General features: G+C 39.8%; 51 protein-coding genes and 5 tRNA genes (1 of these 56 running past the window's edge). 41 read left to right on the forward strand and 15 right to left on the reverse strand.

Annotated elements, in window-relative coordinates; translation table 11 throughout:
- Positions 1 to 149: 149 nt before the first annotated feature.
- From KH400_RS03970 to dnaA, 8 genes are all read right to left on the reverse strand, one after another.
- Positions 150 to 1229: an HD-GYP domain-containing protein gene (locus KH400_RS03970; protein ID WP_217222144.1), complete on the reverse strand. Its 1080-nt coding sequence runs from the start codon at positions 1227 to 1229 to the stop codon at positions 150 to 152.
- A 174-nt stretch (positions 1230 to 1403) separates the two neighbouring features.
- Positions 1404 to 3950 (reverse strand): DNA gyrase subunit A, encoded by a 2547-nt coding sequence (gene gyrA, locus KH400_RS03975; protein WP_217222146.1) that lies wholly within the window; start codon positions 3948 to 3950, stop codon positions 1404 to 1406.
- An 85-nt stretch (positions 3951 to 4035) separates the two neighbouring features.
- Positions 4036 to 5949 (reverse strand): DNA topoisomerase (ATP-hydrolyzing) subunit B, encoded by a 1914-nt coding sequence (gene gyrB, locus KH400_RS03980; RefSeq protein ID WP_217222149.1) that lies wholly within the window; start codon positions 5947 to 5949, stop codon positions 4036 to 4038.
- A gap of 171 nt (positions 5950 to 6120) precedes the next feature.
- Positions 6121 to 6402, reverse strand: coding sequence for an extracellular matrix regulator RemB (remB, locus tag KH400_RS03985; RefSeq protein ID WP_217222151.1), 282 nt, complete (start codon positions 6400 to 6402; stop codon positions 6121 to 6123).
- Between the two features lie 9 nt (positions 6403 to 6411).
- Entirely contained in the window at positions 6412 to 7527 is a 1116-nt protein-coding gene (gene recF / locus KH400_RS03990) for a DNA replication/repair protein RecF (protein WP_217222154.1), read from the reverse strand.
- Positions 7528 to 7566: 39 nt separating this feature from the next.
- Positions 7567 to 7782 (reverse strand): S4 domain-containing protein YaaA, encoded by a 216-nt coding sequence (gene yaaA / locus KH400_RS03995; RefSeq protein WP_217222157.1) that lies wholly within the window; start codon positions 7780 to 7782, stop codon positions 7567 to 7569.
- Between the two features lie 329 nt (positions 7783 to 8111).
- On the reverse strand, positions 8112 to 9254 hold the full coding sequence (dnaN, locus tag KH400_RS04000) for a DNA polymerase III subunit beta (protein WP_217222158.1): 1143 nt from the start codon (positions 9252 to 9254) through the stop codon (positions 8112 to 8114).
- 186 nt (positions 9255 to 9440) lie between these two features.
- The gene (dnaA, locus tag KH400_RS04005; RefSeq protein ID WP_217222160.1) at positions 9441 to 10793 is read right to left on the reverse strand and encodes a chromosomal replication initiator protein DnaA; all 1353 of its coding nucleotides are present in this window, start codon (positions 10791 to 10793) and stop codon (positions 9441 to 9443) included.
- A 788-nt stretch (positions 10794 to 11581) separates the two neighbouring features.
- On the opposite strand from dnaA, the gene rpmH reads away from it, so the two are divergent.
- From rpmH to KH400_RS04065, 12 genes are all read left to right on the forward strand, one after another.
- Positions 11582 to 11719, forward strand: coding sequence for a 50S ribosomal protein L34 (rpmH, locus tag KH400_RS04010; protein ID WP_217222162.1), 138 nt, complete (start codon positions 11582 to 11584; stop codon positions 11717 to 11719).
- 172 nt (positions 11720 to 11891) lie between these two features.
- The gene (gene rnpA / locus KH400_RS04015) at positions 11892 to 12236 is read left to right on the forward strand and encodes a ribonuclease P protein component (protein WP_217222165.1); all 345 of its coding nucleotides are present in this window, start codon (positions 11892 to 11894) and stop codon (positions 12234 to 12236) included.
- A gap of 151 nt (positions 12237 to 12387) precedes the next feature.
- Positions 12388 to 13146 carry a YidC family membrane integrase SpoIIIJ gene (gene spoIIIJ / locus KH400_RS04020; protein ID WP_217222167.1) on the forward strand — a complete coding sequence of 253 codons (759 nt, stop codon included), beginning with the start codon at positions 12388 to 12390 and terminating at the stop codon, positions 13144 to 13146.
- Positions 13143 to 13760: an RNA-binding cell elongation regulator Jag/EloR gene (gene jag / locus KH400_RS04025; protein WP_217222169.1), complete on the forward strand. Its 618-nt coding sequence runs from the start codon at positions 13143 to 13145 to the stop codon at positions 13758 to 13760. The genes spoIIIJ and jag overlap by 4 nt, the downstream gene beginning before the upstream one ends.
- A gap of 485 nt (positions 13761 to 14245) precedes the next feature.
- The gene (gene mnmE, locus KH400_RS04030; RefSeq protein WP_217222171.1) at positions 14246 to 15625 is read left to right on the forward strand and encodes a tRNA uridine-5-carboxymethylaminomethyl(34) synthesis GTPase MnmE; all 1380 of its coding nucleotides are present in this window, start codon (positions 14246 to 14248) and stop codon (positions 15623 to 15625) included.
- A gap of 46 nt (positions 15626 to 15671) precedes the next feature.
- Complete coding sequence (gene mnmG, locus KH400_RS04035; protein ID WP_217222173.1) at positions 15672 to 17558, forward strand: tRNA uridine-5-carboxymethylaminomethyl(34) synthesis enzyme MnmG; 1887 nt, start codon at positions 15672 to 15674, stop codon at positions 17556 to 17558.
- A gap of 24 nt (positions 17559 to 17582) precedes the next feature.
- Entirely contained in the window at positions 17583 to 18302 is a 720-nt protein-coding gene (gene rsmG, locus KH400_RS04040; protein WP_217222635.1) for a 16S rRNA (guanine(527)-N(7))-methyltransferase RsmG, read from the forward strand.
- A gap of 133 nt (positions 18303 to 18435) precedes the next feature.
- Positions 18436 to 19278: a nucleoid occlusion protein gene (gene noc / locus KH400_RS04045; protein WP_217222175.1), complete on the forward strand. Its 843-nt coding sequence runs from the start codon at positions 18436 to 18438 to the stop codon at positions 19276 to 19278.
- 304 nt (positions 19279 to 19582) lie between these two features.
- Positions 19583 to 20344: a ParA family protein gene (locus KH400_RS04050; protein ID WP_217222178.1), complete on the forward strand. Its 762-nt coding sequence runs from the start codon at positions 19583 to 19585 to the stop codon at positions 20342 to 20344.
- Positions 20337 to 21200, forward strand: a complete 864-nt coding sequence (locus KH400_RS04055) for a ParB/RepB/Spo0J family partition protein (protein WP_217222179.1) — start codon at positions 20337 to 20339, stop codon at positions 21198 to 21200. The genes KH400_RS04050 and KH400_RS04055 overlap by 8 nt, the downstream gene beginning before the upstream one ends.
- Before the next feature lie 236 nt (positions 21201 to 21436).
- Positions 21437 to 22600, forward strand: coding sequence for an aminotransferase class V-fold PLP-dependent enzyme (locus KH400_RS04060; protein ID WP_312889024.1), 1164 nt, complete (start codon positions 21437 to 21439; stop codon positions 22598 to 22600).
- A gap of 11 nt (positions 22601 to 22611) precedes the next feature.
- A complete protein-coding gene (locus tag KH400_RS04065; protein ID WP_217222180.1) occupies positions 22612 to 23358 on the forward strand; it encodes a DUF554 domain-containing protein in 747 nt (248 codons plus the stop codon).
- Between the two features lie 165 nt (positions 23359 to 23523).
- On the opposite strand, the gene yyaC is transcribed toward KH400_RS04065, so the two are convergent.
- The gene (gene yyaC, locus KH400_RS04070) at positions 23524 to 24153 is read right to left on the reverse strand and encodes a spore protease YyaC (protein WP_217222182.1); all 630 of its coding nucleotides are present in this window, start codon (positions 24151 to 24153) and stop codon (positions 23524 to 23526) included.
- A 97-nt stretch (positions 24154 to 24250) separates the two neighbouring features.
- Here yyaC and KH400_RS04075 point away from each other — a divergent pair, with 97 nt between their 5' ends.
- From KH400_RS04075 to rlmH, 25 genes are all read left to right on the forward strand, one after another.
- On the forward strand, positions 24251 to 25270 hold the full coding sequence (locus KH400_RS04075; RefSeq protein WP_217222184.1) for a YkvI family membrane protein: 1020 nt from the start codon (positions 24251 to 24253) through the stop codon (positions 25268 to 25270).
- Positions 25271 to 25375: 105 nt separating this feature from the next.
- Positions 25376 to 25573: a DUF951 domain-containing protein gene (locus tag KH400_RS04080; RefSeq protein ID WP_217222186.1), complete on the forward strand. Its 198-nt coding sequence runs from the start codon at positions 25376 to 25378 to the stop codon at positions 25571 to 25573.
- Positions 25574 to 25819: 246 nt separating this feature from the next.
- A complete protein-coding gene (ychF, locus tag KH400_RS04085) occupies positions 25820 to 26920 on the forward strand; it encodes a redox-regulated ATPase YchF (RefSeq protein WP_217222188.1) in 1101 nt (366 codons plus the stop codon).
- A 155-nt stretch (positions 26921 to 27075) separates the two neighbouring features.
- A complete protein-coding gene (rpsF, locus tag KH400_RS04090; protein WP_217222190.1) occupies positions 27076 to 27363 on the forward strand; it encodes a 30S ribosomal protein S6 in 288 nt (95 codons plus the stop codon).
- A gap of 27 nt (positions 27364 to 27390) precedes the next feature.
- On the forward strand, positions 27391 to 27891 hold the full coding sequence (gene ssb, locus KH400_RS04095; protein WP_217222192.1) for a single-stranded DNA-binding protein: 501 nt from the start codon (positions 27391 to 27393) through the stop codon (positions 27889 to 27891).
- Between the two features lie 101 nt (positions 27892 to 27992).
- On the forward strand, positions 27993 to 28226 hold the full coding sequence (rpsR, locus tag KH400_RS04100) for a 30S ribosomal protein S18 (protein ID WP_217222194.1): 234 nt from the start codon (positions 27993 to 27995) through the stop codon (positions 28224 to 28226).
- 646 nt (positions 28227 to 28872) lie between these two features.
- A complete protein-coding gene (locus tag KH400_RS04105; RefSeq protein WP_217222196.1) occupies positions 28873 to 29811 on the forward strand; it encodes a YybS family protein in 939 nt (312 codons plus the stop codon).
- A 12-nt stretch (positions 29812 to 29823) separates the two neighbouring features.
- Positions 29824 to 31788, forward strand: a complete 1965-nt coding sequence (locus KH400_RS04110; protein ID WP_217222197.1) for a DHH family phosphoesterase — start codon at positions 29824 to 29826, stop codon at positions 31786 to 31788.
- A 2-nt stretch (positions 31789 to 31790) separates the two neighbouring features.
- Complete coding sequence (rplI, locus tag KH400_RS04115) at positions 31791 to 32234, forward strand: 50S ribosomal protein L9 (RefSeq protein WP_217222199.1); 444 nt, start codon at positions 31791 to 31793, stop codon at positions 32232 to 32234.
- A gap of 79 nt (positions 32235 to 32313) precedes the next feature.
- A complete protein-coding gene (gene dnaB, locus KH400_RS04120) occupies positions 32314 to 33678 on the forward strand; it encodes a replicative DNA helicase (protein ID WP_217222201.1) in 1365 nt (454 codons plus the stop codon).
- Between the two features lie 268 nt (positions 33679 to 33946).
- Complete coding sequence (locus KH400_RS04125) at positions 33947 to 35233, forward strand: adenylosuccinate synthase (RefSeq protein ID WP_217222203.1); 1287 nt, start codon at positions 33947 to 33949, stop codon at positions 35231 to 35233.
- A 518-nt stretch (positions 35234 to 35751) separates the two neighbouring features.
- Positions 35752 to 35827 (forward strand) — tRNA-Lys (locus KH400_RS04130).
- Between the two features lie 20 nt (positions 35828 to 35847).
- A tRNA-Glu gene (locus tag KH400_RS04135) sits at positions 35848 to 35922 on the forward strand.
- A gap of 8 nt (positions 35923 to 35930) precedes the next feature.
- A tRNA-Asp gene (locus KH400_RS04140) sits at positions 35931 to 36007 on the forward strand.
- A 181-nt stretch (positions 36008 to 36188) separates the two neighbouring features.
- Positions 36189 to 36264: transfer RNA gene (locus KH400_RS04145), tRNA-Phe, on the forward strand.
- Positions 36265 to 36321: 57 nt separating this feature from the next.
- Positions 36322 to 36394: transfer RNA gene (locus KH400_RS04150), tRNA-Thr, on the forward strand.
- A 286-nt stretch (positions 36395 to 36680) separates the two neighbouring features.
- Entirely contained in the window at positions 36681 to 38192 is a 1512-nt protein-coding gene (locus KH400_RS04155; RefSeq protein WP_217222205.1) for a peptidoglycan DD-metalloendopeptidase family protein, read from the forward strand.
- 154 nt (positions 38193 to 38346) lie between these two features.
- Positions 38347 to 39045 carry a response regulator YycF gene (gene yycF, locus KH400_RS04160; RefSeq protein ID WP_217222207.1) on the forward strand — a complete coding sequence of 233 codons (699 nt, stop codon included), beginning with the start codon at positions 38347 to 38349 and terminating at the stop codon, positions 39043 to 39045.
- Between the two features lie 2 nt (positions 39046 to 39047).
- A complete protein-coding gene (gene walK, locus KH400_RS04165; RefSeq protein ID WP_217222209.1) occupies positions 39048 to 40871 on the forward strand; it encodes a cell wall metabolism sensor histidine kinase WalK in 1824 nt (607 codons plus the stop codon).
- Entirely contained in the window at positions 40868 to 42217 is a 1350-nt protein-coding gene (locus KH400_RS04170) for a YycH family regulatory protein (protein ID WP_217222211.1), read from the forward strand. The genes walK and KH400_RS04170 overlap by 4 nt, the downstream gene beginning before the upstream one ends.
- On the forward strand, positions 42204 to 42974 hold the full coding sequence (locus KH400_RS04175) for a two-component system regulatory protein YycI (protein WP_217222214.1): 771 nt from the start codon (positions 42204 to 42206) through the stop codon (positions 42972 to 42974). Before KH400_RS04170 ends, KH400_RS04175 begins: the two co-directional genes overlap by 14 nt.
- A gap of 55 nt (positions 42975 to 43029) precedes the next feature.
- Entirely contained in the window at positions 43030 to 43824 is a 795-nt protein-coding gene (locus KH400_RS04180) for an MBL fold metallo-hydrolase (protein ID WP_217222216.1), read from the forward strand.
- Between the two features lie 172 nt (positions 43825 to 43996).
- The gene (locus KH400_RS04185) at positions 43997 to 45202 is read left to right on the forward strand and encodes a S1C family serine protease (protein ID WP_217222218.1); all 1206 of its coding nucleotides are present in this window, start codon (positions 43997 to 43999) and stop codon (positions 45200 to 45202) included.
- A 96-nt stretch (positions 45203 to 45298) separates the two neighbouring features.
- Entirely contained in the window at positions 45299 to 45451 is a 153-nt protein-coding gene (locus KH400_RS04190) for a CxxH/CxxC protein (RefSeq protein ID WP_246589376.1), read from the forward strand.
- Positions 45452 to 45520: 69 nt separating this feature from the next.
- Entirely contained in the window at positions 45521 to 46000 is a 480-nt protein-coding gene (gene rlmH / locus KH400_RS04195; protein ID WP_217222222.1) for a 23S rRNA (pseudouridine(1915)-N(3))-methyltransferase RlmH, read from the forward strand.
- A 233-nt stretch (positions 46001 to 46233) separates the two neighbouring features.
- Here the strand turns inward: rlmH and KH400_RS04200 are convergent, their stop codons facing one another.
- A complete protein-coding gene (locus KH400_RS04200; protein WP_217222224.1) occupies positions 46234 to 48012 on the reverse strand; it encodes an adenine deaminase C-terminal domain-containing protein in 1779 nt (592 codons plus the stop codon).
- A 285-nt stretch (positions 48013 to 48297) separates the two neighbouring features.
- Between KH400_RS04200 and KH400_RS04205 the strand changes: the two genes are divergently transcribed.
- The 4 genes from KH400_RS04205 (at position 48298) to KH400_RS04220 (ending at position 53672) form a co-directional block, all read left to right on the forward strand.
- Positions 48298 to 49167, forward strand: a complete 870-nt coding sequence (locus tag KH400_RS04205) for an ion transporter (protein ID WP_217222640.1) — start codon at positions 48298 to 48300, stop codon at positions 49165 to 49167.
- 322 nt (positions 49168 to 49489) lie between these two features.
- The gene (locus tag KH400_RS04210; RefSeq protein ID WP_217222226.1) at positions 49490 to 50227 is read left to right on the forward strand and encodes an SDR family NAD(P)-dependent oxidoreductase; all 738 of its coding nucleotides are present in this window, start codon (positions 49490 to 49492) and stop codon (positions 50225 to 50227) included.
- Positions 50228 to 50490: 263 nt separating this feature from the next.
- Complete coding sequence (locus tag KH400_RS04215) at positions 50491 to 51915, forward strand: alanine/glycine:cation symporter family protein (RefSeq protein ID WP_217222229.1); 1425 nt, start codon at positions 50491 to 50493, stop codon at positions 51913 to 51915.
- Positions 51916 to 52163: 248 nt separating this feature from the next.
- Positions 52164 to 53672 (forward strand): BCCT family transporter, encoded by a 1509-nt coding sequence (locus KH400_RS04220; protein ID WP_217222642.1) that lies wholly within the window; start codon positions 52164 to 52166, stop codon positions 53670 to 53672.
- A gap of 40 nt (positions 53673 to 53712) precedes the next feature.
- On the opposite strand, the gene KH400_RS04225 is transcribed toward KH400_RS04220, so the two are convergent.
- The 5 genes from KH400_RS04225 to KH400_RS04245 all read right to left on the reverse strand — a co-directional run.
- Positions 53713 to 54957: a YeeE/YedE family protein gene (locus KH400_RS04225; RefSeq protein WP_438821103.1), complete on the reverse strand. Its 1245-nt coding sequence runs from the start codon at positions 54955 to 54957 to the stop codon at positions 53713 to 53715.
- Positions 54958 to 55109: 152 nt separating this feature from the next.
- Positions 55110 to 56015, reverse strand: coding sequence for a DMT family transporter (locus tag KH400_RS04230; RefSeq protein ID WP_217222231.1), 906 nt, complete (start codon positions 56013 to 56015; stop codon positions 55110 to 55112).
- A gap of 195 nt (positions 56016 to 56210) precedes the next feature.
- Positions 56211 to 56933 carry a twin-arginine translocase subunit TatC gene (gene tatC, locus KH400_RS04235; RefSeq protein WP_217222233.1) on the reverse strand — a complete coding sequence of 241 codons (723 nt, stop codon included), beginning with the start codon at positions 56931 to 56933 and terminating at the stop codon, positions 56211 to 56213.
- A gap of 66 nt (positions 56934 to 56999) precedes the next feature.
- Complete coding sequence (locus KH400_RS04240) at positions 57000 to 57197, reverse strand: twin-arginine translocase TatA/TatE family subunit (protein WP_217222235.1); 198 nt, start codon at positions 57195 to 57197, stop codon at positions 57000 to 57002.
- Positions 57198 to 57214: 17 nt separating this feature from the next.
- A protein-coding gene (locus KH400_RS04245; RefSeq protein WP_217222237.1) for a PhoX family protein crosses the window boundary here: on the reverse strand, positions 57215 to 57671 show its final stretch. The gene runs 1187 nt beyond the window's last position; the window shows 457 of its 1644 coding nt (coding positions 1188–1644); its start codon lies beyond the right edge, outside the window; the stop codon is at positions 57215 to 57217.

The raw sequence follows: 57671 nt of genomic DNA on the forward strand, positions 1-57671 counted from the left end.
AAGTATATAGGACAGTAAGAGTTACGTGTTTTTTTATGCCCAAATTTTCACGAAACCCCAACAAATATTATAGAGCCATTTTTAGAGACAAAAAAATAACAGCACAGAGATGAACCGTCTGTCCTGTCAGTATTCTAATATACTATTTCTTAATGAAGCACCTCTTCAATATGAAGGTCCTGCATTGTTATTAACTTCAATACTTCTCCTGTCGTTACCAGCTTAACGATAGGTCGTGTCGGTGCTTGTTGGTCGATATAAAGAATATCAGCTTCTTCACCATTAGATAAACGAACGCGCGTTCCGATCGAAAAATTCAAAAGACTATTGAGAAGCGTCTGAACGACACGATGGTCTAACTGCCCAAATTGATCTTTTGAGATCAGCTCAAGCACTTTAAATGGTGATTGCTTTGAACGATAATAGCGCTCAGAGGTCATCGCATGATATATATCAGCAACTGCGCAAATCTTGCTATTCTGATGATTCTTTTTGGCTGTTGTCCCTAGGGGGTAGCCACTACCATCCTCGCGCTCATGATGCTGTAATACAGCTAGAAGCACTCGCTCTGAAACACCTGTTATCCCTTTTAACATTTGGTAACTATAAATCGGGTGCTTTTTAACCTCTTCATACTCTGCAGCATATAGGGCGCCTTTTTTCCTTAGGACCGTTTCAGAGATTCTTGCCATCCCACAATCACAAAGTGCACCAGCAATCCCTAACTCTATCCATTCCCCTTTAGTTAAGCCGATTTTCTTACCTAAATAGGCCGATAAAATGCTAACTGCAACCGCATGATGGTATAAATAGTCTTCCTTCGTCTGATAATGGTGAAGCGAAAACACATGGGATGGATGGCGAATCACTTCTTCGAGCAGCGGCATGATGAGAGCTCGAATATTTATGATTTCAATCTTTTTACCAGACTGCCATGATTTAAATTCCTTTTTATAATTGTTAACTGCCTGTAAATATAGTTCTATGAAAGTTTTTTGTTTTGTTGGTGTTGATTCCACCCTTTCTTCGGTGATTTCAGGAGGACGAAAATCGTCTCCATTAATTAATTTGTCCTCGACAATAACGGAATCAATTAAAAAAGCATCAAGAACTTGCAAGTGCTCTTCGGTTAACACAGTTTTTTTGCGTACCAGCGGGTGATTTGTTAATGCTTTTACATCTTCAGCTAAAATACAGCCTTCTTGAAGCTGCTTAGTTTTTACCTTCATATGAATCTCCTCTTAAAAACGATATAGACTAAGGATATATCGTTATAATATAAAAACAGGCCACGGGCGGTCATAGTACTTTATACATGAATGACGAACATACTCTAGTTATTAACTACTAGTATATCGTAAAAAAAAGAGGAATTCAGTAATTATTCCTCTTTTTTCACTCATCTATTCATCTGTCTCATCTTCAGTAGTCGGTTGATTCACCTCTTCGATATCATCAGTGGTGCCCTCCTCAGTCAGTTGCTCTTCCTCTGACTGGGACTCTTCAGTCTCATCGACGTCTTCATCATCAATATTGACTTTAGCCACCGTTGAAACTTCCTCGTCATCGCCAACACGGATTAAGCGTACACCCTGAGTGTTACGGCCTGTTGTTGAAATATCATCAATATGAAGACGAATAACTATACCACTTGCCGTAATAATCATCAGATCCTCATCTTGAGATACGATCTTCAATGCAACAACAGTTCCATTTCTATCGGTTAAGTTACACGTCTTAATCCCTTTACCGCCACGGTTTTGAATACGGTATTCTTCAACTGGTGTGCGCTTACCGTACCCTTTATCCGTTACGATGAGTACATCATGATGGCTTTCAACGATATCCATGCCGACAACACAGTCATCTTCGCTTAAGGTCACCCCTTTTACACCGGCAGCGGTACGTCCCATTAAGCGTACATCCTCTTCATGGAAACGAATGGTCATACCAAGTTTTGTACCAATCATCATCTCTTGATTTCCATCGGTGAGACGAACACCATGCAATTCATCATCTTCTTTTAAGTTTATTGCAAATAATCCACCTTTGCGGATATTAGCAAATGAAGATAGCTGTGTTCGCTTGGAGACACCACGTTTAGTCGTGAAGAAGAGGTAATGGTCATCTTTAAACTCTTCAATTGGTATGACCGTACTAATATACTCTCCTTGCTCAATTTGAAGAAGGTTTATGATTGGAATTCCTTTTGCTGTACGTCCAAGCTCAGGTATCTCATAGCCCTTCAAACGATACACTTTTCCTTTATTGGTAAAGAATAAAATCGTATGGTGTGAGTTTGTCGTAAATAGATGTTGAACAAAGTCATCATCATTTGTCCCCATCCCTTGAATTCCCTTACCACCACGTTTCTGACTACGATACGTTGATATCGGCAGGCGTTTGATATACCCATGGTGTGTAATCGTGATGACAACGTTTTGTCTAGGAATTAGATCCTCATCCTCAAATGAATCATCACCAACAGTAATCTCTGTGCGGCGTTCATCATTGAACTTCTCTTTCACTTCTACGAGTTCTTCACGAATAATTTCGAGAACCTTTTCTTCGTCAGCTAGTATCGCTTTTAATTCGGCAATACGAGCTGTTAGTTCTGCATATTCATTTTCAATTTTATCGCGCTCTAGCCCTGTTAAACGCTGTAAACGCATATCTAAAATCGCTTGTGCTTGATCGTAACTTAGAGAGAAATTCTCCATCAGTCCATTACGAGCAATTTCAGTTGTTTGCGAGTTACGGATCAAGGAGATCACTTCATCGAGATGATCAAGTGCGATACGTAAACCTTCTAAAATATGTGCTCGAGCTTCCGCTTTGCGCAATTCAAATGCTGTTCTTCGCTTAATAACAACCTTTTGATGTTCAAGGTAGTGATACAAACACTCTTTTAAGTTTAGAACCTTCGGCCTTCCCTCAACAAGCGCAAGCAAATTAATGCCGAAACTTGTCTGAAGTGCGGTTTGTTTAAATAAGTTATTTAATAGCACATTCGCATTGGCATCACGTCGGACTTCTATGACGATTCTCATTCCGTTTCGGTCAGATTCGTCACGGAGGTCCGTAATACCTTCAATCTTTTTATCACGGACAAGCTCTGCTATTTTTTCAATCAACTTGGCTTTATTCACTTGATATGGAATCTCATTTACGATAATTTTTTGCTTACCGTTTGCTTGCTCTTCAATTTCCGTTTTTGCTCTAAGTGTTATCGAGCCTCGCCCTGTTTGATAGGCTTTTCTAATTCCAGATCGACCGAGAATTTCAGCTCCTGTCGGGAAATCTGGTCCAGGAATAAACTCCATTAACTCTGGAATACTAATATCAGGATTTTTACTAAGCTCAAGAACCCCATCAATCACTTCCCCTAGTTGGTGCGGGGGAATATTTGTTGCCATACCAACAGCGATACCTGACGCCCCGTTCACCAGCAGGTTAGGAAAACGTGCAGGTAAGACAACGGGCTCTCTTTCAGAACCATCATAGTTGTCTTGATAGTCAATCGTATCTTTATTAATATCACGAACCAATTCCATTGAGATTTTCGACATTTTTGCTTCTGTATAACGCATCGCTGCCGCTGCATCTCCATCGATTGAACCGAAGTTACCATGTCCGTCTACTAACATATAGCGGTAACTGAAATCCTGCGCCATCCGCACCATCGTCTCATATACAGCTGAATCACCATGTGGATGGTACTTACCAATAACCTCTCCAACGATACGAGCTGATTTCTTATATGCCTTATCAGGTGTCATTCCTAGTTCATTCATCGCAAACAAAATCCGACGATGAACTGGTTTTAACCCATCCCTAACATCAGGAAGAGCACGACTTACGATTACACTCATTGCATAATCCATAAAAGACGACTTCATCTCTTGACTAATATTTATTTCTTTAACTCTGGATTGCTCCATGTCAGCCATCTAGTTAACCTCCATAACATCCATTCATCTTCTTAAACGACGTTTGCTAAAACATGATCTTCATTTAGTTTGTCCAGCCCATGATTTAGATGTCTAAGTTCTTCACATACTGAGCATTCTCTTGAATAAAGTCACGGCGCGGTTCAACACGGTCGCCCATTAACACTTCAAAGATTTCATCAGCTTTCATCGCATCCTCTAACGTCACTTGTAGGAGCGTTCTCGTTTCAGGGTCCATTGTTGTCTCCCATAATTGTGCTGGATTCATTTCACCTAGACCCTTGTATCGCTGAAGCCCTGGCTTCGGTGTCTCAGATAAGGTCGAATAGATATTTTCCATCTCTTTGTCATTATAGGCATAATGCACAGTCTTACCTTGTGAAATTTTATATAATGGTGGTTGCGCAATATAGACATAACCTTTTTCAATTAACTCACGCATATAACGGTAGAAAAAGGTAAGGATTAATGTACGAATATGAGCACCATCGACATCGGCATCTGTCATAATAATAATCTTTTGATAACGTGCTTTTTCAATATCGAACTCATCACCAATACCGGTACCAAGTGCTGTAATAATTGCACGAATTTCATTGTTAGCGAGAATTTTATCAAGTCTCGCCTTTTCTACATTAATGATCTTCCCGCGCAAAGGCAAAATTGCCTGAAAGTGTCGATCTCTACCCTGCTTAGCGGAACCACCAGCTGAATCCCCCTCAACAATGTAGATTTCACTGATTGAAGCGTCTCTTGATGAGCAATCCGCTAATTTTCCTGGTAATGAACTTACTTCTAGTGCACTTTTACGTCGCGTGAGCTCACGCGCCTTCTTCGCTGCTTCGCGCGCTCTTGACGCCATAAGTCCTTTTTCCACGATTTTCTTTGCAACCACTGGGTTTTCAATTAAGAATCGCGAGAAATGCTCGGTAAAGAGAGAATCAGTAATTGTTCGTGCTTCACTATTTCCTAGCTTTGTTTTCGTCTGTCCTTCAAACTGTGGATCAGGAATTTTTACCGAGATAATTGCCACTAACCCTTCACGAACATCATCACCAGAAAGGTTCGGGTCATTTTCTTTAAATAAATTATTTTTTCTTGCGTAATCATTAATCACACGCGTGAGGCCTGTTTTAAAGCCCGACTCATGGGTTCCGCCTTCATGCGTGTTAATGTTGTTAGCAAATGAATATATATTTCCGGAAAACCCGTCATTGTATTGAACAGCGATTTCGACTTGAATGGATTCGCGTTCGGCTTCAATAAAAATCGGCGGCTCATGAAGAGCTTCTTTCGAACGATTGAGATGCTCAACAAAGGAAGCAATACCACCTTCATAATAATAATCATTTTTCTGGCCATCTGGACGATTGTCGATCGTCTTTATCGTTAAGCCTCGGTTTAAAAATGCCAATTCACGTAAGCGTGAGGTTAACATGTCATATTCGTATTCTGTTGTTTCTGTAAAGATTTCTGGGTCAGGCTTGAAACGGATCTTCGTTCCACGTTTCTCGGTAGCACCGATGATTTTAAGATCTGCCTGAGGGATCCCGCGTTCAAATCTTTGATAATAAATATTTCCTTCACGGTGAACTTCCACTTCAAGTTCAGTTGAAAGAGCATTTACAACCGATGCACCAACACCATGTAGACCACCAGATACCTTATAACCGCCGCCACCAAATTTACCGCCAGCATGAAGGACCGTCATAATCACTTCAACAGCTGGTCGACCCATTTTTTCATGAATCCCTACCGGAATTCCACGACCATTGTCTTCAACGGTAATACTATTATCCTCTTCAATTGTAACTGTGATCGTGTCACAATAACCAGCCATGGCTTCATCGATACTATTGTCTACAATTTCCCAGACTAAATGGTGAAGACCTCTGGCACTTGTCGAACCAATATACATTCCCGGGCGCTTCCGTACTGCCTCTAGCCCTTCTAGTACTTGAATTTGACTTTCATCATAAGAATTTTGATCGATTGTCAATTTCTTCACCTTCACTTCTTTACTCAGCAACTTTTAATTGCTGTTATTAATAAATTTCAATGTAATTTACCTAAAACGTATGTTAAGCCCCGAATAACAACGGAGCTTAAGAAAAAAGTTACTAACAAAAAAACAAAAAGAGGCTTTAGCCACTTGTGATAATTTTTGATCCTATTCTTGTTGTGAATCAATATCTGCGTAACTATCGAATTCTGAAATGACTTGAGCTCTTCGCTTTAATGTAACGGACGAAATCGGGGAAAAATAAACGTGTTCTTCAGTGACAACAATGGACTTTGTTAGATCTTCCGAAATCTCAATAATTTGGTTCGATTTACGAAAAGCATCTAGAAAGTCTGTTGTATCACTAGAGGTGTTTTCCATTTCACTATCCAAAATCGCAACGACATCCTTAGACCGAATGACAGTATCTCCCCCTAAATGAATAAACAAGTGTCCACCTCATTTCACTTTATTAATTTCGCCTTGCTTGACGAGATAAGTTGCTGCTTGATCAAGTGTCTCATGGTCAATGCCATCCACACTTGTAGTTGTAACAAAAGTTTGGATTTTACCTTGAATGGTATTTAACAAATGTGATTGCCTGTAATCGTCTAATTCCGATAACACATCATCAAGAAGTAAGATTGGGTATTCACCGACTTTGGAATGAATTAATTCAATTTCGGCTAATTTAAGAGAAAGAGCAGTCGTACGCTGCTGTCCTTGTGAACCAAACGTTTGGACATCCTTACCGTTCACAGTGAATCCAACATCATCCCGATGCGGGCCGACAAGTGATGTCCCGCGACGGATTTCTTTATCCTTGACACCTTCAAAAGCCGTAAATAGTTCTTCTTCTATGTTCGTCAAATCCATCTCTTCTGATACGTTAAAAGATGGTTTATATTGTAAAATTAACTTCTCCTTGCCACGGCTAATATCAAAATGAATTTGCTCGGCCCACGATTGTAATCGTTGCAAAAATTCAAAGCGCCTCTTTACGACATTAGCAGCAGCTGTCACAAGCTGGGTCGTCAAGACATCGAGCATCGCTTCATTCTGGCGATTCTTATAGAGGTCCTTCAGCAAGTGGTTCCGTTGCTTAAGTACTTTGTTGTAAATCCCTAAGTGGTACAAATAAACAGGATTAATTTGACCAATCTCCATATCAATAAAACGACGCCGTACTTGCGGACTTCCCTTAACTAGATTTAAATCTTCAGGTGCAAACATCACAACGTTAAACGCGCCGATATACTCACTCAATTTACGTTGTTCTAACGCATTTAATTTAACCTTCTTCCCTTTTGAAGAAATAATGACGCTTAATGATAACGATCCGCTCCGCTTTTCTACTCTACCTTCTATTTTACCATATTCTCGGTCCCAACTGATAAGATCTTTATCACGGGACGTTCGATGTGATTTTGCCATCGCTAGGACATAAATGGCTTCCATCACATTTGTTTTCCCTTGGGCATTTTCACCAAGGATCAAATTTACTTTGTTATCAAATTTAATTGATGTTTGTCCATAATTACGATAGTTCGCCAATTGTAGTTCTTTTATATGCAAAGGGATGCCCCCTTTTTCAAACTGAAAATAAATAAAATCTTATGAAACAACAACGAATGTTCCGATATCAGGAATATCAACTTCATCTCCAGCATAAAGTTTCTTCCCACGTCGTTGTTCTTGTTCTCCGTTTAAATAGACGTCATATTCCGATAAAAACCATTTAGCCATCCCCCCAGTATCAATGACAGCCGCTTCTTTTAATAATTGTCCTAATGTGATGTACTCGGTTGTTATTTTGATTTCTTCTGCCATCTCGACTCACTCGCTTTCTAATGTTTTGTTCAGGTAGCTAAACAGTCCTTCACCATCAACAAGACTGTAACGCTGATTTGCGGCTCACTAATGAGAAACGATCTTTCACACCAATGAGCCGCAAATCAACAATTATTCATACGTAAATAGAAGGTAAAAAAGTCTATATAGTGTCTATTGTACTAAACTTTATCGTTCTTCGCCAATACATTTCACTTAGCGAGGCATTGACATTGAAAAAAGGCTGTCTGAGCAAGTAGTCACCGCCCCATGTCATGTAGAGATACGAGGTGAACACCAATTTCTCAGACAGCCTCCATTTTTATTTTCTAGTATGTCCGAACAGGTGAGAACAAATGTAAGGTGTTGTCATTGTCTACCGGACGAACAACAAATGGACTCATGGCCCCTGTAAAAACGATATGGATTTCTTCGCTATCAATAACTTTCAAGGCATCAATCACGTTTTTGCCGTTAAAGGAAATACGTAATTCTTCTCCTTGTATTTCTTTACTCTGCACTTCCTCAGTTACTTTTCCTACTTCTGGAGTAATTGAGGTGATTTCGATTGCACCATGCTCTAATGTTTTTAAATTGATGACATTATTCTTACCCTCTCTCGAAAGAAGCAATGCCCTCTCAAGAGTTTGTAATAATCCTTTCGTTTGCAGCGTAAGATCTGTTTTAGAGTGTGTTGGAATCATGTTTTTCGTTACTGGATATTTGCCATCAAGTAAACGCGAGAAAAATAGTAAATTCTTCAATTTAAATAGCACTTGATTTTCAGTAACAACAATATCAATCAGCTCATCAGAGTCATCAAGAACTTTGCTCAACTCATTTAAACTCTTCCCAGGGATCACAACATTTGAAAACTGCAGACTTTCAACATTTGTTTCAATCACAGCTTTCCTCATTGCTAAACGGTGACTGTCTGTTGCAGTACAACTCAACGTCCCGCCTTCCGCTTCAAAGTTTACACCTGTTAACACCGGGCGTGTTTCCTGAGTGGACACTGCAAACCCCGTTTGTCGAATGATGTTTTTTAATAAGTCTTGTTGCATACGAAATGTATTGTCTTCTTCAACTTGTGGCAAGCGAGGATACTCTTCTGGATCCAATCCGTTTAAGTTGAAGACAGAAGACCCTGCACGTAATGTCGTTGCAAACTGGTCTTGGACAATAATTTCAATTTGGCCTTCGGGTAACTTCTTTACTATTTCAGCAAAAAATTTGGCCTGTAAAACGATGCTTCCAGGTTCAATCACTTTAACTAATTCCTTATCATCCTGTTCAGTCGGGATAAAACTTTCAATCGAAATATCAGAGTCACTACCAGTTAATGTTACTCCTGTTTGGTCGGCATGAATCTTAATCCCTGTTAAGATCGGAATTGTTGTTCGAGATGATACAGCTTTTGTGACATGCTGAACGCTATGTACGAAATGTTCACGAGCGATAACAAAATGCATAATGAAACTCCTTTATTATTATTATTTATTTAATTAATAGTAATAGTACTAGGGCCTGTGGGTTTGTGGAAAAGTAGTAATATAACCAATAGATATAGCCTATACACATGTGGATAATGTGTGCATAGGCTTAACTTAGTTATACACATAAGGATAGACTTTTATTTTTGAAAAGAGGCTCAAAATCTATGATCGCAATTTCTCGATAATGTCATCAATTTGTTTTTTCAAGTCATCATCACTAGAGAGTAACTTTGAGATTTTTTCGTGTGCATGGATGACTGTCGTGTGATCACGCCCGCCAAATTCGCCACCAATCTTGGGTAGAGAGGCATCCGTTAACTCTCTCGATAGATACATGGCGATTTGTCTTGGAAATGCGACGGTTTTCGTTCTTTTTTTTGCTTTAAAATCTTCTAACTTTACACTAAAGTGCTCACCGACTGTTTTTTGGATATCAACAATCGTAATTACTTTTGGCTTAGAGTTAGGGATAATATCTTTTAGAGCCTCCGCTGCTAGATCGGCATTCATATCTTGGTTAATAAGAGATGAATAGGCGACTACGCGTATTAATGCCCCTTCTAGTTCACGGATATTCGTATCTATTTGGTTAGCGATATAAAGCATGACCTCATTAGGGATATCGAGGTTTTCCGCCTTTGCTTTTTTTCGTAGAATCGCAATTCGAGTTTCTAAGTCTGGCGGTGTGATATCGGTAATGAGACCCCACTCAAACCGTGAGCGTAGTCGGTCCTCTAATGTCGGAATTTCCTTTGGCGGTCGATCACTAGAGATAACAATTTGCTTACTTTCCTCATGCAAGGCATTAAACGTATGGAAAAATTCCTCTTGTGTTTGTTCTTTTCCAGCAAGAAACTGAATATCATCTATTAGCAGCACATCAACGTTTCGATATTTATTGCGGAAATTGACTGCTTTATTATCCCGAATCGAATTAATAAACTCATTCGTGAATTTTTCTGATGATAGATAGACGACCTTAGCATTTGGATTATGGTCAATCACATAATGACCAATTGCATGCATTAAATGCGTTTTCCCTAAACCAACTCCCCCATAAATAAATAACGGGTTATACGCTTTCGCTGGTGCCTCAGCTACAGCTAATGAAGCCGCATGAGCGAAGCGGTTCCCTGACCCGATAACAAATGTGTTAAACGTATATTTTGGGTTCAGCATGCTTTTGGGAATCTCATTATTGGCTTGATCAGCTTCCTGTGGTGCTTTTTGAACCTGTTGTTCAACGGTAAATTCATCATCTAGTTGATTCTGGGGAATAATAAACTTAACCGCTAGTTTAGACCCGGTAATTTCATTAAGCGTTTCTGAAATTAACGTAGAATAACGGTTTTCTAGCCAGTCCCTGGCGAATTCATTTGGAGCAGTAATTGTAATCGTATCCTGATCAATTGCGTTTGCTTTTGTTGCTTTTAACCAAGTTTCAAAACTCGGTTTACTTACTTTTGTTTCGATTTCAGCCAACGCTTTATCCCATAAATCGGCGATATTCTCCAAAAGGTGCCCCTCCTTTTTGCTTAAAAGTCATAATCTATGAAAAAAGGTAATGAGCTAAAACAATGCAAACAATAGTAGCTGTACACCTTTTGTATAACCCCGTGGAAACTAATGAATAATTATAAATCACAACTTTTATGTGGAATAATATATAATATAGTAGAAAAATGACATATACTCATTTTCAACAAGTTGTGGACAAGCTTTACAAACAGCTTTAGAGAACTGTCCACAAAGTTACCCACAGACTGTGGATATTAATATGTCCCAAAATAGTTTTCCACGAGTGAAAACAAATACATAATAGCAAAATTAATCAGTTAAGGCAAGGTTTTTGGACGTTTATCCACAACACTCTATACCTTGTGTATTGGTATTATCCACAACACTAGATGATGTGTATATCCTGTCGATAAATTTGAGGACGGGAAAAAATATGTCGAAAAACGTTATCCACAGGCGAGTGATGTCTATATGTACAAAGAAGTTATTAAGTTGCGATCGAAGGTATTGTCATTTTTTTTGGCTATCTCGAGGAGGTTATTTATTAGAGAGGGAGAAATTGTCGGGCGGGATATTTAAAAATAGAGTAGATTTTTTATTAATTACAAAGTAAAATGGATCTTTGTAAAGAACTCTAGGTCTTATACGCATTGATAAAGGAGTTTTTACGATTGTTGATCATTATAAATGATTTAAATTTGATTTGAACTTGACATTTGCCTTTGAATTTCCTTATAATTTACAAGAATGTCTATGTTGAGTTTATCCTCAGGGAGGTGTTATAAATGAAAAAACCTACTTTCCAACCTAATAATCGTAAGCGTAAAAAAGTACACGGTTTCCGTGCGCGCATGAGCACAAAGAACGGCCGTAAAGTTTTGGCTCGTCGCCGTCGTAAAGGGAGAAAAGTATTATCTGCATAGGCCACTGATTGTCAGTGGTCTTTTTCTACTATTAATAAGTGGAATTGTCGTTTGTTTTGTGAAAAAAGGTTTAAATCGCTCGATTACATATATTTTTGAATGTGTATGTAGTAGTGAATCTAAATATAGATGATAAGCATGTGCTGGCAGAAGAGATCTGAGGTGTAGCGGTATGAAGAAAGAGTATCGAATTAAAAAGAATGACGATTTTAGTCTTGTTTTTAAGCATGGAACGTCCGTTGCGAATCGCCAGTTTGTTTTATATGTATTGAACAAAAAAGAGCAAGATCATTTCCGATTAGGTTTGTCAGTCAGTAAAAGGATCGGAAACGCAGTCACGAGAGTTCGCGTGAAACGACTGATTCGAGAAGTTTTTCGAGAATTGGAAGATGACATTATTTCTAGTAATGATTATGTTGTGATTGCTAGAAAACCGACAGCTGATATGGACTTTTGGGAAGTGAAGAAAAGTCTTACTCATGTTTTTAAACGTGCAAAAGTATATATAAAATCATAGCTGTATAAAATGGTAGCGGTTAACGGTCATTGTTGACATGGACAACCATAACAATATCGGTAAGGAACATCGTCATATCGGTCAATATACACCTATTGCTTCTTATTTGTATAGTTGATCTTACATTAATCCGAGCAAGGAGGAGTATTTAGTGGCAAGGAAGTTAAGTTTAATTGCAATGCTTATTGGTTTGATGATTGTTTTAACGGGGTGTTTTAACATCGAGGAACCAATTAAAGCAGAGAGTGAAGGGATTTGGGATTCCTATTTCGTCTATCCGTTATCATGGCTGTTAATTTATTTTGCGGATCTATTTAATGATAACTATGGTTTATCCATTATTGTGATTACGATTCTCCTTCGTCTGTTAATTTTGCCGTTAATGATCAAGCAGACGAAAAGTGCCAAGGCAATGCAAGATATCCAACCTGAAATGCAGAAACTTAGAGAGAAATATAGTGCAAAGGATCAAAAAACACAGCAAAAGCTTCAGCAGGAAACGATGGCATTATTCCAGGAGCGTGGAGTCAACCCATTAGCAGGTTGTTTGCCGTTACTTATCCAAATGCCAATTTTATTAGCATTTTATCACGCCATTATGCGTACTGAAGATATTAATAATCACTCATTTTTATGGTTTGCGCTAGATGCACCAGATCCAATTATTCTACCGATTATTGCAGGTATTACGACATTCATTCAGCAAAAGATGATGATGGTTGCAGATAACCCGCAAATGAAAGTACTTCTTTACATTATGCCAGTCATGATCTTTGTGTTTGCGATGTTCTTCCCTGCAGCACTAACATTATATTGGGTCATTGGTAACTTATTTATGATTGCACAAACGTACTTTATTACTGGACCGAAGCGCCAGAAAGACGAAAATGCAGGGGGAGCGAAAAAGTGAAAAAAGTAACTGTATCAGGTAAAACGGTTGAAGAAGCTGTCAGTAAAGGAATTAGCCAATTAAATACGACAGAAGATCGTGTAGAAGTTACTATCATAGAGAATCCGCAAAAAGGCTTTTTAGGTTTTATCGGGGCAAAGCCTGCGGTTGTTGATGTGGTGGTAAGGCCTGATCCGGTTGAGGAAGCTCACTTATTTCTAAAAGATGTTATATCGAATATGGGGTTTTCAGTAGAAGTTACGAAGAGTGAAGAGAAGGGCCAAGTGTTATTTAGCATTGAGGGTGAGAATATTGGACCTTTAATTGGCAAGCATGGTCATACGTTAGATTCGCTTCAGTATTTGTTAAACTTAGTTGCCAATCGCTATTCTGATGACTATATTAGGATAACACTTGATGCTGGAAATTACCGAATGAAGCGCAAAGAATCGTTAGAGCAATTAGCACAGCGCTTGGCAGTAAAGGCGTTGTCAACAAAGAGAGAGGTTCGCCTAGAGCCGATGAATGCACATGAAAGAAAAGTTATTCATCATATATTACAACATAAGAGCGGTGTGAAAACATACTCAGATGGAGAAGAGCCACAGAGAAGAGTGATCATTGCACCTGCGTAAGTCAATAAATCATCATTTATCAAGAGCCTAAGAAGCGATAAAAGTCGTTTCTTAGGCTTTTTGTTGTCCAAAGAACGGGGGCGTGCTTTCTTGTAAGGAGGTGAGGCGTTCAGGTCTTTTAGATGATACCTAAACTGTTTTCTTGAGGGGGGTGAAGACAGGCTTGAAGCTGCATCAGGTTGAGGATATTTGGCGGATGGTGCTTCAGTTATTTTTGTGTGCTGTCATTGGACTACTCGCGTATGTCATAAGATAGATGTTTGAGGGGAGTGGGTCATTTTTGGATGATAGACGAAAGTTGTCGTTTATTGTGTTATCCACATGTGGATCGTTTTTATTCGTGTTTTTTCGGTTACAATAAAAAAGAAGAGTGTTGATATCTTTTTATGCGATAGAGATTGTGGTATTCTATTGATTTAGGGAAGTTCATCCAATTTAAATGGTTTAAATATAGTCAACGTGAACAAAAAAGCGAGGCGAGGCCGATGGAATTAGATACAATAGCAGCGATATCGACTCCAATGGGAGAAGGTGCAATTGCAATTGTTCGCGTCAGTGGAGAAGACGCCATTGCGATTGCTGATAAACTGTATAAAGGAAAGGAATCGTTAACGAACGTTCCGACACATACGATTCATTACGGTTATATTATTGATCCTGAAACAAACGATACAATTGAAGAAGCGATGGTGACTGTATTAAGGGCACCAAAAACATTTACCTGTGAAGATATCGTCGAAATCAACTGTCACGGTGGTTTAGTATCCGTTAATCGTGTATTGCAAGTGTTATTAAACCAAGGTGCACGTTTGGCGGAACCAGGGGAATTTACGAAACGAGCATTTTTAAATGGGAGAATTGATCTCTCACAAGCTGAAGGTGTTATTGACCTGATTCGAGCGAAGACAGACCGTGCAATGAATATTGCGTTAGGACAGGTTGAAGGACGACTTTCAAAAAAAATTACGAAGCTAAGACAAGCGTTAATTGAAACAGTCGCTCATGTTGAGGTCAATATTGATTATCCAGAGTATGATGACGTTGAAATGATGACACACGACGTATTAAAGGAAAAAGCTCTTTATGTTCGTGATGAAATTGATAAGTTGCTGACAACCGCCGAACAGGGGAAAATTTTACGTGAAGGGTTAGCAACGGTCATTATCGGTAGGCCTAATGTCGGTAAATCATCGTTATTAAATAGCTTAGTTCATGAAAATAAAGCGATTGTAACCGATGTTCCAGGGACAACGCGTGATGTGATTGAGGAATATGTTAATGTCCGTGGCGTGCCACTTCGTTTAATTGATACGGCTGGAATTCGAGAGACCGAGGACATTGTTGAGAGAATTGGTGTCGAACGTTCTAGACAAGTTTTAAAAGAGGCAGAGTTAATATTACTCGTGTTAAATTATGGTGAGGAATTGTCTCCGGAAGATGAGGCATTATTTGAAGCGATTGAAGGCATGGATGCGATTGTGATTGTAAACAAAGTCGATGTGGACCAAAAAATTGATCTCGACCGTGTAAAACAATTAGCTGACGAGCGCCCGGTTATTACAACTTCTATGGTTAAAGATGAAGGTATTGATGACCTAGAAGAGGCGATCAAACAGTTATTTTTTGCTGGTAATATTGATGCCGGTGATATTACCTATGTATCAAATTCCCGTCATATTGCGTTGCTAAACCAGGCCAAGCGATCGGTCAATGATGCACTTGAAGCAATTGAGCTCGATGTACCGATTGATATGGTTCAAATCGATGTGACGCGCGCGTGGGAATTACTAGGTGAGATTATCGGTGATGCGATGCATGAGAGTCTTATTGACCAGTTGTTCTCACAATTTTGTCTAGGGAAATAACGAAACATATATCTAATAATGAACGAGTATAAAGGAGGAAGAACGTGTGGAATACCAGGGCGGTGAATTTGATGTAATAGTCATTGGGGCAGGACATGCTGGTGTAGAAGCTGGCTTAGCTGCTGCTCGAATGGGTGCCAATACACTAATGTTAACGTTGAACCTTGATGCTGTTGCATATATGCCATGTAACCCATCTGTAGGTGGACCGGCAAAGGGGATTGTTGTGCGTGAAATTGATGCTTTAGGTGGTGAGATGGCACGAAACATTGATAAAACTCATATTCAAATGAGAATGTTGAATACAGGGAAAGGACCAGCTGTCCGCGCGTTACGTGCACAAGCGGATAAATTTTTGTATCAGCATGAAATGAAGAAAACAATTGAAGCTGAAGACAACTTATTGTTACGCCAGGGAATGGTTGAGAAATTAATCATTGAAGATGGCGAGTGTAAAGGGGTCATCACTAATACTGGTGCTGCTTATAAGAGTAAAGCAGTTATCGTGACGACAGGGACGTACTTACGTGGCAAAATCATTATTGGTGATCTTGCTTATGAAAGTGGACCCAATAATATGCAGCCATCTGTTAACTTATCTTATCACTTGAAAGAGCTTGGTTTTGAAATGGTTCGGTTTAAAACAGGGACTCCGCCACGAGTAAATGGTAGCACGATCGATTACGATCAAACAGAAATTCAACCAGGTGATGATGTTCCTCGTGCGTTTTCGTATGAAACAACGAAATATATTACCGACCAACTACCGTGTTGGTTAACGTATACAAGTGAGGAGACGCATCAAATTATTAATAATAATTTAAGTCGATCACCAATGTACTCAGGAATGATTGAAGGAACAGGACCGCGTTATTGTCCTTCGATTGAAGACAAGGTGGTTCGCTTTAATGATAAACCACGTCATCAAATTTTCTTAGAGCCAGAAGGAAGAAATACAGAAGAAGTATATGTCCAAGGGTTGTCAACGAGCTTGCCGGAAGATGTACAGTTGAATCTTATAAAAACTGTACCTGGATTAGAAAACGCTCGGATGATGCGCCCTGGTTATGCGATTGAATATGACTCAATAGTACCGACGCAGCTGTGGCCAACACTTGAAACAAAGAATATTCCAGGCTTATTCACAGCAGGTCAAATTAATGGTACTTCTGGTTATGAAGAAGCAGCTGGACAAGGGTTAATGGCCGGTATTAACGCTGCTCGTAAAGTTCAAGACAAACAAGGGTTAATTTTGGACCGGTCAGATGCGTATATCGGTGTGTTAATTGATGATTTGGTCACAAAAGGAACGAATGAGCCTTATCGATTATTAACGTCGCGTGCAGAATATCGACTTCTTTTACGCCATGATAATGCTGACCTTCGTCTGACGGAAATTGGCTATCAAACGGGGTTAATTAAAGACGATCGTTACCAGCGTTTCACCGAGAAAAAAGCATTAATCGATAATGAGAAGGAACGCTTGAAACAGCTCATCATCAAGCCAACTGGAGATGTCCAACAAATGCTTGAAGAAGCAGGGTCATCAAAATTAAATGATGCGGTGAAAGCTTCACATTTGTTAAAGCGTCCTGAGCTGACGTATGCAGATGTTGCTAAATTTGTACCTGTAAATGAAGATATTAATGATGATGTAGCCGAGCAGGTAGAAATTCAAATTAAATATGAAGGATATATTGAAAAGCAGCTTCAACAAGTTGAGCGAGCAAAGAAAATGGAGAATAAAAAGATCCCTGTCGATCTTGATTATTTTGCGATTTCTGGAATTGCCACTGAGGCAAAACAAAAATTAAGTGAAGTTCGTCCATTATCAGTCGCACAAGCTTCTCGTGTGTCAGGGGTTAATCCTTCTGATATATCAATTTTACTCGTGTACTTAGAACAAGGGAAATTGGCGAGAGTTGGCGATTAAAAACAATGACAATGGAGGCCGATGATGAGTAAACAACAATTTACGACGCTGTTAGAAGAAAAGGGGATCTCCCTTTCTTCTTTTCAGTTAGAACAATTTGAACGTTATTACCAACTGCTCGTTGAATGGAATAATAAAATGAATTTAACTGCAATTACTGATGAAGATGAGGTCTATCTCAAACATTTTTATGATTCAATTTCAGCAGCATTTTACTACGATCACATGAATGAACCTTTGAAAGTAGTTGATGTTGGTGCTGGAGCTGGTTTTCCGAGCATTCCCTTAAAAATTTGTTTTCCGCAATTAAACGTAAGTATCGTCGATTCTCTAAAAAAACGGATTGGTTTTTTAGAACATTTGGCAGCTGAACTTGAACTTACGAATTGTTCGTTTTACCATGACCGAGCTGAAACATTTGCTCAAAATAAAAAGCATCGTGAGTCCTATGATTTAGTCATTGCTCGTGCTGTTGCACGAATGCCGGTACTTACTGAATTGTGTTTACCACTTGCGAAGGTTGATGGTGATCTTTTAGCAATGAAGGGTGCAGATGCAACGGAAGAGTTGAAAGAAGCAACACGTGCGATAGGTTTATTAGGCGGAGAGGTAATTGGAGACAACCAATTCAAGTTGCCGATTGAGGAGAGTGAGCGACACATTATCCTCATTCATAAAAACGAAAAAACTCCAAAGAAATATCCGAGAAAGCCTGGTACACCAAATAAGCAGCCATTATTGTAATGTTTCACGTGGAACAAAATTTTCTTGACTTTGCTACCTAAACAAAATATAAAAGACATAGAGAAAAAAGCAGGAAAAGGTCGCTGTTATGGCGAATATTGTAGGTGGCAGTTTTCAAAAGGTGGTGTCAGGCATGAAGCAACCGTTTTCACGACTATTTGGCTTCGGGGAAAAAGGTGAGAATGATGAAGTGGACAATAGTGAAAACGAAGAAGTGAAGCAGATTTCGGTTAAGGATATTGTACCGAACCGATTTCAGCCACGCACCGTATTTGATGAGGAACGGATTGATGAATTGGCCCAGACGATAAAAACACATGGTGTCATTCAGCCAATCGTAGTACGTGAGCGTGAGGGGAAATTTGAATTAATTGCAGGGGAACGTCGCTGGAGGGCCGTTTCACGATTGGGCTGGGACAAGGTTCCAGCAATAATAAAAGAATTTAATGATTCGCAAACCGCTTCAATTGCTTTAATTGAAAACCTTCAACGTGAAGGGTTAACAGCAATCGAAGAGGCTGTTGCTTATGCAAAACTAATTGAAATTCACGGACTAACGCAAGAAAGCTTGGCACAACGTCTAGGAAAAGGCCAATCAACAATTGCTAATAAATTACGATTATTGCATTTGCCAGAAGCGGTACAAGAAGCAATACTAGAGCGAACAATATCTGAACGCCATGCACGGGCATTAATTTCATTAAAAGAAGAGAAAAGCCAAGAGCGATTATTAAAGGAAATCATCGAAAGCAATTTAAATGTTAAGCAAACTGAGGAACGAGTTAAGAAATTACTACAAGGTACAACGCCAAAAAAGAAACCGAAAATTAAATCGTACTCAAAAGATACACGAATAGCGATGAATACAATTCGACAATCGGTTGATATGGTCGCAAAAAGTGGCCTTTCCATTGATACAGATGAAGAAGAGAATGAGGAATTCTATCAATTTACGATTCGGATTCCTAAGAAATAGTCTTGCCATTGCAATCATAGATTCATAGACCATAATGATTACTAGCAAATAAATAACATGAAAAAACGACTCGATCAGTTGAGTCGTTTTTCTTATTGTAGTCATAAAAGGTAGGGAAGGGTTTCTGAAAATAGCAAATGATTCTGTTTCTCCATGGCGATCTATGAGAAATTGGTCCAACGACCTATTCACTAAATAATGTATAAAATAGTGAGATTTTTCTATTAAAATGAAAAACGCTATCGATTTCATGATAGAATAAAATCAAAGAAGAGAGAAGTTGAGATGGAAGGCAGGTGGCACGATGGGCAAGATCATGGCAGTTGCAAACCAAAAGGGTGGTGTCGGTAAGACGACAACTGCAGTTAATCTTAGTGCTTGTTTAGCGTACATAGGTAAAAGAGTTTTAGTTGTTGATATAGACCCGCAAGGAAATGCAACGAGTGGTGTGGGAATTGAAAAAGGTGATGTCGACCAATGTATCTATGATATTCTTGTTGAAGATGCAGAGCCAAGTGAGGTCATACGTGAGACGACGGTAGAAAACCTTTCTATCATCCCATCGACAATCCAACTATCAGGTGCTGAAATTGAATTAGTTCCTACAATTTCAAGAGAGGTACGACTAAAACGGGCACTTTCAAAAGTCGAAAGTGAGTTCGATTATATTATTATTGATTGTCCACCTTCACTTGGATTGCTAACAATTAATTCTTTAACAGCTGCTGACTCCGTGTTGATTCCAGTACAGTGTGAATATTATGCACTCGAAGGATTAAGTCAACTTTTAAATACGGTTCGACTTGTACAGAAACACTTGAACACTGACCTAACGATTGAAGGTGTGTTGCTAACGATGTTAGATGCACGTACGAACTTAGGTATTCAAGTGATAGAAGAAGTGAAGATGTACTTTCGTGATAAAGTTTTTCAAACGGTTATACCTCGTAATGTGCGACTCGGTGAAGCACCGAGTCACGGCGAACCGATTATTATTTATGATCCGAAATCAAAGGGTGCCCAAGTGTACCTAGAATTAGCAAAGGAAGTGGTCGACGGTGGCTAAAGGTTTAGGGAAAGGGATTCAGGCGTTTTTTCCAGATGCAGGTGAAGAGAACGAAGAATCTGTTAAAGAGGTGAGCATCAAAGAATTACGACCCAACCCATACCAACCAAGAAAAACATTCTCTGACGAATCAATTGATGAGTTAAAGCAGTCAATTATTAATCATGGGATCTTGCAACCGTTAATCGTCCGTAAAAGCATTAAAGGGTATGAAATCGTTGTTGGTGAGCGTCGCTATCGCGCAGCAACTGAAGCTGGTTTAACGAAAGTTCCAGTTGTTGTTCGGGAACTGTCTGAAGATAAAATGATGGAGTTAGCATTGATTGAAAACCTTCAACGTGAGGACTTGAACCCACTGGAAGAAGCGAGTGCTTATGAAAAATTGATGAAGCATTTAAATCTCACTCAAGAGCAGTTGGCAAAACGATTAGGCGTAAGTCGGCCACATATTGCAAATCATTTACGTTTGCTTCAACTTCCTGAAGTTGTACAGGAATTCATTGCTGATGGTGAGTTATCGATGGGGCATGGGCGAGCGCTTCTAGGGTTAAAGGATAAGGAAAAACTCCCCGCTATACTTGAAAAAGTGATGAAAGAGAAGTTGAGTGTACGAGAGCTTGAGCAATTGATACAGAGAGTGAATGAAAATGTTTCACGTGAAACAAAAGATAAAAAAGCAGAGCCTTCCATTTTTATTAAGGAGAAGGAAGCTTATCTACGTGAACGGTTAGGTACATCTGTTGCGATAAAGAAAGGGAAGAAAAAAGGGAAAATAGAAATCGAATTCTTTTCAGAAGATGATTTAGAACGAATTTTACTTTTGTTTGAAGAAGAACAAGGGAACATCGGTTCATAGCTGAGGATTCCAGGACCTCTCCCCCTTCTTAGAAGACGACTCTAGTAAATCAGGAATTAAGGAATGACCTGTAAGCTTTCGCCAATGGCCATTGGCGAAAGCTCTATTTTTGCGTAGGCAGTTAAGAAGCAAATGACTTCTTAACCATTGTTTCAATGGTTATACTAAAGATAGTTCATTAACTAATTGATTGATAGTGTTCTAAAAAGATAATTTTTAAAAGGATCGTGATCATTGTGAGTAACTATATTTATTTTGACCATGCAGCATCATCGTTTCCTAAGCCAGAGGCAGTTGTAGAGGCTGTTTCAACAGCACTAATGGAATATAGCGCAAACCCTGGCCGAGGTGGACACCAACTAGCAGTGAGAGCTGCAGATGTTATCTATCAAACACGATTGAAGTTAGCCAAAATGTTTCATTTGAAAAATCCACGAAATGTGCTTTTTTACCAAAATGCAACAGTTGCATTAAACCAAGCGATTAAAGGGATGAAGCTTGAGCGTGGCGACCACATCATTACAACGACATATGAACATAATTCTGTTCGACGTCCGCTTGAATTTTTACAACGAGAAAAGGGGATTACGATCACTTATTTACCGCCTAATGAAGATGGAGATATTACTGCAACAAGATTGCGAGGTGCAGTGACAGAGAAAACTCGTGCGGTTGTTGTTAGTCATGGTTCAAATGTGACAGGAGCGATTACCCCGTTAGAAGAGATTAGTGAAGTAACGAAAGAGCATCAGTTAACGTTTATTGTCGATGCTTCACAAACAGCTGGTGTTCTACCGATAAACATGGAAGAGCTGGCCATTGATATGCTCGCGTTTCCTGGACACAAAGGGTTACTTGGCCCACAAGGAACTGGAGCACTTTTAATTCAAGATGATGTTGAGTTACTACCGCTTGTTCATGGTGGGACAGGCAGTCACTCAGAAGTGATTGATCAACCGCTAGAACGACCACAACGGTATGAAAGTGGGACATTAAACACACCTGGTATTGCTGGTTTATCTGCAGGGATTGATGAAGTGAATAGCATAGGGCTAGATGAAATTTTTGCCCATGAATTGAGCTTAACATACCAGTGCATCGACGGGCTTGAGCAGATCGCAAGTGTGCGTGTCTTTGGACCAAATCGCGATCAAAAACGACTAGCCGTGATCCCATTTGTAATTGAGGGTGTCGATGTCCATGAGGTAGCGACTATTTTGGACCAACATTATCAAGTTGCTGTTCGAGCCGGGCTACATTGCTCACCGATTGCACATGAAACAGTAGGGACAATTGATGGGGGAACATTACGTGTTAGCTTTGGCCATTCAAATACGAGTGCAGAAGTTGAAACATTTATACAATCGATAAAAGAGATCACAGAAGGTTTACTGGGATAGGAGTTAAACATATGGTGCTTTTAGGAACAATCGTCAATGGACTAGCGATCATTATTGGCGCATGTCTTGGTGCGATTATAAAGAACATTCCTGAAGGGGTAAAGTCAACAGTTATGCAAGCAATCGCTTTGGCTGTTATCATTTTAGGAATTAGTATGGGATTACAAACGGAACAGTTTTTAATCGTTATCGGAAGTCTTGTTATTGGAAGTATTTTAGGTGAACGTTGGGCGTTAGAAGATCGCCTGAATCAGTTAGGAAAATGGTTAGAAAAGAAAAGTGGTTCAAAAGAAGAGGGATCAGTTGCGAAAGCCTTTGTAACAACAACGTTAATTTATGTAGTCGGTGCGATGGCTGTAGTCGGTGCACTTGATAGCGGCTTACGTAGTGACCATTCCGTTCTATATACGAAAGCAATGCTTGATGGTTTTTCTGCGATCATTTTTACGTCTACATTAGGGTTTGGAGTGATTTTTTCAGCGATTCCAGTGATCATCTATCAAGGAACGATCGCATTGTTTGCAACCCAAATTGATAAATTTATTCCGAGCGAATTGATGGATGCTTTCATCGTCGAAATGACCGCAGTTGGCGGGATTATGATTCTCGGTATCGGTCTAAATATTATTGGTTTGCTTAAAGTTAGAGTCGCAAACTTGTTACCAGCCATTTTAGTAACGGCTGTGCTTGTGCCAATTGTATATTACTGGACCACAATTGTTAGTTTTACACAAATGTATGTGCCATTTATCGGTTAGAGGCTTAGTTTGATGCTAGGCTTCTTTTTTTGTTTGAAAAGGGGACGAAGTAGGCCAGTTAGGTGTTAACCAATGAATAAGGCTGACTCACACCACCTTTGATTGAAGTTTGAGGGCCATTTTCTGACGAAGGAGAAGTTCTTACAAGGTGGTGTGAGTTAAATTTTATGTTTGGAAAAATGTTGGTTTAAGTGACTTGAAGAGTGGTGTAGGTTTTTCTTTGATTTGTGCTAGTTTTGTATCAGTCAAATGGATACTTTCCGATATCATTTCAGCCATTTTCATGACAAAGTGAAGACGAGTATTTTGGAGAACAAAAAATTCCATCATTCCGCCGATATTGACAATTCCGGTCAGGTGGATGTCGCCAACTGGGGGGAGTTTTTTATTTACAGCAGCACCGGGTTTAACTGGACCTTCTGCTAGTGTAATTTTACCGACACTATTGAGTCGTCCAAGACAAGCATCAATGGCAATGATAAAAGGCCGGTAATGGTTATTTTCGATATCATTAAGGCTTTTCTCTAAATTAACGGCATGAACTGGGTTTTCTAACGTTCCGTACACGTGAAACGACGACAATTGACGTTCGTCAAGCTTTGTGCCAATTAGTGGTCCAAGTGAGTCACCGGTCGAACGGTCTGTTCCGATACAAACGACAACCAACTCACGATCACGGTGTTCTTCTACTTGGGAAAGCAGTTGATTAGAAAGGGCAGTCACTCCATCGGTTTCATCCATATGGATACGGTAAGGCGATTGTTTTTTTTGGAAAAACCCTCGTTTTCGAATCATATCTACCTCTCCTTTGCAATAGTAGTAACAGTATACGGATAAAATTTCCTTTCTATACATAGACATGTAAAAAAACATAGAGAGAGGTAGGGACAGGATGTGGTATAGCGGATTTAAATGGATGTTCTTAATTATTGGCACAATGATTGGTGCAGGTTATGCGTCTGGACGTGAATTGTGGGAGTTTTTTGGCAGTGAAAGTGGACTAGCGATTATTTTATTTGCTATCTTCTTTATATTTAGTTGCACAGTTATATTAAAGATTAGCTATAAAAAGTCATCCTCTCATTACTTGCCTGTTCTTGAGAGTCTGATGGGTAAAAAATTGACAGGCCTTTATGATGTCATGATCATTCTTTATTTATTCTCAACTACGGTAATCATGTTAGCGGGTGGTGGGGCTACGCTTGAAGTCATTCAATTACCTTACTGGTTAGGGACCGTCATTATTGGTGGATTGCTTGTTCTTTTGTTCGTTTGGGATACAAAAGGAATGACATCGATGAATTCTTTCATCATCCCCATTTTAATTACATTTTTGCTAGGTATTCTATTGTTCTTTCAATACTCAAATGGATTTCCGATTAAGGTTGAGTTAACTCAACAGGAGAATTGGCCAGCGGCATTAACGTTTACTTCATTAAATGTGTTGCCATTGATTGCTGTGCTTGCGGCGATTGGCCATGAGATTAAATATGAGGGTGAAATTTGGATTGCTAGTATTGGAAGTGGTATTGTCTTAGGGTCGATTTCGTTCTTATATAATGAATCACTATTGCAAGTGGCTAATGATATCATGTTATATGAAATTCCATTGTTTGCAATTTTGAAACATTACCCATATTTTATGGTGCTAGTGATGTCGGGGTTATTGTGGCTTGCGATTTACACAACAGCAGCTGCAGGTGTGTTTGGTTTAGTTACAAGATTTAGAAACTATGTGAACTTACCATTATGGGGGCTTGCACTTATCTTGCTAGCGCTCATGATCCCACTGACGACCATTGGGTTCTCAACGTTAATATCGATTTTATACCCGCTTTATGGCGTGCTAAACCTTTATGTATTTGCGTCGATTTTATTGTATCCAATTGTGAACCGGTATCAGCTCGAATGATAAGACTACGATTTTGAATTTAGGGCAAGCATTCGTTTCAGTGGAAAAATGGTGTATAATAGCAGATGATGATACGTAAACAAGCTCTTGAAGGGAGAGATTGATTTGGATGCTAAAGAATTTCAGTTGAACGATGTTGTTGAAATGAAAAAGCCTCACCCTTGTGGAGAAAATCGTTGGAAAATCATTCGGTTAGGGATGGATATTCGAATTAAATGTTTAGGTTGTGACCATAGTGTTCTCTTACCAAGGCGTGAATTTACAAAAAAATTAAAAAAAGTACTCGAACAGGTAGAGGAGTAGCAGTACCCCAAGGCGATGGCGGTGACCATTGCCTTGTTTTTTTTGCTTGGAATTACTATAATTGACAAGGTGTATAAAGGAAGGTAAAGGGGCGGAGTGCGCGAACGAAGATGGATAGCCAGGGAAGTACGCTCACTCATACCGCCTTAGGATTTAAGCGATACCGCTAGAGTGAGAAAATGACGTTCCTTCACGAGAGTGAAAGTGCAAAGATATTTTTTATTATTTAATAAGGAAGTGAATGATATGGCATTAACAACAGGCATCGTTGGTTTACCTAACGTTGGTAAATCAACATTATTTAATGCAATTACGCAAGCAGGTGCAGAGTCTGCGAACTACCCATTTTGTACGATTGACCCTAACGTAGGGATCGTTGAGGTTCCTGACCATCGACTAAATACATTAACAAAACTTGTTGATCCGAAAAAAACAGTTCCAACAGCGTTTGAGTTTACGGACATTGCGGGTATTGTAGAAGGAGCGAGTAAGGGAGAGGGCCTAGGGAATAAGTTCCTTTCACATATTCGCCAGGTCGATGCGATTTCACATGTTGTTCGTTGTTTCCAAGATGACAATATTACACATGTATCAGGTCGAGTGGACCCAATCTCTGACATTGAAGTCATTAACCTAGAACTAATCTTAGCTGACCTTGAATCAGTTGATAAACGAATTGATCGTGTTGCAAAGCTTTCAAGGCAAAAGGACAAGGAAGCAATGGCTGAGCATGAGGTTCTTGTTAAGTTAAAAGAGGCATTTGAGAATGAGAAACCAGCAAGAAGTGTGGACTTAACAGATGAAGAGAAGGAAATTGTTAAGGGGTTACACTTGTTAACAATGAAGCCTGTTCTTTATGTTGCCAATGTTAGTGAAGAAGATTTGCTTGATCCAAGTAATAATGAGAATGTTGCTAAAGTGAAAGAGTTTGCAGCAAATGAGAACTCCGAAGTGATTGTTGCGTGTGCAAAAATCGAATCTGAAATCGCTGAACTTGAAGGCGAAGAAAAAGATATGTTCCTCGAAGAGCTAGGAATTGAAGAGTCAGGTCTTGATCAATTGATTCGTGCGGCTTACCACCTACTTGGACTAGCAACTTATTTTACAGCTGGTGTACAAGAAGTTCGTGCTTGGACCATTCGCCAAGGAACGAAGGCGCCACAAGCAGCAGGTGTCATTCATTCTGACTTTGAGCGTGGTTTCATTCGTGCTGAAGTTGTATCTTATGATGATTTGGTCGATGCTGGATCGATGGCTGTAGCGAAGGAAAATGGGAAAGTACGCCTTGAAGGTAAGGATTATGTCGTCAAAGATGGTGACGTGGTTCATTTCCGTTTCAATGTCTAGGGCCTAAAATATCGCAAACGGAAAACAAATGATTTTTGCGCTTGTGTGAGACAAGTCATTCTGCTATAATTAGTCAATGCGAGTAAATAACAGATGTTATTTTTGCTCCTTGCTCCGCAAATGTGGAGCCGTTAGACCAAAAGGAGGTGAACGGAATGCGTAAATACGAAATTATGTATATCATTGCTCCAAACCTTGAGGAATCAGCAAACAAAGAAATCATTGAGCGTTACAACCAAGTGTTAACAAACAATGGTGCTGAGGTTGAAAAGGTTGAAGAAATGGGTAAACGTAGACTAGCTTACGAAATTAACGATTATCGTGAAGGGTACTATGTGTTAATTAACGTAGCTGCTGGCTCAACAGCAATTGATGAGTTCCAACGTTTAATCAAAATCAATGATAATGTTATTCGAGTTCTTGTCACAAAAGACGAAGAATAAGCTTAGAATTTAATGGGAGGGGTTTAGATGATTAACCGAGTCATACTCGTTGGCCGTTTGACGAGAGACCCAGAGTTGAAATACACTCCTAATGGTGTCGCTGTTTCAAACTTTACACTAGCAGTCAATCGACCATTTTCAAATCAACAAGGTGAGCGTGAAGCGGACTTTGTGAACTGTGTTGTTTGGCGAAAGCAAGCAGAAAATGTAGCGAACTTCTTGAAAAAAGGAAGCTTAGCTGGTGTTGATGGTCGTCTCCAAACCCGTAGTTATGAAAATAATGAAGGGCGAAGAGTATTTGTTACAGAAATTGTTGCTGAAAGTGTACAATTTTTGGAACCTAAAAATGCTAGTGGAAACCAAGGTGGTGGTCGTGGCAATGAATTCTACGGCGGCAACCAAGGACCAATGAATGATGGCGGCGGTTTTAATCAAAACCAAGGACGAAATCCATCGCGTTTAAATGATGATCCGTTTTCTAATGATGGCAAGCCAATTGACATCTCAGATGACGATCTTCCATTTTAGAGGTGGTACGGACGTCACTTCGGTGATTGCTTCCTCCCATAATGATAAAGATAAAGCAGTTTTTGCATGAATATAATTTTCAATAGATAGGAGGGTTACTCATGGCTCGTAGAGGACGTGGACCAAAACGCCGTAAAGTGTGTTACTTTACAGTGAACAAAATCGAAAAGATCGATTATAAAGATGTAGATCTTCTTAAACGTTTTATCTCAGAACGTGGAAAGATCTTACCTCGTCGTGTGACAGGTACATCTGCAAAATACCAACGTCAGCTTACAACTGCAATCAAGCGCGCTCGTCAAATCGCTTTATTGCCGTACGTAACTGGTGAATAATATTGGTAAAAGCATGGCAGGGACAAGCTCCCTGTCATGCTTTTTTAATGGATCATAGATTATTTGCAAGAAAACCCGGATGATAGTTGTTGTATAAACTGCCATCCGGGTTTTTAATTTAGGTTCAATATAGAGATAGTGTGTTTTCGTTTTGGACATAGACTTGATATTGGTTTTTACCTTTTTCTTATGACATATAAAGAGCCATGTCTTTTTGTTTCACTAGAGCACCAAATTCTCCTAATTCCATACCAGTAGGGATGCTGATACTAACAGAGACGTTTAATTGGTCGAGACTGGGTAATGGATCTAAGCATCCGGCTAGCTATGCGTTCAGAATCTTGTATAATCTTGTTTTTATTGTTTGTTTATACTATATCTGTATAAACTTATAAAAATATTAATACCTTTTGTAAGCTTTAAAGTAATATTGCTTAGTGTAAAACAGAAATTCCATCGAGAAATATTGCACTAATACTGTAAATGATGCTTTTAGTTTTTGTCATAATTGTCATTACTAGAGGATGGTGCGAAGTTCGTTTTAGCATGGGAGGTCCTTTCTTTAACTTTACTGAAATGTACGCTAAAATGTAGATGGGATGTTATAAGTGTTGTTTATCTAATGGAAAGAAGTTGAGGTGACACCGTGAAAAACACTCGTGTGTTAACAGAAGGTGCAATTATTGCAGCCTTGTTTGCGATTCTTTTATTTTTAACATTGTATTTGCCGATTATCGGTAGCATTGTGATCTGGTTATTGCCAATTCCATTTATCGTGTATGTGTATCGGCACGGCTTAAAAGCAGGACTCATTCTTTGGTTTGTTGCTTTCTTTGTTTCATTTATCATCGGAGGTCTGCTTGTTCTACCTTTAACACTGATGTTTGGTAGTGGCGGGATTGTGGTTGGTGAATTGTATCGTCGGAAAAAATCAGCGTTTGCTGTGTTACTAGGCGGAAGTTTAACCTATATTGCCAACTTACTGTTATCATTTATTGCTAGCATTGTCTTGTTTGGCATTCATCCAATCGAAGCCATTCAAGAAATGATGCTACAATCGATAGCAACAGCCGAGGGGATGTTAGGAGCAGTTGGTCAAGAGTCTACAGAGCAACTCCAACCGATGTATGATATGATTGATCAGTTGATTCATTTAGCCCCGGTGATGTTGATAGTCACTGGTATTGGTTTTGCACTTATTATTCAGCTGATCGCAAGCGTAGTACTAAGAAGATTAGGTGGGCAGGTTGAGCCATTGCCACGCTTTCGTGAATGGCGGTTCCCTCGATCTTTTTTATGGTACTATTTAGCCGTTTCCCTTTTTATTATTATCGGGGTAGAAGAAGGGAGCACATTATATGTAGTTGTATGGAATTTGTTCCCGATCTTAGAGATTGCGATGACGATTCAAGGGTTAGCGCTAATATTTTATTATTTCCATGTCAAAAAAGTCTCAAAGGCAGTCCCGATAATTATTTTAATTCTAGGGTTTGTCATTCCTTTTCTACTGTATCTGATCCGAATCTTAGGTATAATTGATTTAGGGTTTGATTTGAGAAAGAGAATGGAATCTCAAGAGAAGTAGGAGTTGTACATTATGCCAGAGTTCCTTAAGAAACAGTGGTATGGCTCACATATGATCGCCTTATTTTCTTTGGCAGTGGTCTTTATAGTGATTGTAAGTATATACCAATGGAAAATTGGGATCATTGGTTTTTTCTTACTCGGTGTCGTGCTATTATTTTCTTTTCAAGCAAGGAAACGATTTGAAGGTAATTTAGAAGATTATATTTCAACTCTTTCCTATCGTGTGAATAAAGCTGGTGAAGAAGCTGTCGTTCAAATGCCGATTGGAATTATTCTTTATAATAATGACTCAACTATACAATGGGCTAATCCTTATATGAGCTCCTTTTTAGAAGGGGAATTCTTTGATAAATCTCTTGATGACATTTCAAAGGAAATTATCCCGATTGTTGAAGATGAACAAGAAGAAGAGAAGATTATGATAGATGGTAAATACTATCATATGTTTATAAAACGTGAAGAGCGTTTACTTTATTTTTTTGATATGACAGAAAAAGAAGAAACGTTAGAGCTATATCACAAAGAGAAAACAGTTATAGGTTTTATTTATTTGGATAATTATGATGAAGTGACTCAGGGCATGGATGACCAGGTCCGAAGTAAATTAATGAGTAAAATTACTTCAGCGTTAAACCAGTGGGCTAATGATTATGAGGTCTTTTTGCGACGAACGTCGACGGATCGGTTCATGATGATCTGTAATCAGGAATCGCTACAAGAGATCGAAACTACACGTTTTGAAATCCTTGACCATATTCGTGATGTGACTGCAAAGGAAAAGGTTTCAATCACATTGAGTGTTGGGATCGGTAGTGGTGAAACGTCTGTCCGTGAACTAGGTGATTTAGCCCAGTCAAGCTTGGACCTTGCCCTTGGGCGTGGCGGTGACCAAGTGGCGATCAAACAAAAGGCCGGTAAGGTTCGGTTTTATGGTGGCAAATCGAATGCGGTTGAAAAACGAACTCGTGTCCGGGCAAGAGTCATTTCTCATGCCTTACGGGATTTTGTTTTAGAAAGTGATCAAATTATGATCATGGGACATAAGAACCCTGATATGGATGCAATTGGTGCGGCAATTGGTGTCTCAAAGATTGCTGACGTTAATGATAAGGTCGGTTCGATTGTCGTTGATCCGACTGATATAAACCCTGATGTCCAGAAGCTGATGGAAGAGATTGAATATAACGATCGGCTTTCATCTGTGATCATTACACCTGAGCAGGCCCGTGAGGAAGTGACGAGTCGTACGTTACTCGTTGTTGTTGACACCCATCGTCCCTCACTTGTGATCGAGCCTGCATTATTAAAAAAAGCAGAACGTGTTATTGTCCTTGATCACCACCGTCGCGGTGAAGAGTTTATTGAAGATCCAGTTCTTGTTTATATGGAGCCGTATGCATCTTCAACGGCCGAGCTTGTAACAGAACTACTTGAATATCAACCGAAAAATATTAATATGAGTATATTAGAAGCAACAGCATTAATGGCAGGGATCATTGTTGATACGAAAAGCTTTGCGATTCGCACAGGAGCGCGAACGTTTGATGCCGCTTCATTTCTACGATCAAATGGTGCGGATACAACACTTGTCCAAAAGCTTTTAAAAGAGGACCTTGAGCAATATGTTAAGCGTTCGAAACTGATTGAATCAGCTACGATCTATAAAGATGGACTCACAATTGCAAAGGCTGCAGAAGGGGAGACATATGATCAAGTGCTAATCGCCCAAGCTGCTGATACACTGCTTACGATGAATGATGTAACGGCATCGTTTGTCATCTCAAAGCGGAAAGATGGTCGGACGAGTATTAGTGCTCGTTCGCTCGGTGAAGTGAATGTTCAAGTGATTATGGAAGAGCTAAATGGTGGGGGACATCTCACCAATGCAGCGACACAGCTAGAAGGTGTGTCAATAGATGAAACAGAAGATTTATTAAGGAGAGCTATTGATCATTATTTAGAAGGGGGAAATTAATCATGAAAGTAATTTTTCAACAAGATGTAAAAGGCAAAGGGAAAAAAGGTGAAGTGAAAAACGTTTCGGAAGGCTATGCAAGAAACTACCTGCTCCCAAACAACCTAGCTGTTGAAGCAACAAGTGGAAACATCAAGACACTTGACGCAAAAAAGAAGAGTCAAGAGAAGAAAGCAGAACAAGAACTAGCTGATGCAAAAAAATACAAAGAAGAATTAGAAGCCATTACAGTAGAGATTAAGGCGAAATCTGGTGAAGGCGGCCGCTTGTTTGGAGCCGTTTCAACGAAGCAAATTGCTGAGACATTAAAGAGGATGAAAAAGAAAGTAGATAAGCGCAAAATCATGCTTGATGAACCGATTCGTGCATTAGGTTATACGAATGTACCAATTAAGATTCACCCTGAAGTAACCGCTACAGTTAAAGTTCATGTCGTTGAAGAGTAATTCTATTGTTGATGGTTGATTTTTTATAAATCAACCATCTTTCATTAGTGTAATTTTTAGATGAAAGCAGGAGGCAAACATGAGTGATTTATTTGCTGATCGTACACCGCCACAAAATATTGAAGCAGAGCAGGCTGTACTAGGTGCAATCTTTATTGAAGGACAAGCATTAGTTACGGCTTCGGAAAAGCTTGCACCGGAGGATTTTTACCGAGCGGCTCATCAGCGGATTTACGAAGTTATGCTTGAGTTGGCAGAAAAAGGCGAGCCGGTTGACTTAGTGACCGTTACTTCTGAGCTTCAAGATCGAAAGTCACTAGATGATATTGGTGGCGTCTCTTATTTAAGTGACCTTGCAAATGCTGTTCCGACGGCAGCAAATGTCGAGTACTATAGCCAAATTGTTGAGGAGAAATCGTTATTAAGGCGATTAATCCGAGTGGCCACGAATATTGCTTCTGAAGGCTACCAAAGTGAAGAAGAAGTAGATACGATTTTAAATGAAGCTGAAAAAACAATCTTAGAAGTATCGCATCGTAAAAATACAGGAGCCTTTGTTTCGATTAAAGATGTTCTCGTTGAAACGTATGAGAAAATTGAAATGCTTCAAAATCGTAAAGGTGATATTACTGGGATTCCGACAGGGTTTGTAGACCTTGATGGAATGACAGCGGGATTCCAACGTAGTGATTTAATTATCGTTGCGGCGAGACCGTCTGTTGGTAAAACAGCCTTTGCATTAAATATTGCACAAAACGTTGCGACTAAGACTGAAGAAAATGTCGCGATCTTTAGTCTAGAGATGGGCGCAGCTCAGCTAGTACAGCGGATGTTATGTGCTGAAGGGAATATTGACGCACAACGAATGCGTACAGGTGGTCTTGAACCAGATGATTGGCAAAAGCTGACGATGGCTATGGGCAGTCTTTCCCGTGCTGGTATTTATATTGATGATACCCCCGGTGTGAAGGTTAATGAAATCCGAGCAAAGTGCCGCCGACTTAAGCAAGAAAAAGGTCTTGGGATGATTTTAATTGACTACTTGCAGTTGATCCAAGGGAACAGTCGGGGTGGCGAGAACAGGCAACAAGAAGTATCGGAAATTTCCCGCTCATTAAAGGCATTAGCAAGAGAGTTGGATGTTCCGGTTATCGCACTTTCGCAGTTATCACGTGGAGTTGAATCCCGTCAAGATAAAAGACCAATGATGTCTGATATCCGTGAATCGGGGAGTATCGAGCAGGATGCTGATATCGTCGCTTTCTTATACCGTGATGACTACTATGATAAGGAATCAGAGAACCAAAATATTATTGAGATCATTATTGCTAAGCAGCGTAACGGCCCGGTTGGAACGTGTGAGCTAGCCTTTGTAAAAGAATATAATAAATTCGTGAATTTAGACCGTCGTCACGATGAAAAGGATATGCCGCCTGGCGCATAAATGGAGTCTTCCGCAGTTTGTTGTGGAAGGCTTTTTTATTGTTGATGGTAGAACGCGCTAGCAGTTTAATGTTTGTGGTTATGGATAAGATAGATAGTGAACTCGTTTATTTTGTTATTTGCGAACATAAGATCAAAGCTCTTTGAAATTGTTCGTGTTTAATTGACTTCGCTGTCGAAAATTGGTACACTAGCTATGGTTTTGTTTTAAAATAAACCGTTACATACACATCTTTGGATGTGTAATGCCAATGTGGAGGTGCACTGAGATGTCATCAGTTGTTGTCGTTGGAACGCAATGGGGAGATGAAGGAAAAGGAAAGATTACTGATTACCTTTCTGAAAAGGCAGAAGTTGTTGCCCGTTATCAAGGTGGAAATAACGCAGGACACACAATTGTGTTTGGTGGAGAAAAATATAAATTGCATCTCATTCCATCGGGTATTTTTTATGATGATAAAATTTGTGTGATTGGAAATGGGATGGTTATTGATCCTAAAGCATTAGTAGGTGAGTTGAAGTATTTACATGATAAAGGTGTTGATACAAGCAACTTGCGTATTAGTAACCGCGCTCATGTCATTCTTCCATATCATTTGAAGTTAGATATTGTAGAAGAAGAGCGTAAAGGTGCAAATAAAATTGGAACGACGAAAAAAGGAATCGGTCCAGCCTATATGGATAAAGCTGCTCGTGTTGGGATCCGTATTGCTGACCTACTGGATAAAGAAGAGTTTGAAGTAAAGCTTGAACGAAACCTTGAAGAAAAGAACCGATTACTAGAAAAGGTTTATGAAGTTGAAGGCTTGAAAAAAGAAGACATTCTCGATGAATATTATCAATATGGACAAGAGATCGCTAAATATGTGGTTGATACCTCTGTCGTTTTAAATGATGCGATTGACGATGGACGCCGTGTCCTTTTTGAAGGTGCACAAGGTGTTATGCTTGATATTGACCAAGGTACATATCCGTTTGTTACGTCTTCAAACCCAATTGCTGGTGGGGTTACAATTGGCTCGGGTGTTGGACCATCAAAAATTAACCATGTTGTTGGAGTATCAAAAGCCTATACAACACGTGTTGGTGATGGCCCATTCCCTACAGAGTTGCATGATGAAATTGGGGATAAAATCCGTGAGGTTGGAAATGAATATGGAACAACGACAGGACGCCCGCGTCGTGTAGGTTGGTTTGACAGTGTCGTTGTCCGTCATGCAAGAAGAGTTAGTGGGATCACTGATTTATCACTAAATTCAATTGATGTTCTCACTGGAATTGAAACATTAAAGATTTGTACGGCTTACAAATATAAAGGTGAAATTATTGAAGAGTTCCCAGCTAGCTTGAAAGTGTTGGCTGAGTGTGAACCTGTATATGAAGAATTGCCAGGTTGGACTGAAGATATTACTGGTGTTAAATCTCTAAATGAGTTACCTGAGAATGCCCGTCATTATATTGAGCGTGTTTCACAGTTAACGGGAATTCCTTTAACGATCTTCTCAGTTGGACCAGACCGTAATCAAACGAATCTTGTTCGTGGTGTATTTGCTTAATTTACGATAAAAGAGCTAAGATGGAGCAAGAAAAAGCTTGCTCTATCTGCTGTTTTTCGCTATTCTAAACAAAGGCAATCTGATTCAAAAAAAAATAAAAAGTTTTATAAAAGTATTGCACTAACTTTTAAACCATGATATTATTATTCTTGTCGTTAAGAGCTGACACAACAGATCAAAATGACATCAAGAGATACTAGCTCAGTTACGAGCGACGCATCTACCGAATCCACTACGAGTTGTCTCGACGCAACAAACAGCGGAGCGATTCTAGAAGAGGAAGAGACAGGTAGACAACGAAGCAACACATCGTCCGTAACTATCATGAGCAAACATCAATGAAAATAACATCAAGAGCCATTAGCTCAGTTACGAGCGACGCATCTACCGAACTCGCTACAAGTTGTCTCGACGCATAAGCAGCGGAGCAATTCTGGTAGAGGAAGAGACAGGAAGGCAGCGAAGGAAAACATCGTCCGTAACCATCATGAGTAAGCATCAATTGAAAAAAACATCAAGAGCCATTAGCTCAGTTGGTAGAGCATCTGACTTTTAATCAGAGGGTCGAAGGTTCGAATCCTTCATGGCTCACCATTTACTTTTAACTAGTAATTGGCCCGTTGGTCAAGTGGTTAAGACACCGCCCTTTCACGGCGGTAACACGGGTTCGAATCCCGTACGGGTCACCAATTTAATAGGTCCGGTAGTTCAGTTGGTTAGAATGCCTGCCTGTCACGCAGGAGGTCGCGGGTTCGAGTCCCGTCCGGACCGCCATTTTTAAAATGTTGTTTGGCTCGATAGCTCAGTCACGAGCATAACATCATCGAATTCACTTCGAGTTGTCCCGACACAGCCTGCTACAAAGCGAAGCTAGTAAGAGGAAGGGACAGGGTAACGACCAAAGTAAAATATTAAGTTAATGATAGACAAACTCATAAAGAATTATTTTTCACTTGGCTCGATAGCTCAGTCGGTAGAGCAGAGGACTGAAAATCCTCGTGTCGGCGGTTCGATTCCGTCTCGAGCCACCATTTTTATGTTTAAAGACACAATCTTTTAACTAACGTTAGGTAACTTATTATAAATATGCCGGTCTAGCTCAATTGGTAGAGCAACTGACTTGTAATCAGTAGGTTGGGGGTTCAAGTCCTCTGGCCGGCACTCTAATTATATATTGATAAACATATGGAGCCTGTTGAGAAACAAGGCTTTTTTTGTTGTAAACAATTAATAATCGAGAACGAGGGGTTACAGCAATTTTTAAAGCTAGATGTCTAGTTTAGCTAGTAGTGGGGATTTCGATGATGTTCATAGTAATAATACAGTTTGTTTACAAGTTTACTAATTTAAACCACAAAACCAATCACTTATGGTAAAATAACTCTTGTTGAAAAATGTCGATAGAAAAGGTTTACATCTATCGCTTTGTTGAAGCAGGAGGAAAACGATGTTTAAAGGAAGCCAGTTATTTTCTAAGGTTAGAGATAAGTATAAACAATTAATAGATACAAGTAAGCGGGTGCTTACAGAAACAAAAATTAAACAAATAACAACTGCAGGTGTTTCATTATGTGCAGCATCACTGATCACCGTATCGGCGATCTATGCGAGTGAAACGAAGCTCGATCAATTAGATACAGTCTACCATGTTTACCTCGATCAGGAATCAATTGGAAGTGTTGCTGATAAACAACTAGTTGAAGGGATAATTAGTGACAGGATGGAAGAAGTACAGGAAGACTATGAACATTTAAACCTAGTTCTTGCTGAAGAGCTTCACCTAATACCTGAGAAAGTATTTCATGCTAACGTTGAACCTACAGAAACCGTTGAACAACTTAACGATAAAGTTTCATTAGCCGCAGAAGCAATCGTTTTAAAGGCTGATGATAAAGATGTTTTATATGTAAGCGATCAACAACAGGCAGATGAGGTTATAAGCGAATTTCTGCTTCAATACATTTCTGAAGATGACTTAGAAGTTTATGAAGCCCTTGTTGAGGATAGTGGTGAGCTTGAGGAGAAGAAGTTACCAGATGTCGGAGAAACGGACATTTTAGCAGTTGAACTATCAGCAACACTTGGTTTTGAAGAGGCTGTCGCTGAGATTGATGAAGTTCTCTCGACTGAACAAGCGGTCAAACAGTTAAATCTAGGGACATTAGAAGAGCGTACATATCAAGTTGAGGCAGGCGATGTCTTAGGTACTATTGCCAGTGGCCATCAGCTATCAACGAGTGAATTGTTGAAATTGAACTCAGAAGTGACCGAAGATACCCTTTTGCAAATTGGCGATGAATTGAATGTCACCGAGTATGAGCCAGTTGTGACAGTTGTTGTTACTGAAGCAGTAACTCAAAAAGAAGAAATTCCTTATAAAACAGAAGTAAGGGAAGATGATTCGATGTGGAAAGGTGACACGAAGGTTGCTCAAGAAGGCAAGGCTGGAGAGCGGATTGCGAGCTATGAAATCGTCAAAGAGAATGGGACTACAATTAAGCGTAGTTTAATTGGTGAAGAAGTGATTGAAGAAGCTGTCGACCATATCGTTCTAAAGGGAACGAAAGAGTCACCATCACGAGGAACAGGGAACTTATCGTGGCCAGCGGTTGGTGGTTACATTTCTAGCTATCAAGGAATGAGGTGGGGTCGATTACATAAAGGAATTGACATCGCCCGTCCAACAGAGCGTTCAATCCTTGCAGCTGATAACGGCACAGTGACGTCAGCTGGTTGGAATGGCGGTTATGGAAAAACGGTAAAAATCGATCATAATAATGGAATGGAGACGCTTTATGCCCATTTAGAGTCCATAGATGTGAGTGTTGGAGATACCATTCGAGCAGGAGAAAGAATTGGTAGAATGGGGACAACTGGGAACTCAACAGGAATTCACCTTCACTTTGAAGTTTATAAAAATGGTCAATTAGCAGATCCAATGGATTATTTGAACTATTAATTGTAAAGGTAGCCTTTAGCCACGTATGCTAGAGGCTATCTTTTCTATTTTTAACTAGTAATTTCCGACGTTTTGATCACTTGCCATTACGGCTGCTGTGTTAGAATATTAAGTAGATAGAAATTAGTTTGAATAGGTTATAGGAGCGGATTTTATGGATAAGCGGATTTTAGTTGTTGATGATGAACAGCCGATTGCTGATATTTTAAAGTTTAGCCTTGAAAAAGAAGGTTTTCAGGTTTTTTGTGCTTATGATGGACTTGAAGCGGTTCATTTAGTTGAACAAGAAAAGCCTGACTTAATTTTATTAGATATTATGCTTCCTCATAAAGATGGTATGGATGTTTGCCGAGAGGTACGGGCGAAATATGATATGCCGATTATTATGCTCACGGCCAAAGACTCGGAGATTGATAAGGTCCTTGGGCTAGAGCTTGGTGCAGATGACTATGTGACGAAGCCTTTTAGTACGCGTGAACTGATTGCAAGAGTGAAGGCGAATTTACGTAGGCACCAAAGTCTTACTGAACAGCCAGAGAGTCGAGAGATAGCTGTTGGTGAGCTTGCGATTCTCCCTGATGCATACCTTGTTAAAAAGAGAAATGAAACGATTGAGTTAACTCATCGTGAATTCGAGCTTATTCATTATTTAGCGAAGCATTTAGGACAAGTGATGACAAGGGAGCATTTGCTACAGGCTGTTTGGGGCTATGATTATTTTGGTGATGTTCGCACGGTTGATGTTACGGTTCGTCGTTTGCGTGAGAAAGTAGAAGATAACCCGAGTGAGCCGGCTTGGATTATTACACGCAGAGGAGTTGGCTACTATTTAAATAGTGAACAGGGGCAATAGCAATGGAACAAAAAGTCGGTTTCTTTAAATCGATTCAATTTAAATTGATTATTATTTATGTGCTCCTCATATTAATTGCGATGCAAATAATTGGAGTTTATTTTGCGAGGCAGTTAGAAGGTCAGCTCGTTTCGAACTTTTTTGATACGCTTGATGAACGTGCGAACCTACTTGCATATAATGTCGAGCAAGAAATGATAAAGCCAAGAGAGGGTGAAAACTCATTAGAGCGCGATATCAACCGCCTCTTGCGCGAATTTTTCTCGATTGAAAATTCCGAAGTGCAAGTGATCGACAGTAACAAAGTTGTGATAAGCACCTCAAATTTTAATAACCGCCATATCGTCGGTCAACAGACGACAGAGGTCCGTGTCAAACGAGCGCTCGTTGGGACAAAGGACGAGATTATACTAAGAGATCCGCAAACAGGCCATCGGATGAGAGTGATGGCTGTCCCGATTAAGTCAAACAATGAAACAATCGGTGCCATTTATATTGAAGCTTCAATGGAGGATATTTATAACCAAGTTCAGCAAATCAATAACATTTTAGCTTCAGGGACGATTATTGCCCTGGCAATATCAGCCGTTCTAGTGGTTTTGATTGCGAGAACGATTACTAGGCCAATTATGGCGATGCAAAAATTGACGAGGAGAATGGCTAAAGGTGACTTCTCTAGTAAGGCGGAGGTATATAGTAGTGATGAAATTGGCCAGTTAGCGATGTCTTTTAATGATCTATCATTGAAGTTAAGAGAGGCAAATGCAACAACAGAAGGTGAACGAAAAAAGCTTATGTCTGTGTTAACTCATATGACTGATGGGGTCATTGCAACGGATGATGATGGCCACATTATTTTGATGAATAAGCGTGCGGAAGAACTGTTAGCGATAAAAAGTGAGGATGCCCATAAGTTGAGCTTACCTGAATTGCTTCGTCTGCCTGAATCCTTTACGTTAAAAGATTTGTATGATCATCCTGAAACTGTCCTACTTGATTTTAGTGATGATGATTGCGCGTATCTACTAGAGGCTAATTTTTCAATCATTCAAAAGGAAAGTGGACCGATCAACGGGTTAATTACCGTTCTTCATGATGTTACGGAACAAGAAAAAATCGAACAAGACCGCAGGGAATTTGTTGCTAATGTTTCGCATGAATTACGAACGCCGTTAACAACGATGAAAAGTTACCTAGAGGCCCTTGAGGATGGCGCTATTAAAGACCCAGAGATTGCACCAAGGTTCTTAGACGTTACTCAGAATGAAACAGAGCGGATGATTCGCCTCGTAAATGACCTTTTGCAGTTGTCGAAGATTGATACTCGAGACTATCAATTGAACAAAGAGCTCGTTGACTTGCGCGCATTTCTAGAAATGATCATTGACCGTTTTGAGATGATGTCAAAGGATCGAAAAATAACATTCGTCCGCAAACTGCCAGCTTATCCAACTGAGCTTGATATTGATCGTGATAAGCTCACACAGGTGTTAGATAACATCATTTCCAATGCGATAAAATACTCCCCTAAAGGTGGTAAAGTTACAATCGAGTTGCTCCATCAGGGCCATAATGTCAGGATTGGTATTTCAGATGAAGGGGTAGGGATTCCGAAAGAAAGTCAGGGGAAAATCTTTGAACGCTTTTATCGTGTGGATAAGGCTAGAGCAAGAAGCATCGGCGGGACTGGATTAGGGCTAGCAATCGCCCGTGAGCTTGTGCATGCCCATGGTGGCGAAATCTGGGCATCTAGTGAAGTTGATGCTGGAACGACGATATTCTTTACACTCCCATATTCCCCCATTCAGGGAGGTTTATCAGAATGACATATGAACAGATGAAATCAGCTGTACTAACGTTTCTTGTCCTTTTGAGTGTTATCCTAACGTGGCAGCTTTGGACATTTCAGCCTGAATATAGCTTGTTAGAAGAAGAGCCTGAATATATTGAGAGCGATCCAATTGGTGAGGAGAAAGCGGTGGCTGAAGTTATTCAACCTGAACAAATGGTGCTCCATAATGGTAGTGATGATTACATTGTTACCCATGAAGATGCGTTATTTACAGAACTTTATAATGTCTTATTATCGAGTGAAATTGATGGGGTATTTACCCCTGCAAATGAAGGTCTTCAATCGTTATTAGCGATTGAACATGGGGTTGAGGTGGTTTACCCGACTTCTGTCGTTAATGATGTGTTTTTACGTAAGCTTACGGTCGATGCTGATGATTTCCATATGCCGCTAGAAGAGGTTGATCGTGTATTGCTTTTTACAACGAGTGACTCAGATTATGTTCATATTCGTTTCGTTTCTGAAAGTGGACAACGAATTGTTCAAGCATTTACAAATTACCCGAGCGGTGAATTTGAAGATCATTTCTTATCGCAAACAAATGAATTGCCTAAAGCAGTTTCATATCCTGCACATATCACGAATGAAGGCTTTTCAGTTCAACATTATTTACCTGAAGAAACCTTGGCATTTGACCGGTTGTCTTATACATCAACATTAACTTCAGCGACTGACTTTAGACAAATTCTCTTTAGTGATCCAAATTATGTGAAGTTTTACCGTCAAGAGGACGGAGATCAAGTGTTTACTGATGGTAATCGCATGATGACAATTAGCGGAGATCGTAACTTTATGGATTATATTCATCCAGTTTTTACAGATAACCAAGAGCCGGGCTCGACTGATATTGTTAGCCGTGCTTATGAGTTCATAAATGGGCACAGTGGCTGGACTGACATGTATCTCTTATATGATTGGACGTCTTCAAGTGTAAGGGACGAAGCGCTTTTTCGAATGAATGTTTCTGGCCTACCGGTTTTTGCTGTTGAAGGTGAAGACCGAGCTTATATTTATGTATCACAGTCTGGTATTCAAATCTCGCGGTATGTTCGTCCTTTGTTTGATTTAGATGCAGAGCCAATCAATGCGAGAGAACAGGTGATACTACCGTCTGGACAAGAGGTGCTGACATATTTGGAGTCAGAAGGGTACTTAGAGCGACAGAGGCGCCCTGAAGTGAAAGTTGGCTATGAGTTAACGAAGGAAAATGCAATTATTACCTTAGAACCACACTGGTTTATCGGGTATAATGGCCATTGGGAAAAGATTTCATTCGGTGATCGAAACGATCTGGAGGACGAACGCGATGGATTGGAGTAGAACAAAAACCATATTTATTGTTACGTTTCTGTTTTTAAATTCTTTTCTCATTTTCCAATTGATTGAACAAATGAATGCAAACCAAATTAATATCATTGCTGAAGCGACGATTCAAGAGCGCTTAGAAGAAATGAATATAGAGATTGATGTTGATATACCTGAAGAAGATATTGCAGGAATCTATATTGTCGGTAGTAGTGTGGGCTATGATAATGAGATCAGAGATTTTTTGAGTGATCAACAAATTCGGATCGTTGATGAAACGACCGTCATTTCAACTCTTGATGAGCCTTATGAGCTTGGACCAGCTGACTATGGCATTCAATTAGACCGGTTTTTAGACGAATATATTTGGCGTGGCGAAGAGTATCGTTTTGCAGGTTGGGACGAGGAACTTCGTCAAGTGGTACTCTATCAAACCTATGATGATGTTATGATCTATACCTTTGACGAAGTGTCATTGCTGTTGCAGCTTAATGAAGAAGGCGAGATTACTGGTTATCAGCAAAATTATTTAACCATTAATGAACAAGGTCAAGAACGAGAAGTTTTATCTGGTTTACGAGCGATTGAGACTCTCTTAAATGAACAATTGATGATGAGTAATCACGTCGTGTCGCATCTTGAATTAGGGTACTATAGTTTGTTGCAGCCGTTTGGTGGTGTACAAGTATTTGCGCCAATGTGGAGAATCACCGTTGATGATGACAATTATCTCGTTCATGCGATTGATGGTTCAATACAACAAGTAAACTAACGAAACGTCTCGTTTTAAGGACCATCTTGTAGTCTATGAAAATGGAGTGAATCATATGAGTTTATCGTTCAGTGTGTTAGCAAGTGGAAGTACGGGGAATGCCGTATACGTTGCAACAGAAAAGCAACGGTTGTTAATTGATGCTGGCTTGAGTGGTAAAAAAATGGACATGTTATTTGAAAAGGCTGGCTTAGACCCCGCGCAGTTAGATGGGATATTGGTGACACATGAACATAGTGACCATATCAAAGGGGTCGGGATTATAGCTAGAAAGTATAATGTACCGATCTATGCCAATGAAAAAACCTGGAATGCGATGGAACAAGGACTTGGGAAAATCCCATTAGATCAGAAGTTCACGTTCGCGCCAGAACAAGTCCAAACGTTTGCTGATCTTGATGTTGAATCTTTTCGTGTTTCACATGATGCGGCTGAGCCAATGTTCTTTGTCTTTCACCATCAGGGGAAAAAGCTCGCACTTGCAACGGATCTTGGTTATGTGAGCGATCGTATTAAAGGGACAATTAAGGATGCCAATGCGTTAATATTTGAAGCGAATCATGATACGAATATGCTACGTATGGGGCGTTACCCATGGAGTGTTAAACGTAGAATATTAAGCGATGTTGGTCACGTTTCAAATGAAGATGCAGGTCTCGCACTTGCCGAAGTTATCGGTGACCAAACATCTAGCATTTATTTAGCGCATTTAAGTAAAGATAATAATATGAAGGATCTAGCAAGGTTAACGGTTAAACAGACATTAGAAGGAAAAGGATTTCAAGTCGGTGATCAGTTTCATTTATATGATACAGATCCCGAGAAGCCAACGGAGATTGCTGTCGTTTAGCCTACATGTAGCGGTTTAATGTGTATTCAAATGGGGAAATCTATAAAAAGTATGAGAAAATATCGAAATCCTGGGGAGCATATAGATTTTAAACGCAGGTGTTAGTTAAAATAAGATAAACACATTCCTTAAGACATCGTTCAAAATATAAATATAGGATGGTGAAAAAGTCATGGGTTATTATGATGAACACTATTCAAATGAACGCAGAAGTGAACAAAGGAATCGAAAAGGGATTGGTTTATCTGCGTTTGTCGGTGCGGTTGTTGGGGGACTTGTTGTCTTGCTCGCACAGCCACTGCTGTCACCAGACCAAGGTGGTAGTGAAGTAGCGGATCCAACAACAGTCCCTATTGAGACCGAACAGTTAGTAGGTGTAGATGAGTCTGTGAATGTCTCCGTTAACTCAGATATTACAGAAGCCGTTGAAATGGTTTCTGATGCTGTTGTTGGTGTAATTAACTTACAGCAATCAAACTTTTGGTCTGAAGCTGGTGGAGAAGGCACGGGTTCTGGGGTCATTTATAAAGTAGACGGTGACCGCGCCTTTGTTGTTACAAATCATCATGTGATTGAAGGAGCGAGCCAAGTTGAAGTTAGCTTAAGTGATGGCTCACGAGTCGAAGCCGAAGTACTAGGTGCTGATATTTTCACTGACCTTGCTGTTTTAGAGATTGAAAGTGAGAATGTCACAACTTCTGCTGAGTTTGGTAACTCCGAACTACTTCGCGTCGGTGAACCAGCAATTGCCATTGGCAATCCACTTGGGCTAGAATTTTCACGTTCTGTCACCCAAGGGATCATCAGTGCGACTGAACGTAGCATCCCAGTTGATCTAAGTGGTAACCGCCAAGTCGATTGGCATGCTGAGGTTATACAGACAGATGCAGCGATTAATCCAGGAAATAGTGGCGGCGCACTCATTAACATTCAAGGTCAAGTGATTGGAATTAACTCAATGAAGATTGCGCGGAGTTCCGTTGAAGGGATTGGATTTGCAATTCCATCTTCGTTAGCGATTCCGATCATTAATGATTTGGAACGCTTTGGCGAAGTTCAACGGCCACAGATGGGAGTTGGCATTCGCTCGTTATCAGAAATTCCAAGCTATCATTGGCAGCAAACATTAAACTTACCTGACGATGTCAAAGCGGGAGTATTTATTATGAGTGTTTCTCCAATGTCGCCAGCAGATCATGCTGGACTGGATGAGTACGATGTCATTGTTGGTCTTGATGATAATGAAATAAAAGACAGCCATGATTTAAGAAAGTACTTATACACAGAGAAAAGCACTGGTGATCAGATGGAAGTATCTTTCTATCGGGATGGACAAAAGCAAACAGTTACATTAGAATTAACAGAAGAAACTTATTAACATGTGCAAAAGCAGAGGACCTTGCTAAGGGTAAGGGTCCCTGCTTTTATTTTTGATTGATAAAGGAAATGATTGAAGGGAGTCTTAATTATGTATATGTGCTGCGTAGAGCATGTTGAAATAGCGATTGACGAAGTTGTTGATGAATACCACACTGCACCAGTTGTTGAGAAATTAACAGAGGAGTCTGTTTTATCCACAAGTTGTTCTTTTTGTTCTAAACAGGCTTTGTATAGGATTTCGGAATAGTCTGTGAATAAAAACTGTTGATATGTGGATAACTACTGTGGATAAGTTGTGAGGAAGGGTGAATGACTTGTGAATATTTCGATTGTTGTTGTTGGGAAGCTAAAGGAGAAATTTTTGAAATCAGGAATAGATGAATTTACGAAACGAATTCGCCCCTATGCGAAGATAGATATCATTGAAGTCGCTGATGAGAAAGCACCGGAACAACTAAGTGATGTGGAGATGGACCAAATAAAAGCAAAAGAGGGCGAGCGCATTCTTGCGAAAATTCCTCATGACACACATGTGATTGCATTAGCGATCGATGGCAAGATGTATAGCTCAGAACAACTAGCAAAGGAAATTGATCAGCTCGCGACGTACGGTAAAAGTAAGCTTGCGTTTGTGATTGGCGGGTCACTTGGACTAAGCGATGAGGTCATGAAACGCGCCAATGGGACCATCTCATTTTCAAAGATGACTTTTCCACACCAGCTCATGCGCTTGATTCTTGTCGAGCAAATTTACCGTGCTTTTAAGATTAATCGGGGGGAACCGTATCATAAGTAGGTGGGGGTTATCTTATTGATCATGATGAAGGGCAAAAGGAGAGAGAAAAGCGTTGGAAATGTCTTTCATAGGGGTGATGAAGGACAAAAGAGCATAGAAAAGCGTCTGAAATGTCCTTCATAGGGGTGATGAAGGACAAAAGAGCATAGAAAAGCGTCTGAAATGTCCTTCATAATAGCGATGAGGGACACACAGCCGTAAAAGGCTGTTCCTTAATAGGAACAGCCCGGTCATTATATTCTCTCTGTTACGGCTACTGGGACGGCTGGATCTAAAATCTTGTCTTTTTTGACTTCGTATAATCCATGAGGCGTTAGACGTAGTCCAGGTAGAAAATCACACGTCAAAAACAGTAACGAATATAAAATGTCATGGAATGGATAGCCACGTTCTTGCATCGCGGTTAAAAACTGATTTTGGTAAGTAACGGCTGTGTCAAATGAAGTGGAGGTTGTCATCATTCCGGTTAACGGTAACGGGATTTCTAGGACGATTTCGTCGTTATCAACAAGGACAACACCTCCGTTAAGCTCATGGACTCTTGCGGCTGCCTTCGCCATTGCTTTAGGGTCTTTACCCATCACTAATAGTTCGGTTGTTGTGTTATACGTCGTGGCAAGCCCATCTATGTTCTTTGCGTAATTTTGTAAAAGCGCTTTCGATACCCAATTTCCATTTCGGTCAATTAAAAAGGCTTGGACGAGGTCTTCGTGTTGAGAAAGATCAATAAAGCCATTCTTAGACGGGAGAGTCGCGTCTGTTCGCTTACTGATCACTGTACTTAAAAAGTGAGCGACAGGGACTGGCTGTTCTGGGACTGGATGTGGGTAACGGTATAAATCTGGGTTTTCTATGACCGACTTTGCAACGGTAAATGGTTCTCTGACTAAGTATTGCTCCCAATTAATATTAGGGAGCTTCGTTGTTAGCTCGCCGTTCTCAGCGACGATTTCCCCTTTGGCGATTACTTGTTCAGGGCGGAAGCTTGTTAGGTCTGGTAAGAGAAGCACGTCTGCTTGTCGACCAGGTGCTAAGCCGCCAATATACTCGTCTAATCGTAAGTAAGTGGCTGGATTTATCGTCACCATTTGAATGGCTTGAATTGGATCAATGCCCAGTTCAACCGCTTTTCTGACAAGACCGTCGACAAAACCTTCCTCATCAATAAAGGATGGGTGTGGCCCATCAGTCGTCATAATGACTCGACTTGTATTTACTTTTTGTTCGGTAATCAATTTAATGATTTCAGGTAGATCAGGGCGAAGGGAACTGTTTCGCAGGACAGTCCAGATGCCTAAACGCAACCGGTTTAATGCTTCTTCTGTCGTAATCGCTTCGTGACAAGCGTTAACACCAGAAGCAGCAATTGCATTTAATTTTTCATAGTTACAGCCAGCATTATGGCTATCAACGACTTTTCCTAATTTTTTTACGTGTTCAACCGTATCTAATACAAATGGATCTGCATCATAAAGTAACGGCCAACGCGTGACTTCGGCGCTGCCAAGGACGTCATCAAGCTCGAGTAACGATTGGATATCCTTTTGATTGAACCATTGTCTTTCTTTAGGATAATCAGATTGAGAGACGAGTCGGATCAACCAAAAGAAACTTCCAGGGAGCGTTCGTAAATCTTTAATCATATCCTTTAATCCCTTTGCTCCCATGTGCAAATAAAAGAATAAGTTATCATTAACAGTTGTCGTTGTACCTAATGGTAAGACCTTACCTGTGACACTAACCGGATTATAAAACACCCACGGGTGGGCATGAGATTCAATAAACCCAGGGGAAATATACTTTCCAGTCGCATCGATAACGTTTGTTTGTTCTCCAATCGAGTGCTCGCTTTCACCGAGGTAGGCGATACTGTCTTTATAGATCGCTACGTTGTGTTTTAGTAATTCCCCAGAGTACACATTGATGACGGTTCCGTTTTTAATATAAATGTCTGCAGGGCGTTCTCCTTTAGCAACTTCAATTAACTCCGCTCTTGTTGCGTTAAGTTTCATTATGTTCAAATCCCCCTTATTATGTTTTATTAACTATCGTTTAATAAATGATATTATACTAAAAATTTTAAATATTTACAAAAGTTATTGATCGATGCGATGATTGTTGATCCAGAAAAGAAAGTAGAACAGCAAATGAAATGTTTCGTTAGTTAACTTAGCTGTTCACAATATTGTCACGTTACATAGGGTGCTATTTTTATCACGCGTGTCATTTCACGAGGAGTTAAGCTGATATAATAGAGTAATAGAAAAAATAATAAAGGGGATTGAGAGTTGACAAATATGGAATTAAAAAATAAGGAAGAGTTGAGCCAACAAAGTCGTCCATTTCGAACGATGATTAAACAGCTTGTTGAGCATAAATATTTTCAACCGATTGTTATAGCAATTATTCTTTTAAATGGCTTGGTTATCGTTGCAGAGAGCTATTTGACTGGTAACGGGTTATTACTTTTCTTAGATCAAATCATTGTTTGGGTATTTGTACTTGAGCTAGTCTTGAAAATTATCGGTCTCGGATTTAAAGGGTACTTTTCGCAAAGGTGGAATATCTTCGACTTCACGATTGTTGTCGCTAGTTTAGCCTTTTATAATACACCATTTGTTAGTGTCCTGAGATTGATCAGGGTCTTGCGATTAATTCGCATGATTCCGGCGATTCCAGCACTACGTAAAATCATTGACTCGTTAATGAAATCGATCCCGGCCTTAACCGGAATCTTGGGCTTATCAATCTTAATTTTTTCAATCTATGCGATCATCGGGACGACTTTCTTTAGAGATGTATTGCCTTATGAGTTTTTTGGTAGTTTCCATACGGCATTATTTACGCTAATGCAGGTTGTTACCTTTGAGTCGTGGGCGAGCCAAGTGGCTAGGCCGGTTATTAATGAAATCCCATGGGCTTGGGTTTATTTTGTCTCCTTCATTATTATTGGAGCATTAGTTATTTTAAACCTTGTCGTTGCTGTTATCTTAAGCTATTTAGGACAAGAGGACGAAGTGAACCGTGAGGAGCAGATGGACCGGCTATATAAAGAGAATCGTGAATTAAAGCACGATATCGAGGAAATAAAACAAATTCTTTTAAACCAGCAAAATAATAGAGGAATGGATGGGGCGCCTCGTGATGAAGAAAAGCATTCTTCATAGACGTAGCACAGATGACTTACGTTGTCTGTGCTTTTCTTATTACTGAGACACTGCAATCATGATAAAAACGAACCTATCATTACGTTTGTTTGTAGTTAGAATATATGATGATTGAAATAAAGCCACTTTTATTGAATCGAATTTGACCACTTCTGATATGATAGTTGTACCTATTAAGACAGTAAAAAGTAAGTTAAGAGGTTATATCTAATATTTTCTGAATATTCAAAATAAAAATGTTTCTATTTGTTATAAAAGCTTGCAAACAACATATATTGAACTCAGAAGTCGTGATAAATTGAGCCCATAAGGAGGAATTTGAATGAGATTAGAGGAAAAAGTGGCAATTATAACTGGGGCTGGTTCTGGTATTGCAAAAAATATTGCATTTCGGTTTGCAAAAGAAGGTTGTGCAGTTATTTGTGCTGATATTAAAGGTGAAGAAGAAACGGCAGCTAAAATTAATGAAGCTGGTGGCAGAGCGTTAGCTATTAAATCTGATGTTTCTAGTTTAAATAGTTGGGAAGAGTTATTGAAGAAAACCATCGACGAATTCGGAACAGTGAATATCCTTTGTAATATAGCTGGAATTTCTGAAGCAGTTGATATTGTGGACTTAACAGAGGAGCAATTTGATAACATGATAAATGTTAATCTAAAAGGAGTATTTTTTGGAATGAAAGTTGTTTTGCCAGAGTTAGTAAAAAACGGGTACGGGAAAATTATAAACATCGCTTCACTTGCTGCACATGTAGGGTTAACTGGACTTCCAAGTTACTCAGCTTCAAAAGGAGGTGTCATTTCATTAAGCCGTCAAGTGGCAATGGACTATGCCGATCAAAATATCCAGATAAATGTAGTGTCACCTGGTATTATTGAAACACCGATTTTAGCAAATAACCCTCCTGAAGTTACAAAAGCATTTACAGATGCTACTCCGATAGGTCGTTTAGGGAAACCAGATGAAATAGGAAATATGGTACTTTTTCTTGCTTCTGAAGAATCCGATTTTGTAACTGGTCAGGCAATAAAAGTAGATGGGGGTTGGGGGTCTAAATAAATTCCAAGAATCTGGTGATAATTAATGTTGAAAAGGGAGATTTTGGAAAGGACTATCTTCTTATAGATGGTCTTTTTTTATTTGAGAAGGTCAAATAACTTTTTACAAATTACCCGATCAACATTTAATACCACCAATATTTAACATTTTAGTTAAATAGGTAAGTTTTCAATACTTCGATTCTATGGAGCCGTTCATTATGCTAAAATATTATCTATGAGTGTACAGTTGGTATTTTAAGTGAAACCTAGTAGGAGGAAATTATGAGTATATTAGAGCTACTAGATGAGGTCAATGCCGTATTATGGGGGCCTCCTAGTTTAATTTTATTATTTGGGACAGGGTTATTTTTAACCGTAGTTTTAAAGGGATTGCAATTTCGCCATCTCATCTACGCCTTTAAGTTAGGATTTGGTAAAGAAGATCAGAACGATGCCACAGCTGCTGGTGATGTTAGTCACTTCAAAGCATTGATGACAGCTCTTGCAGCGACGATTGGTAATGGAAATATTGCTGGTGTAGCAACTGCGATTACATTGGGAGGGCCAGGAGCGCTCTTTTGGATGTGGATTGTTGGATTGCTAGGTATGGCTACGAAGTATGGTGAAGCGTTGCTTGCGGTGAAGTATCGTGTAAAGAACGAAAGAGGCGAATACTCAAGTGGACCGATGTATTATATCGAACGAGGGCTCGGCCGTAAATTCAAATGGCTAGCGTTATTCTTTGCATTATTCGGTTCGCTTGCAGCCTTTGGTATTGGTAATAGTGTCCAGTCAAACACGATTGCTGATGTTGCTAGTAATAGCTTTGGGATGCCGGGCTGGCTCACAGGTGCTCTCTTAATGATCCTTGTTGGTTTCATTGTTTTTGGAGGTCTCCAACGAATTAGTGCTGTTGCTAGCTTTTTTGTACCGATTATGGCTTTTCTATATATTAGTGGAGCGATTCTTATTCTAATTTTAAATTATGATATGATCATTCCTGCTTTTGAACTTATTTTCTATTATGCCTTTAATCCAGTCGCAGCTGCTGGTGGCTTCCTAGGAGTAGTCGTATCTGAGGCGATCCGTAACGGGGTAGCCCGCGGAGTGTTTTCCAATGAGGCGGGTCTTGGTACTGCGGCGCTAATTGCTGGTAATGCACGTGCGGATCATCCGGTTAAACAAGCGCTTGTGGCGATGACTGGTACATTTATTGTCACGATTATTGTCTGTACGATGACCGGGTTAACGCTGCTGATTACAGGTTTCTGGGATCCATCTGGTGGTTTGATTTCGGGAGTACAGCACGATGCAACACTTGAAGGTGGTGCATTAACAAGTGCGGCCTTTGGTTCAGCTCTTGGAATCATAGGGGAATATATTGTCTCATTTTCTGTGGTTTTCTTTGGTTTCTCAACGATTGTTGGTTGGTATGTCTACGGAGAGAAATGCTTCGAATATCTCGTTGGTTCAAGAGGGATTGCTGGTTACCGCTTAGCTTATATTGTGGCTTGTGGAATTGGAGCGGTTGCTAATCTTGCAACGGTATGGGCTTTTGCAGACATGGCTAATGCGTTAATGATGATTCCTAACTTAATTGCGCTACTTCTTCTCTGGAGAGTGATTGTTGCAGAAACGAATGATTACTTTACAAACTTTTATAAACATGCGAATGCAGTAGGGTCTGTAGAGAAAAAGATTGGATAATATGTTATATAGCACGAATTTGTTGGTACTCTTATATTCAATGGGTGTCTTAAAGGAGATTGAACAACCTTTAAGACACCTATTTTTTTGTTGCAGGAGGACTTCCATTTATTTGCTTGAAATAAAGATTGCAATCGAGGTTGCTTTTGCTATAATTGATTCTTGTGCTTTTTGAACGCATAAAAAATTAATTATACATCTTAGGAGGAAACTTTTTGAAACAACAACATCATATTGACTGGCCGGTAATGATCATCAGTGGGGGATTATTACTAGCTTTTGTCATTACAGCTATGATTAATACAACATTGATTAGTGACGTAGTAAATGCATCTTTTGAATTTTCGGCAACGTATTTTGGGGCTTTCTGGCAAGTGCTGATGCTTCTTACGTTTCTGATTGCTTTATATATTGCTTTTTCTAAAAATGGTAGGGTGAAACTAGGAAAACAAGATAAGCCTGAAATGAGTACATTTAAATGGCTAGCGATTATTATGTGTACGCTGTTAGCAGGCGGAGGGGTATTTTGGGCTGCTGCAGAGCCGATGTATCATTTCTTATCGACACCACCAATGTATGGTGATGTTCCGGCAGGTACGGTCGAGGCCATTGCTCCTGCTCTAACACAATCATTCTTAGATTGGGGTTTTCTAGCATGGGCCATTTTAGGGACATTAAGTGCGATTGTTCTTATGTATGGTCATTTTCATAAAGGAATGCCGTTAAAACCTCGTACGCTTCTTTATCCGATCTTTGGTGAGAAGATTATGCAAAAGAGTGTTCTAGGTACGCTTGTCGATGCCTTTTCAATTATAGCCGTTGCGGCAGGTACAATTGGACCGATTGGATTCTTAGGTCTTCAAGCAGCTTATGGTTTGGATGCCTTGTTTGGGGTCCCAAATACATTTCTGACACAGTTCTTAATTATTGTAGGATTAATTACAATCGCGTCAATTTCAGCGGTGACTGGTGTTCACCGTGGGATTCAACTATTAAGTCGTTTTAACATTATATTTACGTTCATTCTAATCGTATTGGTTCTGCTATTAGGTCCAGGAGCTTTTATTATTGACTCATTTATCGGATCTTTCGGTGTTTATATGAGGGATTTCTTTGTTGTTAGTTTATACCGTGGTGATACGGGGTGGCTTTCATTTTGGACAATCTTCTTCTGGGGTTGGTTTATCGGTTATGGGCCAATGATGGCTATTTTCATTAGTCGAATTTCACGAGGGAGAACGATTCGTGAGTTAGTTACAGCTGTAGCGATTATCGCACCACTTGTCACGAACTTCTGGTTTTCTGTCGTTGGTGGCTCTGGGATCTTCTATGAATTACAAAATGCGGGGTCTGTATCTGGCCCATTAGATGCTGGGGGAATGCCTGCAGCGATGATCGCTATTGTTGAACAGATGCCATATGGAACGGCCTTGGCTGCTGCATTTCTTCTTGTTACGATTGTATTCGTAGCGACGACGAGTGACTCGATGTCATATACGATTTCTATGGCTGTTACTGGAAGTGGGAGCCCATCAAGCGCCCTTCGTGTTTTCTGGGCAGTGATTATGGGAGCTGTTGCTGTTTCACTCCTATTTATTGGCGGTGGCAGTATCGATGCACTACAATCGTTCATTGTCTTTACAGCTGTGCCTGTATCGTTGATTTTATTACCAACGCTATGGCTTGCACCAAGAGTAGCAGGGGAACTGGCACGTGAACAAGGGTTTACAACTACTGCAAAATCAAATAAAGGTTAATAAAAAACAAGCTTGGAGAAATTGCTCCAAGCTTGTTTTGTTAACAAAATTGATCTTTTTTGTTTGGATTTCGTAAACCAAACAGTGGGCGTAAAGAAAGAGCTAAGAATGTACCTAGCAACGCCATGATCGCCCATGCCCAGCCATGAAGACTAAATGAAGCAATTCCACCGAAGTAAGCGCCAATGTTACAACCGAAGGCAAGGCGAGAGCCATATCCCATCAATAGTCCACCAACAATGGCAGCTCCAGCTACACCGCGTGTAATCTTCTTCGGTTTGAATGTACCTTGGAATGATGCAGAAATAAATGCTCCTAAGATAATTCCGAAGTTCATCACACTTGTCGTATCTGCTAAAACTGTTGTAGAAAGGGCTTCTTCATTTGCTCCTGAAAAATAACCCCATGTCGTAACGTCGACACCTGTAGCCATGAGAGTTTTTCCACCCCAAAGGGCAAATGCTGATGTAATTCCCCACGGTGTTCCTCGAATCGTTAACACTAAAGCATTTAATAGCGCAAGAATAATTGCTGCCGCAAATAAAGGCCAAGAACCACGTAAAACTTTTTTCAACCCAGTTGTTGTTGGTAAAGGTTTCATCATTGGTGGTCTTTTCTTTTTCGCGATTTGAACGGTAATCCAGTAAATGACGATAAAAGCGACAATTTGCACGAACCAAGCGCCAAGGTAGCCAAGTCCTGTTGATTCAGCTAAAGAAATCGCTGGCAGTGATGGCGTTTCTTCAACCCAAAATGTAAAGTGATAGGCACCTAATGTTGACCCTACGATAAAGAATAAAAGCGTCAAAATCATTGCTGAGGCCCCTCCACCTACATTGTATAATGTTCCAGATGCACAGCCATTACCTAGCTGCATCCCAATTCCGAAAAGAAAGGCCCCCAATAACACACTGATACCGACAGGAGAGACATAGCCTGTAGGATCATTTCCGGTAAAACTAAAACCTGTGCTTAAGATAATAGCAAATAACGTTGAAGCAATGGCTAGCATTAACATGTGAGCTTGTATACCTTGGCCATTTCCTACCGATGTCAGTCTACGAAAAGCAGATGTAAAACCGAATCTCGCGTATAGTAGAGTCGCTCCAAGTAAGAGCCCAATAATGAATAAAATCCCTTGAACCCAGTCCGTTGTTTGAACAATCGCAGTTAATAGAGCAAGAGCGATTAAGACGCCGGTGATGACTAGTTTCTTTTGCATCGGGCTTAAGGAAGTAACAAGCGTTGTTCGTTGCTTTAACTGTGGCTGTGGTGTTGTTTCTATTGTTGTTTGTGCCAACTAAATTCCCTCCATAATATATGAAATTAGTATGAATTAATAACTTGCTTATAATAGTACATTATCGACAATAAGTAAAGTCGGTAATTGCTGGTTGATCTCCAACTACTCTCCTACCAAATAGGACTTTTCATTGTTTAGGTAGCTTTTTCTTTTAGGGCAACAGGTCCCTTTTTTCCAAGAATATGAACAACCATCACACCAGAGAGTGCAATAACTCCACCAAGTAGGGAAAGTGTCCCGGGCAACTCGGCCAGCCAAATCCAGGCAACAAGTATCGCTATTGCTGGTTCAAGGTACAACAGGCTCGATACCGAACTAGCATCACCTAATGAAAGGGCGGTTGACCAAGTAATATAGGCAATTGCTGCAGGGAATACTCCGGTGTAGATCGCTGCTAGATTAGCTTCTAATGTCGCTTGCTGAATCGAATCAAATACGCCAGGGGCAAATAATAAAAATGGTATCGTGCCACCCCATGTGAAGTAGGCCGTTAACTCAATCGGTTTATAGCGTTGAAATAGTGGTTTTTGGAAGACGAAGAACACAGAAGTCGCAAATGCGGCTAGTAACACTAGTAATGCACCGCCAGATAAAGATAGTGAGGCTCCAGATGTTCCTAATGTAACCAAAATGATCCCAATAAAACCAAGAGCCAGGCCGATCCATCCATAGAAACCTAATCGTTCTTTTAAAATAAATACAGCGATTATCGCTGTAAAGATAGGTGAAGAACCAATAATCATCCCCGCAGTTCCAGCAGAAACTGTCATCTCACCAAAAGTGACGCCAAAGTGATAGACACTAATCCCTATAAAACTGAGAATCAAAATCCTTAAGGCATCTTCTTTTCTAGGCAAGCGCATCTTCACACCCGGCCATAAAGCATAAATAATAAAGATCGATAAGGATGCAACGAGAAAACGAACAAGGACTAAATGGCCTGGTTCATAGCCTCCATGCAGGCTAGCACGTATCGCTGCGAACGTTGATCCCCAAATAATGACTGTAATAAGTGCTAAAAAGAAAGCCTTCTTATTCATTTTTCTCCCTCCAATCTTGGTGTTAAATAGTACATAACATGATTTCGAAAATGTTTGAAATTTTTCATACTATATTGGAGTATAACGATAGAAGGGCGGAAATGTCTATATTGAGGCTCGTTTAAAATAGTGGAAGTTTCATAATTGTTTAAATGGCAACAAGTGGGGGGAGCTTGTTGCCATTATTAATTGCCTTTAATAAGTAAAAGCAGTTGTCTCTTTTCGTTTGTAAATGACTTTTGAGAGAACAATGCTACATTCATATAAAAACAGTAAAGGGATGATCACTAAAATATCAGATAGAAAGTCAGGTGGTGTGATTAGAACCGAAACGACAATCAGTATAAAATAGGCATACTTTCGTGATTGTTGTAAGCGATATGGATTTAGGATTCCTAAGCTCGTCAAAAACATAATGACAACCGGGAGCTCAAACAAAAAGCCAAAAGGTAGAGTCATATTTAATAGGAAGTGAAAATACTTTTCAGTCGTAAATAACGTTTCAAATAGATCTCCCGATAACGACATTAAAAATTGAAAAATAATCGGATATAAGACGAAATAGCCAAAGCAAATCCCTGTAATAAACAGCATAAAGAGAGCAGGGATGTAAGCTAATGCTACTTTCTGTTCTCGCTTGCTTAATGCTGGTTGAATAAACCTCCAAATTTGATAGGCGGCAATTGGAATGGTTGCCACTGTTGCGACGACGCTTGAGAGCATGAGATAGACCCAAAGGATATCACTTGGGCCAAGAATCGCCAAATTCATTGGTAAATCACGAACTAGCCACTGATATAAATCTTGGACATAAATAAATCCAACGATCAAAGACAGTAAAAATGCAGCTATCGTTATCATGATTCGCTTACGTAATTCCTCTATATGTTCTAGAAAATGAAAGGGTTGTTCATTCATGCTATCCTCCAACGTATGGAGAAAAGAAGATGTAAGTTAGGTATTCACCTACATCTTCTCTCTCGATTAGATTACCTTTTGTTTTTGTTTTTCCTCATCTTCCTCTACGGGTTCATCTTTAACGAGATCGCGTGTTGACGTCTTAAATTCACGAAGTGTTTGCCCAAAGGCTCGTCCAATTTCAGGGAGCTTAGAAGGGCCAAAAATAATGAGAGCAATGACTAATACTAAAATTAAACCAGGAACACCGATATTTTGTAGCATCTTTTTATCTCCTTTCTTTAAAAGCCTCGGATCGCCACAACTGAAGGTCGAGGAATCGTGTCACCTGGACGGTGTGGCCATGTACTCGTTAAGTGCTGTAAGCTTTCGGATCGTTCCCCAGGGTGTTGGATCGATAGAAACAATGTTTTTTCATCTGGGGTAAACCATGGTCCAGTTGCCTCTGCTTCAACAGGTGCAGAAGCAAATTGGAAAGCTTCACCTTTGTCTTTGCCGGTTGTTGGTATTACGAAGACACCATTGTTTTTAAAGTTCGTCCATGCATCTTTGTTCAATCGACTCGTTGAGATGTCAGTCACTGTCCAGAGGTTACCATCTGCATCAAAGTCGAGGTTGTCGGGAGCGCTAAACCCGCTTTGGTTACCACCAGCGGCGAAGATCTCAAACTCAAAGGTTAAAGAACCAAGGTCATCGCCTGTTTCAATAAATCTAGTAATATGCCCATGGAAGTTCGAT

The sequence above is a fragment of the Desertibacillus haloalkaliphilus genome (genome assembly GCF_019039105.1).
Taxonomy (GTDB): Bacteria; Bacillota; Bacilli; order Bacillales; family KJ1-10-99; genus Desertibacillus; species Desertibacillus haloalkaliphilus.

Coding starts and splice junctions, on each gene's coding strand:
- KH400_RS03970 (WP_217222144.1), bottom strand. CDS start 1,229: ATGAAGGTAAAAACTAAGCAGCTTCAAGAAGGCTGTATTTTAGCTGAA.
- gyrA (WP_217222146.1), bottom strand. CDS start 3,950: ATGGCTGACATGGAGCAATCCAGAGTTAAAGAAATAAATATTAGTCAA.
- yaaA (WP_217222157.1), bottom strand. CDS start 7,782: ATGGCAGAAGAAATCAAAATAACAACCGAGTACATCACATTAGGACAA.
- dnaN (WP_217222158.1), bottom strand. CDS start 9,254: ATGCATTTTGTTATCGCTCGTGAACATTTCGTACATAGCGTTCAGCAT.
- rpmH (WP_217222162.1), top strand. CDS start 11,582: ATGAAAAAACCTACTTTCCAACCTAATAATCGTAAGCGTAAAAAAGTA.
- rnpA (WP_217222165.1), top strand. CDS start 11,892: ATGAAGAAAGAGTATCGAATTAAAAAGAATGACGATTTTAGTCTTGTT.
- mnmE (WP_217222171.1), top strand. CDS start 14,246: ATGGAATTAGATACAATAGCAGCGATATCGACTCCAATGGGAGAAGGT.
- rsmG (WP_217222635.1), top strand. CDS start 17,583: ATGAGTAAACAACAATTTACGACGCTGTTAGAAGAAAAGGGGATCTCC.
- noc (WP_217222175.1), top strand. CDS start 18,436: ATGAAGCAACCGTTTTCACGACTATTTGGCTTCGGGGAAAAAGGTGAG.
- KH400_RS04050 (WP_217222178.1), top strand. CDS start 19,583: ATGGGCAAGATCATGGCAGTTGCAAACCAAAAGGGTGGTGTCGGTAAG.
- KH400_RS04065 (WP_217222180.1), top strand. CDS start 22,612: ATGGTGCTTTTAGGAACAATCGTCAATGGACTAGCGATCATTATTGGC.
- yyaC (WP_217222182.1), bottom strand. CDS start 24,153: ATGATTCGAAAACGAGGGTTTTTCCAAAAAAAACAATCGCCTTACCGT.
- KH400_RS04075 (WP_217222184.1), top strand. CDS start 24,251: ATGTGGTATAGCGGATTTAAATGGATGTTCTTAATTATTGGCACAATG.
- ychF (WP_217222188.1), top strand. CDS start 25,820: ATGGCATTAACAACAGGCATCGTTGGTTTACCTAACGTTGGTAAATCA.
- rpsF (WP_217222190.1), top strand. CDS start 27,076: ATGCGTAAATACGAAATTATGTATATCATTGCTCCAAACCTTGAGGAA.
- ssb (WP_217222192.1), top strand. CDS start 27,391: ATGATTAACCGAGTCATACTCGTTGGCCGTTTGACGAGAGACCCAGAG.
- rpsR (WP_217222194.1), top strand. CDS start 27,993: ATGGCTCGTAGAGGACGTGGACCAAAACGCCGTAAAGTGTGTTACTTT.
- KH400_RS04110 (WP_217222197.1), top strand. CDS start 29,824: ATGCCAGAGTTCCTTAAGAAACAGTGGTATGGCTCACATATGATCGCC.
- rplI (WP_217222199.1), top strand. CDS start 31,791: ATGAAAGTAATTTTTCAACAAGATGTAAAAGGCAAAGGGAAAAAAGGT.
- dnaB (WP_217222201.1), top strand. CDS start 32,314: ATGAGTGATTTATTTGCTGATCGTACACCGCCACAAAATATTGAAGCA.
- KH400_RS04125 (WP_217222203.1), top strand. CDS start 33,947: ATGTCATCAGTTGTTGTCGTTGGAACGCAATGGGGAGATGAAGGAAAA.
- KH400_RS04155 (WP_217222205.1), top strand. CDS start 36,681: ATGTTTAAAGGAAGCCAGTTATTTTCTAAGGTTAGAGATAAGTATAAA.
- yycF (WP_217222207.1), top strand. CDS start 38,347: ATGGATAAGCGGATTTTAGTTGTTGATGATGAACAGCCGATTGCTGAT.
- walK (WP_217222209.1), top strand. CDS start 39,048: ATGGAACAAAAAGTCGGTTTCTTTAAATCGATTCAATTTAAATTGATT.
- KH400_RS04170 (WP_217222211.1), top strand. CDS start 40,868: ATGACATATGAACAGATGAAATCAGCTGTACTAACGTTTCTTGTCCTT.
- KH400_RS04175 (WP_217222214.1), top strand. CDS start 42,204: ATGGATTGGAGTAGAACAAAAACCATATTTATTGTTACGTTTCTGTTT.
- KH400_RS04180 (WP_217222216.1), top strand. CDS start 43,030: ATGAGTTTATCGTTCAGTGTGTTAGCAAGTGGAAGTACGGGGAATGCC.
- KH400_RS04185 (WP_217222218.1), top strand. CDS start 43,997: ATGGGTTATTATGATGAACACTATTCAAATGAACGCAGAAGTGAACAA.
- KH400_RS04190 (WP_246589376.1), top strand. CDS start 45,299: ATGTGCTGCGTAGAGCATGTTGAAATAGCGATTGACGAAGTTGTTGAT.
- KH400_RS04200 (WP_217222224.1), bottom strand. CDS start 48,012: ATGAAACTTAACGCAACAAGAGCGGAGTTAATTGAAGTTGCTAAAGGA.
- KH400_RS04205 (WP_217222640.1), top strand. CDS start 48,298: ATGGAATTAAAAAATAAGGAAGAGTTGAGCCAACAAAGTCGTCCATTT.
- KH400_RS04210 (WP_217222226.1), top strand. CDS start 49,490: ATGAGATTAGAGGAAAAAGTGGCAATTATAACTGGGGCTGGTTCTGGT.
- KH400_RS04215 (WP_217222229.1), top strand. CDS start 50,491: ATGAGTATATTAGAGCTACTAGATGAGGTCAATGCCGTATTATGGGGG.
- KH400_RS04220 (WP_217222642.1), top strand. CDS start 52,164: ATGATCATCAGTGGGGGATTATTACTAGCTTTTGTCATTACAGCTATG.
- KH400_RS04230 (WP_217222231.1), bottom strand. CDS start 56,015: ATGAATAAGAAGGCTTTCTTTTTAGCACTTATTACAGTCATTATTTGG.
- tatC (WP_217222233.1), bottom strand. CDS start 56,933: ATGAATGAACAACCCTTTCATTTTCTAGAACATATAGAGGAATTACGT.
- KH400_RS04240 (WP_217222235.1), bottom strand. CDS start 57,197: ATGCTACAAAATATCGGTGTTCCTGGTTTAATTTTAGTATTAGTCATT.